The following is a 57,671-nucleotide window of genomic DNA, read 5'->3' as shown; positions in this document are numbered from 1 at the left end:
CTTTCAATTTCTTGGATAATAATGATTTGAATGGACTTTCTCCTGGAAATACATATTGTTACAGATTAGTGGCAGCATTTCCTTCTCCAAGATTAGGTGAGAGCATTGTTTCGGAGGAAATTTGTGTAACAATCGACGTAGATGTTCCATTAATCACAAATGTGAGTATAGAAGAAACCGATTCAGAAACAGGTCAAATCTTTATTAAGTGGACTCCTCCATACGATATTGATTCCGAACAATTCCCAGGACCTTTTACCTATGAACTCATTCGAAGTGTTGGTTTTATGGGTAATCAAGATAGGGAATCCATATTAACTACTTCAGACACTTTATTTACAGATACAAATTTAAACACAGAAAATCTCGTCTATAACTATAGGGTAATTCTTAAAGAGGGCAATACGACAATTGATAGCTCAAGTATGGCTTCCTCAGTCAGGTTAGAGCCTGTAATAATAAATGAAGCCATAGAGTTAAATTGGGAATTTAATGTACCTTGGAACAATTCAGTATCAGAATTTACCCATGAAGTTTACAGAAATAGAACCGATCCTGCTGCTCAAGATGCAGATAACTTCACATTGATTGCAGAGGTAGATGTTACCACTTCAGGCTTCACATATTTTGATGATGGAAGCCATAATGGTGTTCCTTTACAAAGAGAAATTGAATACTGTTATTATGTAGTGACCAAAGGTTCTTATAATGTAGATTTACTCACTTACCCTCTAGAAAATAAGAGTCAGATTATTTGTGCAAGACCTGATGATAATAGGTTGCCTTGCCCACCAATCTTGACATTTGAAGGGCCTGAATGTGCTGAATTTTTATCAGATAAATCTTGCGGTTTCAATTCTTTTGTTCATGATTTGAGCTGGGAAGGAGACTTTACTGGTGAATGTGACGATGAACTGAGTAGCTATAGACTTTACTTCAGTGAAGATGGTGAAGAAGGTGAGTTTACTTTAATAGAAACTTACTCTGCTATAAACAGCAACGCGAGAATTACTAACCTACCAACTTACAAAGGGTGCTACTACATCACTGCAGTTGATAGATCTGGAAACGAAAGTGAGCCTAGCAATATCGTTTGTGTAGATAATTGTCCATATTATGAATTGCCAAATGCCTTTACACCAAATGGTGATGGGGCAAATGATACATTTATGGCATTTGACAATCCATTCTCAAAATGCCCTAGATTTGTAGAGGGAGTTGAGATTTTTATTGTCAACAGATGGGGCGTCGAGGTCTTTAGCTACAATAGCTTGACAGCAAATGAAAATGACATTTTCATTAGATGGGATGGAACTGACAAAAATGGAAACGAACTACCTGCTGGCACTTATTTCTACAATGCTGTAGTCAGGTTTGACGCCTTTGCTCCTGAGCTTCAGGAACAAAAGCTAAAAGGAACCATACAGATTATTCGATGAGAATTCAAGACGACTACAATCTAGTCCTTTTTGATGGTGTCTGTAATCTATGCAATCAAGCTGTAGATTTCATTATTAGAAAAGATAAACGAGATAAGTTCAAAGTAGGAGCGCTTCAAGATTCTGAAGTCAAAGAGATTTTAAAAGATTATACAATTGATGAAAATTATCTAGATTCTCTAGTTCTTATACAAGGAGATCAGGTTTTTTACAAAAGTTCAGCAGCTCTAAGAATAGCAAAAGACCTAGGAGGTGTTTGGCAAATTTTCTATATTGGAATTCTATTACCAGAAGCGTTTAGAGATAACATCTATGACTGGATAGGAAGAAACAGATATAAATGGTTTGGAAAAAAAGAAACTTGTCGACTTCCTACAAGTGATGAAAAAAAGAAGTTTATCTAAAAACAATAAAGCCCGAGCATAACTATCCAATATTTTGAAAAAAACCTCCACTATCTACAAAAATTCTTTGGGATAGCAAAGTAATGAACGCACTATGAGAACACATACAAAAAAATCCCAGTCTGAAATCACTCCACAAGAAGCATTAGACTACCTAAAAGAAGGGAATCAAAGGTTTATAAATAACCTTAGGGCAAATAGAAATTTATTGAACCAAGTCAATGAAACCTCTGACGGTCAGTTCCCATTTGCAATCGTATTAAGTTGTATTGATTCGAGGACTTCGGTAGAATTGATTTTTGATCAAGGATTAGGCGATGTATTTAGTGCTAGAGTTGCAGGAAACGTTGTAAATGAAGACATACTTGGCAGCATGGAATACGCCGTCAAATATGCAGGATCCAAACTGATTGTCGTTTTAGGACATTCAAAATGCGGGGCAATCACGAGTGCATGTAATCATGTTAGGGATGGGAATATCACAGCATTATTGCATAAGATTAAGCCCGCTATTGATAAAGAAAGATCCACAAAAGAGAATCGATCTGGATCAAACGAAACATTTGTAAATAATGTAACGGAACTGAATGTTCATTATGCTATGGAGGAAATCAAAGAAAGAAGCGACATAATTATAAACTATATAAATGAAGGAAAAGTCAAGCTCGTTGGTGGTGTTTACAATGTAGACAGCGGGGAAGTTACTTTTTTTGAAGACTAGAATTTTATAGGATAAACCTTAAAAGAAGCCTCAGAAGGGCTTCTTTTTTTAATATATTTGTGAGTAAAATAAAAATAGCTAAACCCCAAAAGCATGAAAGCATACGTTTTTCCAGGCCAAGGCGCCCAATTCCCAGGAATGGGAAAAGAACTTTACGATAGCAATGAATTAGCCAAGGAGCTTTTTGAAAAAGCCAATGAAATCTTAGGATTTAGAATTACAGACATTATGTTTTCTGGCACCGATGAAGAACTAAAACAAACGAAAGTTACTCAACCCGCTATATTTCTACATTCAGTTATTTTAGCCAAAACTTCAGACAATTTCAAGCCAAATATGGTAGCAGGTCATTCACTTGGTGAGTTTTCAGCCTTAGTGGCAAACGGTACTTTGGCTTTTGAAGATGCCTTAAAACTAGTCTATCAAAGAGCTTTGGCTATGCAGGAAGCTTGTGAAATCAATCCTTCTGGCATGGCTGCTATTTTAGGATTAGAAGATCAGGTAGTAGAAGAAATCTGTGAGTCTATCAAGGAAGAAATAGTTGTTGCTGCGAACTACAATTGTCCAGGACAACTGGTGATATCTGGATCAAATAAAGGAATCGAAATCGCCTGTGAAAAAATGAAAGAAGCCGGAGCCAAGAGAGCTTTACCTTTGCCTGTCGGAGGTGCATTTCACTCACCTCTGATGGAACCTGCACGTGAGAAATTACAATCAGCAATTGAAAGCACAACCTTCAACCCTCCATCCTGTCCTGTTTACCAAAATGTGAGCACTACTGGAATCTCCGATGTCACTGAAATCAAGAAAAATCTTATTGCACAGCTTACTGCTCCTGTAAAATGGACGCAATCTGTACGACAAATGGTAGAAGATGGTGCATCTGAATTTATAGAATGTGGACCGGGAAAAGTCCTTCAGGGCTTAGTGAAAAAAATCCATAAAGACTCAGAAGTATCAAGTATCTAATAGAAAAAGCCCTCAATCAGGGCTTTTCTCCTATTACTTTTACAATTGAATCATCCTGACAATTTTGTAAGAGTTCTGTTGAAGTCAAATTCAAAATTGGATGTACCAAGTTAGGAACAACTTCAGCAAGTGGCTCAAGAACAAACCTTCTTAAGTGAAGGTATGGATGAGGGATTTTTAGGTTGGGGGAATCTATTATTTCGTCGCCATAATAAAGAATATCAATATCCATAGTCCTATTTCCCCACTTTATATCCCGCTGACGACCTAGCACTTTTTCAATTTGTAAAGCTTTATCTAACACCTCATCAGCTGCTAAAGGAGATTCTAAGACTAAAATTTGGTTGAGATAATTCCCTTTTGAGTTTCCGCCCCAGGCTTCTGTCTCGTATAAAGAAGAAATTAAGCTAACTTTTCCTATTTTCTCTTCTAAAAGTTGCTTTGCCTGTGTGATTAAACTCAACCTATCACCTATATTGCCGCCAATTATCAAAATAATCTGTCGCATTATCCTTTTCTCTATTTCAGAATATAACAATAAAGAAAAAAGCGCTATTTTAGGAACTTAATTTAAAATAAATATGAAATTTCTAGGAAATGTATTAGCTGTAATCGTAGGACTATTGGTGTTTTCTGTCATCAGTTTTTTTATTTTGGCAGGAATCATCGCCATTGCGGCTTCATCAGAAGGTGAGGTCAAAATCAAAGAAAACACCGTTTTGGTTCTAAATCTTGAAGGAAGAGCTTTAGTAGAACGCACTAGTGAAGATCAAATAGATCTCAATTCTCTACCTGGTTTTGGGGGTATTGCAAGTGTGGGACTTGTCAACTTGAAAAAAGCCATTCAAGAGGCTGCCAAAAATGAAAACGTGAAAGGAATTTATCTCCAAGCAGGAATGGTCTCTGCTGGTCAAGCAATGCTTCACGAGCTTAGAGAGGAATTAATAAGCTTCAAAGAGTCCGGGAAATTCATTGTTGCTTACAGCGAGATTTATACTGAAGGTGGATACTTTTTGAGTTCAGCTGCAGACGAGGTTTATATGAACCCACTAGGTGGCATGGAATTCAATGGCATTGCATCTGAAATTATTTTCTTTAAAGGTCTTTTTGAAAAATTAGAAATCGAACCTGTTGTTTTCAGAGTTGGAGAGTTCAAAAGTGCTGTTGAGCCATTTTTACTAGATAAAATGAGTGATGAAAACAGACTTCAGACCTCCGTATTTCTCAATGATTTGAATGATTTTGCGGTTGCAAAAGTGGCTGAGAGCAGATCGATAGATTTAGAAAAAGCAAAAGAAATCAACAGCCAAATGCTCGTTCGTAAAAATAGCGATGCAGTGGACTTAAACTTGGTAGATGGACTTTGGTACGAGGACCAAGTAAAAGATTTACTTAGAGAGAAACTTGGTCTAGATGAAGACGACGACATCAACACAATCAATGTCACAACTATCAACAAAGACGCAAAAACAAAAAACATTCTTTCAAAAAACAAAATCGCTGTCATCATCGCACAAGGCGAAATTGTCAGTGGCACTGCTGAGGGTGTGATTGCATCAGAGTCCTTTGTCAAGGAAGTCAACAGAGCAAAAAATGACGAAAGTGTCAAAGCAATTGTGGTACGTGTGAATTCTCCTGGAGGATCTGCATTGGCCTCAGAAGTAATGTGGAGAGCACTTGAAGAAGCGAAAAAAGAAAAACCAATCATCGCGTCAATGGGAGAATATGCAGCTTCAGGCGGGTATTACATCTCTGCTCCTGCTGATACGATTGTTGCACAACCAAACACGATCACAGGTTCTATCGGGATCTTCGGATTGTGGTTCAATGCAGAAGGATTGATGAAAAACAAATTAGGCCTTACAACAGATGTCGTAAAAACTGGTGAGTTATCTGATTTCTTGAGTTTCACAAGACAACTGACAGATCTTGAAAAATCCATATTCCAAAATAATATTGAAGATGGCTATGATACTTTCATCTCCAGGGTGGCTGATGGTAGAAACATGACCAAAGAAGAAGTACTTGAAGTAGCATCAGGAAGAGTTTGGTCAGGAATTCAAGGAAAAGAAAATGGACTTGTTGATGTCTTAGGTGGACTAGAAGACGCTATTGAGATCGCAGCTATCAAAGCTGGCGTAGAAGAAGATTATAAAGTTGCATATTATCCACAAGTAAAGCCTTGGTTTGAAAAATTGATGGCTGACCTTACCAATGATGTTCAGACGAGATACATGAAATCGAAACTAGGTTCTTTTTACCCAGTTTACAACGAACTTGAAAATATCAAGAAATACGAAGGAATGATGCTAAGAATGCCTTATGATTTGATTATCGAATAGACATCAACAAAGTAATACTAAAACATAGAAAGAGAGCCTCGGCTCTCTTTCTATGTTTTAGGCTAATTTAAGATGTTGGAAACTGCAACAAGACTTTCCATGCATCTTCCACATTCCCTTCTTCTAAGAGTATTTTTGCATGTTCATGTAAATGAAAGGAAAGGCTTTCTTGATCATTTTGAAATCTAATTTTCATCTCCACGATTTCAGGTCTATCCCCATATTCCAAAACCTCATCTTTTGAAGGGATTTTTTCAATATTGCCCAATCTACCCAGATTATTTCCAGTAAGCACTACACTGTTTTGAATGACACTTGGAATTTGATCAACCCCGATCCCCTTGTTTCTAATTGGCTTTGGAATCTCAAAAAGTGCTTCTCCATTGGCTCTGCAATACCAATTCCCTCCCATTCTCGAGACTGCATCTAACTTGTAAGGACTAATTTGGCCATTTTCATCTAAGATTGAATCAGAAATATGTGCCATAATCACTTCACAAATAATCAAATTCCCCGCACCTCCTTCTTCACCAAGTGAAATGATGTCTTTTACAATACATTCAAAGGCTGCTGGAGATTCCTTCACTCTAGGAGGAGAAACTTTCAAAGATTTCTCAGGAGTCAACCCTGCTTTCACAAATTCATTGACGCCTTTATCATATTCAGTGCTTGAAAGCGACATCTGTTCAACAAGAGAAAAATCTACGATATTGATAACCACTTCTTTGACTTCGTGTACATTTTCAAGAGTATGCTTTGTGGTATTGTCCCTTACCCTTCGGGATGGTGAAAAAACCAAAATCGGAGGGTTCGTACTAAAAACATTGAAGTAGCTAAATGGACTGAGGTTGACTTTCCCATTTTTATCTACTGTGCTTGCAAAAGCGATAGGCCTTGGAGCCACAGTACCTTGAAGATAAGCCTGAAAGTCAGCTGAGGAAACATTACTAGGATCAATAATCATATTTAGGTAGTATTTATTGTTTTTATTTTTAATTTCATGACTTTAACAAAACCTAACATTTACTTTTAAATCAAAAGAAAATGAACATAAAACTCATCTATCTCTTCTTTATTATCTTATTCATAAATGAAGTCGCTTTAGGACAAAGTTATCAATTCGCAACTTATAACATAAAATTTGATGACCGTAATGACTTAGAAAATCTCTGGAAGGATCGGTCAAGTCACTTGATCAATTTGATGCAGTTTCACAAAATGGATCTTATAGGAACTCAAGAAGGGATGAAACATCAATTAGATGAAATCAGCGAAAATTTGAATTTCCCCTATATTGGCCAAAGTAGAGAAGAAGATGGAATCAAAGGTGAGTTTTCTGCAATTTTTTACAATTCCAAAAAATTTACCTTAATAGAAAGCAATACCTTTTGGCTCTCACCGACTCCTGATGTGGCCTCAAAAGGTTGGGATGCAGCACTCAATCGGATTTGTACTTATGGAAATTTTGAGGATAAAAATGGTCAGAAATTTTATGTTTTCAATATCCACTATGACCATGTTGGCCAAAAAGCAAGAGAGGAAAGTAGTAAATTGATTTTAGAAAAAATCAAATCCATCAATACTGAAAACACCCCTGTGATTTTGATGGGTGATTTCAATGTGGAGAATGACAATAAAGCTTATGAAATTATCGTGAAAAGCGATTTCAAAGACAGCAAAAATTTAAGCCAAAATACTCCTTACGGAGCTATAGGAACATTCAATGGATACAGCTGGGATAAAAAACCTGAAAGAATTATCGATTATGTTTTTGTGAATCAAGGAATCCAAGTCCTTAGATATGGTATTTTGACTGACAATTATGGACTGAAATACCCTTCCGATCATTTTCCTGTGATGATCGAGGTTTCTTTTTCTGGAAATTAATAAACTACTGAACAAATAGCTGAAATAGCTCCTCCAAGGTCGCGTCTAAATTATCCGAAAAACCGCCATGTGGTCGGGATGTTTGAATCATAGAACTGCGATTGGCTGTCAGCCAGCGGAATCTTGAAGGCGCATCTTGCTGTGAGATGGGGCTCCCATTTGCTTTACCTTGACAAATTTGATCTAAGGAATCGAGATAATTCTCAAATAGCTGTGCATCAGCCTCGGAATCCAAAGCTTTGAGTTTAGTAATATCCAAACTAACTTTGCATTTCAAGAAATTTTCCTTCTTGGAGCAGAGCAATACACCCACATTGATAAATTCCTCGCGCTCTACCCTGGGCACAACTCGCAGAATGGCATATTCATATAAGTGCTTTCCTTGCATCTTCGGCTTCTTTTATAAATACTCCTGAAAATTCTAATCTCTTTATTAAAAATGATTCATAGATCGCCCTTCCTTCTTCTGCATCTTCCACATCTCTAGATGCCAAGATCCATTCATCAGGAATCAAGTCAACGATGGTTCGAATAACAGCGCGAGTTAGGGTTTTCTTAAATTCAAGATCAACTACTTCCAATTCGCTTGCATAAGGAAGTAAGACGTGTGTTTTGATCGTAGGAAATGGACCTTCTGCATGTTTTTGCCAATTGTCCCAAGAATGATGGAAAAGGAAAGAAGCCCCATGATCGATCAGCCAAAGTTCTCTGTTCCAAATTAGCATATTCGTATTTCGGAAAGTTCTATCCACATTTGTGATGTATGCATCTAGCCAAACAATCTTGGAAGCCAATAGCGGATCTACTAATGTAGCACCAGGATCAAAAGTCAAAGCCTTGGATAAAAAATGTAGTGCGAGATTCAATCCCTGACTTCCCTTGAGCAAATCCTGAATTTCCTCATCACCTTCTGACCTCCCAAAAGCTTCATCCAAATTAGCGAATACCAATTCAGGAACTTTGAAGCCAAGTAATCTTGCGATTTCACCTCCAAGCAACTCAGCGATCAATGCTTTTTCACGCTGACCCGCTCCTCGAAACTTCAACACATAGCTAAATCCATCATCCGCATCTGCCAAAGCAGGCAAAGACCCCCCTTCTCGAAGCGGCATGACATAGCGCATGACATTGACAGTTCGAAGTTTGGAATTTGGTGTTTGATTGTTCATTCGTTAGATTTTTCCTTTCCCAAAGGTAAAATAAAAGAGGAAATGTCAAGGATAAAGGAAAAAGAGATTTTCAAATCAAAAGTGCCATCGGCAAGGACGAAATATTAACCTTAGGCTTAAGCCTTCGAAAAAAAACAAAAAACCTCCCCCAAAAGTCCCATAGGGATGGACGATAGTAGATAATTCTATAAGATCGGTCGTACCTACGGCACTCAACTCATCAGCTACCATCTTTTACCATGGGTTGAAACCCATGGTTAAGACGCCGGTCACTCCTACGGAGTTTTTTCCAAGCACCTCCAAAATATTCTTTTGTTAAAATTTCTTCTACTTGATTTATTTCCATACTTTTGCGCCCTTATTGGGAAATGAAGCTGCATGAAGAAAATTGATTTTAAAGATCTTATTCTGTTTGAAAATGAGGATTACCTCGTGATCAATAAGCTTCCATATTTATCGACATTGGATGACCGGCATGAGGCCCAGAATATTCTGGACTTGGCCAAAGGATACACCCCTGATGCCCAGGTGTGTCATCGTCTGGACAAGGAGACTTCCGGTTGCCTGGCAATAGCCAAGCATCCTGCGGCCTACCGAAATATCGCCATTCAGTTTGAAGACAGGAAAGTTGATAAAATCTATCATGCAGTAGTAGAAGGCATCCATGATTACAAAGATGTCTTGGTGGACAAAAATCTACTCGCCAACAATAAGGGAATCGCCAAAGTCAGCAAAGATGGTAAGCCGGCACAGACGTATTTCAAAACAGTGAAGACCTATTTCAAGCATTCCTTAATAGAATGCAAACCGGTCACCGGAAGACTTCATCAAATCAGGGTTCACCTGGCTTACTTGAAGTCCCCAATTTGTGGAGATGAAACATACGGAGGAAAGCCCCTTTACCTATCAGAACTCAAAAGGCGATTCAACCTCAAGAAAAACACAGAGGAGCAACCTATTATGCAACGTGTATCGCTACATGCCTACGCCTTGAATTTCACAGGAGTGAAAGGAGAAAGCATAGAGGTCATTGCTCCATATCCGAAAGATTTTGACGTCTTAGTCAAGCAATTGGAGAAAAATAAGTAGGAGTAAATACGCTGACTTCATTTGAAGCGGAAATTGGCTAGATTTGAAAGAAATACATTTACATCATAAAAATCTATACTAAAGCCGTGAAAATGTGGGCAATAATGTTCTTTCTTTTGCATTAAAAAGAAATTACTTCTATCTTTGTGTCCCTTTTTGAGGGTGAAATATATTTAACAAGCTCATAATTAAACATTTACACAGTGGATACATTAAGCTATAAGACCGTATCAGCGAATGTCGCAACTGCAGAAAAAAACTGGATCGTAGTGGATGCCCAGGCTGCAGTGTTAGGTAGATTCGCAAGTGAGGTAGCGAAAATCTTGAGAGGTAAGCATAAGACATCTTATACCCCTCACGTAGACTGCGGAGACAATGTGATTGTCATCAATGCAGACAAGGTTAGATTGACTGGTAAAAAGTGGAACGATAAAGTATATGTTCGTCACACTGGATACCCTGGAGGTCAGCGCATCTCTACCCCAAAATTATTGATGCAAAAATCTGCACCAATCTTGGTAGAGAAAGCCGTAAGAGGTATGCTTCCTAAAAACAGACTTGGAAGACAGTTGTACAGAAACTTATTCGTGTATGAAGGACCAGAACATCCTCATGCTGCACAACAACCAAAAGAACACAAATTCTAATCAAAGCAGTCTATGGAAATTATCAACACAATCGGTAGAAGAAAGACATCTGTTGCTAGAATCTACATGAAACCAGGAAAAGGTGAGATCTCTGTAAACAACAGAACGATCGAAACTTATTTCCCATTTGATTTGCATCAGATCGTGGTTAAGCAACCTCTTGCCCTCGTTGGTGTAGATGGTACTTATGATATCACAATCAATGTAGACGGTGGTGGAATCAAAGGTCAAGCAGAAGCAGCTAGAATGGCAATCGCTAGAGCACTTTGTGAAATCAACGAAGAGCATAGAGGTACATTGAAAAAAGAAGGTTTCTTAACACGTGATTCCAGAATGGTAGAACGTAAGAAGCCAGGACGTAGAAAAGCAAGAAGAAAATTCCAGTTCTCGAAACGTTAATCGGAAGATTCTTTACATTTTATATCGAAACTATATTATTTATTAATGGCACAAATAGAATATAAAGACTTACTGGATGCTGGTGTTCATTTTGGACACTTAACTAGAAAGTGGGATCCGAGAATGGCTCCGTATATCTTCATGGAGAAGAACGGAATCCATATCATCGACCTTAACAAAACGCTTGTTTGCCTAGACGAAGCATCCAACGCAATCAAGCAGATCGTACGCTCAGGTAAAAAAGTCATGTTCGTAGCTACTAAAAAGCAAGCGAAAGACTTAGTAGCCGATGAAGCTCGAAGACTTAACATGCCTTACGTAACCGAAAGATGGTTAGGTGGTATGTTGACTAACTTCGCCACAATCAGAAAATCTTTGAAGAAAATGTCTTCCATCGACAAGTTGATGAAAGAAGAAGCTTATCTGAACTTAGCGAAGAAAGAACGTCTAATGGTCACAAGACAAAGAGAAAAGTTGGAATCTGTATTGGGCGGTATTGCTGACCTGACTAGACTTCCTGCTGCTTTGTTCGTAGTAGACATCAAAAGAGAGCACATCGCTATAGCCGAAGCACAGAAGCTTGGTATCCCTGTTTTCGCATTGGTAGATACGAACTCTAACCCGAACGAGGTAGATTTCCCTATCCCATCCAATGATGATGCATTCAAATCAATCTCTTTGCTCGTAAAAGCGTTTGGCGCAGCTATCGAAGAAGGACTTTCTGAAAGAAAGAGAGATAAAGAAGATGCTAAACTCACTGAAGAGGAGGAAGCAAAAAAAGCTGTGGACGCTGAGACAAAAGAGTAATCCACTACTTTGAAATAAATTACAAAAGATTGAACATCAGGTTTACCCCTATGTTCAATTTTTTGTTTTACTACTTGATTACATAACCCTGTCTATCCGTCTTGGCAGACTGACAAGGCTTGAAAAAATATAGAAAAAGTTTAATCTAATAAATTGACTAAAAAATGGCTATTACTGCACAAGAAGTAAATAAATTAAGACAAATGACTGGAGCCGGTATGATGGACTGTAAAAAAGCCCTTACTGAAGCTGAAGGAGATTTCGAAAAAGCTATTGATATCCTTAGAAAAAAAGGACAAAAAGTATCTGCTTCTAGAGCTGATAGAGAGACTAAAGAAGGTACTATCGTAACGCACGTAAGTGCTGACGGTAAAACTGGAACTTTACTTTCATTGACTTGTGAAACTGATTTTGTGGCTAAAAATGAAGAGTTTTCTGCTTTCGCAAATACACTTCTTGACCTTGCTACATCAAACAATGCTACTTCAGTAGAGCAAATCTTGGCATTGCCATTCGAAAACATCACTACTGCTGAGAAAATCATTGAAATGACTGGAAAGATTGGTGAGAAAATCGAAATTTCCCATTATGAAATCGTAACTGGTGAAGCTGTTGTTCCTTATATTCACTCCAATGGTAAATTGGGTGTATTGGTAGCTTTAACAAGCACTAGCGGTGCAGACGTTGAAGAAGCTGGAAAAGATGTAGCAATGCAAATTGCTGCTATGAACCCAGTAGCTGTTGATAAAGACGGTGTGGATGCTACTACAGTAGAAAGAGAAATCGAAGTGGGTAAAGACCAAGCAAGACAAGAAGGTAAGCCTGAAGAAATGCTTGAAAAAATCGCTTTAGGTAAACTGAACAAGTTCTACAAAGAAAACACTTTGTTGAGCCAGCAATTCGTGAAAGATAGCAGCCAAACTATCGCTCAGTACCTGGATAGCGTAAGCAAAGGAATGACTGTAGCTGCTTTTAAGAGAATTTCTATAGGATAATTCTTTTTAGAAATAAGACTTAAGACACAAGACTTAAGACAAAAAAGCTGACCCTTTGCAGGGTCAGCTTTTTTTGTTTTACCATTTCCTTGCTTTGTAATCAAGGTGGATGAATATATTAAAATTGGATTTCAGGTCAGAAAGTTTGACCTCGTATAGGTCGAATGTTTATAGAAAAGAACTAAGACGAGCTATTCGACCCCGTCGGGGTCGTACCTTTGATTGGCTGATCGATGTTATAGACGTGTGATCCCTTTGGGATCAAGGAAGAGGTGGGCATCAAGATTGATTTGATCCTAGAGAAAAGAAAATCTTTGTAATATCTAGACCTGTCAGGTTTTGAAAACCTGATAGGTCTTTTCAATCCTAAACTCCCAAAACGATAGAAGCTTCGATATCTAATTTTTTACTAATTTCTCTGGCGATTTTAAGCGTAGGCTCACTTTTTCCATTTAAGTACTCACTGATTCTTGAGGTACTTACCCCAAGATATTCAGAGAGAGATTTTTGTGTTAAGCCTCTTTCTTGCATGCGCAGCCTTATAGCTTCTGACAAAGTTGGGGTTGGAATGGGATAGTATTTCTCTTCATAATCTGCTACTAAATCAGAAAGCAAGTTCAATTCAATGTAACTTTTGGATTCTGAGTTTTCTATATTTTCAGGATTGGAAAGTAACTCTTCTACCCTATTTAAGATTGCTTGATATTCTTTTTCGGATTTAATCATGTTTTAAATATTTTGAATATCCTGTATTTCATCATATTCTGCGTGTGTACCAATGAATCGGATATAAACCTTTTTGGCATTGAATGAAATTATAGCAATCAGCCGATAATTGTTCCCCTTGATACTGAAAACAAAACGATGATTCCCTACATAATCAACCGAATTGAAATCTTTTTTGATATCATTTAGAGAGTTCCATTCTTTCTTACTTGTAGTAGAATACCTAAATCGCAATGGCAATTCAGCATCAGCATGCTTTTTTACAAATTCCTGTATTCGTTTATGAGTAACGATCCTCATTAAATTTTTATAAGAATAAATTATTCTATATTACAAAACAAAGTTACGAAATATGTAATTAATTTATTATGCTGTAACTACTCAGGTACATTATTTACTGACCAATATTCAAGTATTTGGAGTCTTGTTGCCCTCTGTGGTGTATTGATGCGTATTTGTATGTGAATGTACGAAAATCAGCTTTAAAGTTGGTTTATCCACATTTTTTTGTGGGGAAAAACAGCGTGGATTATTGGTATTCATGGGATTATGTGCTGATATTCAGGAAACATTTCTATAGTATATTGGACCACAGGGATACGCTTATTCAGGAACTGATCAAGATGAACCTCCAGCTTATGGAGCAGGTCAAGTCTTTAAAATCTAGGGTATCCGATTTGGAAAATGAGCTTGCCCGTTACCGTAATCCCAAAAACAGCCGCAACAGCTCGGTTCCCCCTTCAAAAGACGAGAACCGCCCCAAAAAAAATCAGAGTCTCCGTCAGGATACAGGGCGCAAAACCGGCGGTCAGCCTGGACACAAAGGCCATACCCTTGAAATGACATCCTCCCCGGACATAATAGAAAACCACATCCCTTTATTCTGTACCTGCTGTGGTGGTGATCTGTCGGCGGTTCCAGCAGAACTGTCCTCCAAAAGACAGGTCCTGGATCTTCCTGTGATTAAAGTGGTATGTACCGAGCATAGAATCTTTTCCAAAAACTGTTCCTGTGGAGAAAAGATCAGTGGGTCATTCCCTGACAATATCAATGCCCCCATACAGTACGGGAGCGGTGTTGAAACCATTGTCGGTTATCTGCATGCCAGACAGTATGTTCCCTATAGAAGGATGAAAGAACTTCTCAGGGACTGCTTCGGTATTAATCTCAGCGAGGGGAGTATCGATAACATTATCGGTAGGTTTGCCCGCAAGTCTGCACCAATATATGCAAAGATAAAGACGGCAGTCTCTAAAAGTCCTGTGATAGGAGCTGACGAGACTGGGGCTAAAGTGGATGGAAACAAACAGTGGGTCTGGACTTATCAGACCGAGGAACTCACCCTGTTAGCTATATCTGAATCACGTGGACTTAAGGCGATGAATACACATTTTCCCGATGGGTTCGGAAAGGCAGTATTGTGCCACGATGCATGGAGGGCATACTTCAACTATTCGGAAAACCTGCACCAGCTCTGTTGTGCACATCTGCTTAGGGAGCTCAACTACATTGTTGAACGCTATAAATCTAAATGGGCTGACAGCCTTAGGGCCCTGTTCAGGGAAGCTATCTCACTGAAGAGAAAACTCAAAAAACTACCAGATCCAGAGAATAGCAGGAGTATTGCTTCCATTGAAGAGAAGATGGATAACCTACTCGCCCAACCTGTAGAGTCAAAACATAAAGAAGCAGTATCCCTACAAAAAAGACTCCTGAAATACAGAAAGTCACTTTTTACTTTTCTCTATCACCAAAAAGTACCACCGGATAACAATGCCTCTGAAAGAGCCATACGCAACATCAAGGTGAAACAAAAAATATCAGGACAGTTCAAATCCAACAATGGAGCTGAAAACTTCTGTGTTATAAGATCCGTCGTGGATACCCTGATCAAACGTTCGGGAAATATCTTAGAAAATCTAAATCATATAGCTAATTTACAACCTGAGTAGTTACATTATGCTTATTTACTCATTTTAAATCCTAAAAAAGACCTCGTAGAGGTCATATGTTTATAGAAAAGAACTAAGACGAGCAATTCGACCCCGTTGAGGTCGTACTCTTCGTGGCATGTTCGATGCTATAGACAAGTGATCCCTTTGGGATCAAAGGAAAAGTTGAAATCGAGATTGATGTAATCGTTAAAAACTGAAAATCTTCGTAAAAGTTAGACCTGTCAGGTTTTGAAAACCTGACAGGTCTAACAAACTATACTCCCAAAACAATAGCATCATACTCCATTTCAGACTTTATCATAACTTAAACCCAAGCCTATAATTCACCATCAAATAATAGGGCCAATAACCTTCAAAAGAAGACATGCTTACTCCTAGGGTATTTCTTCGATTGATATTTTTTCCTTGCCAGTCGAAGGTCACTTGTGTCACATAGCCTAACCTAGCAAACCTTTCTACCAGCCAAACACTATCATATTCTCCGAATTCATTCAAAACCCAGCCACCATGTACTCCATCTCCTCCGTACTGAAATGATGGACCAAAGCCAAGCCCGATTCTAAAATCCTTACTCGTCTTAATCACATCATATTGGAACCTGACATCGGTGAAAAAGCTTGAAACAAATGTTTCCGTGTTTTCACCATTCATTCTTGATTCCCAATAACCACCACCAAGGTCAAAATCTGCAACAGATGCGAAATAAGTCAAAGAAGGATTGATTGAAAATCTAGGCGTGGCATAATAGCTCAATTCATTCATGAAATTAACAGCCCAAAAACCCCAACTTCCTTCAATCGCAGGCCCTGCCCCTATTCTGTAGATCAGTTCTTTATCTTTACTTTCTTGGGCTATAGCACTGGAAACTGATACACATAAAAATGCAAAAACAATTAATACTCTTTTCATTTACTCAAATTTTAATGACACATTTAATTTAAAAAGCTCCCTAGAAATAAATCCAGAGAGCTTTCAGGTACTTTTTAATTAAAATTGATAGGTTAGTCCAAATGAAAATTGAAATAATTGGTAATCAAAATTCATACTTGGAACTCCATAGGATGCGTCACCTTTTAAATAAATTTGATTATGCAACTTAGTCATCAAATATGCTCCAGTATAAAAACTAGGAGTGGCACTTCGGCTAAAACCTATACTTTCTTGAAAATTAACTTTATTTCCTTGTTCATCTCGATCCCATGAAGTAAGTATTTCATCGACTCCATTACGATAATTTCGTAGGTATTCAGCTTGAATACCCAAAACAAATCTTTCAGTTTGAATAACATCGTATCCAAGTTTAATTTGAAATTGGCGATAGTCTCTTTCTAAATCATTGAAATCGTCAAAACGCTCTAGAAGATCGGAACCTCTGCCGTAGAATTCACCGAAACCATAAGCAACTCCCAAGTTGAGTCTGTTTAAAACATATCTTGTATATCCGATATTGATTCCTGTTGCCTTTACTGATTCTGGACCAATTGTATTTGCCCCTCTATTTTGAAAGGTGTTAATTTCAAAACGGTTTTTTTTCACATCTTGTGCAAATGAAACCTCTTGAAAAAGAAGAAAGACAAACAGAAAAAAAACTAAATACTTCATAATTTAATGTCTTGTTCTTAAAATAAATTCTGCAACATTTTGACGAATTACAGGATATGTATCACCTTCAACAGTTCTAGTTATCAAACTTCCACTATTATCAAAGGCATCTCCCTGAATATTATAATTATCATCAAGAACAAAGCATTTATTGAAATTCATATATGAATCTGAATTTGGATTCCCTAATAATCTTAGTTCTTTGGATATGGTAAACTCTTTTATTGGTATAGTAAGTCCATCTTTGCTTATTTTCAAATCTCCTGAAATACTAAAACGTGTGGATGGACGCTCTACTGCCCAAATTAAATAAAAATTTACTGATTCGTCTGGTAACTGAGAAGTTAAAACTGGACCAGGCTGCCATCTTCCTTCATTTGCATGCCTTCTTAGTATTTTATAACCAGTAAGAGGTTTTGTGATGTTATCATTTAAGTTTGGTTGACCTGAAGGATTGAATCCAGAAATCTCTCCATAAACAAGCCACAAATGAACAAAATTGTTATTTGGCCAACTTCTGACACTTTGAATCAATCTCCAATCAGGCATACTCAAGGTATATCGGGACCCTTCAACAAGATCAGAACATTGTATTTTTACAGATTGTGCTGTTGGTGGTGGAGTAGTACTACCCCCTCCCCCGTACCATTCATCTCCTGGATCAAGGATAGCATCATCTTCAAAACTTCCAAATACTACTGTAGGATTATCCATAGCATATTCATCATTAGCATATACCATTTCATTGGTAAAATAATTTACACCTGATTTTCTAAATTGAATAAAATTACCATCATCATTTATGTTTAACTTAACACCCGGGGTTTCGCCCTTCCAATCTGGATCTTTAGCCAAACCTTCTAACTCCATTTCTTCTGTCCACCAAGAAACTGTAAGTTCAGTAATTGATTCTGGTTCAAAATAACCGATCATATATGGAGCCAACATGCTAATGTTATTTTCATTGATAAAATCAATCAAATCTTGTTCATCAAAATTCTCTTCCTGAGCAACACGATGATTTTCTGCATTTTTATAAAATGCACTTACAATTGCGGAATTCTGTCTCGTATTTGGATTTTGATTTGTTTCCAATAACGTTTTTAAGCTGTAAGATATGTCTTCTTCATATTCGTCCGCTTTAGCCAAATCAAATAACTCTCTAATTGCATCAGGATCTTTAAATACCTCCCCCATAAATAGGGTTAATTCTTTAAGCTTATTTTCATAAGCAACTGGATCTTGATCTTTGAGCATTGTTTCAAGACCCTCTTTTAATTCTTCTTGTCCATTTTCTTGACAAGAACTAATAGCTACTAAACCTAAAAATAGGATAGATAGATAGATAGATAGATACTTTTTCATAAAAGTGTACTTTTTTGTTAATTAATTTATTCGTCATCAAGATTAATTGAAAATAACATTAGTTCCAAATAATATTTGAAATATTTAACAACGGAAAAATTCTAATTAAAAAGTATTCATCGCATAAAATCAGGTTTTATAGTCTAAAATCATTCATTTATATATGATTTTATTGAGGTTGTGTTTTTGAAAAATTTTTAGTCTACAAATGAAATAAGCACAGTGGAGAAGCTTTACTAGTTTACTGTGCTTTTAGATTCTAAAATTACAAAGTTCAACCTCCTTGATTCTTGGGACAGGCACTTCGTAGTGGATTTCTTTTGAAACAAGCTTTTATCCTCCACGCTCTGTCCATTGAAAATCCATATTACTTCTTAAAGAAATGTTCAATCAAAATACCTAGTTGTATTTATACCAAACAAATGATAACCCAATAGAATTTCTCAAAAACCCAGGAACAAAGATTGAATTTTCATAGAGTAAATTCATTATTTAATCCTCCAATCTAAGGTTAGTTAATTAAGCAAAACTGAACTAATAAATCCCCAATCTATACTATTTCCAAATGTTAAACTTTCAGAAAGAATCCAAACTTGGCTAATTTCAAGAAGTCCATCAGTTAAGAAGGGAAAGTATTAATTGAAATCCTATAAAGAAAATGCCCTCAATCGAAATCGATTGAAGGCATTGAAAGTTTAGAAATTGAGATGATTCAAAATCAAATTGTCTATTCAATTTTGACCACTAAAACCTGTAGCCAACTCCTAGCGACATATTAGTACTCCACCAATCATAATTCAATTCTGGAATGCCAATTAAGTAATTTCCGCGCAAAAAGAAACGCTCGGAAAAGTTAAAAATTCCATATGGCCCGAAGAATCCGCCTGACACATGTGCCCTTCCTAATGTAACACGACGAGGATCATCTCCCGGTTGGCCCGGTCCTCCAGACCATCTATCGATAATTGCATTATATGAAAACCTTTGGAATTCAGCCTGGACACCTAATATAAACCTTTTCGTTTGAATTGGTTCAAATCCCACTCTAATATGGTATTGGGTGTAGTTTCTATTACTTTTAAATTCATAGAATTCCTCAAAAGCACCATTATAACCTTTTCCATTAAAGTCCCCGAAACCCAATCCTGCTCCTACATTCCATCTTTTAAAAAAATACCGATCATAATTAAAACTAATCCCATAATTAAGCATACTACTTACAGGAATTTGTCCATCATTGCTTGCATTTCTAAAAGTTGAAATCTCAAAGCTGTTTTTTTGAAGGTCTTGTGCTTTAGCCAATCCAATAATTAGGAAAGCACAAACTACCAATACTGTTATTTTCATATTCATTATTGTCTAATTCTCAAAGCAAACTGGGCTACATCCTGTGTGATAACTGGGTACTCCTCACCATCAATGTTATTTTCATTGATAAAATCAATGAAATCTTGTTCATTAAAATCCTCTCCCTGAGTAACGCGATGATTTTCTGCATTTTTATAAAATGCACTTACAATTGCGGAATTCTGTCTAGTATTTGGATTTTGATTTGTTTCCAATAACGTTTTTAAGCTGTAAGATATGTCTTCTTCATATTCGTCCGCTTTAGCCAAATCAAATAACTCCCTAATTGCATCAGGATCTTTAAATACCTCCCCCATAAATAGGGTTAATTCTTTAAGCTTATTTTCATAAGCAACTGGATCTTGATCTTTGAGCATTGTTTCAAGACCCTCTTTTAATTCTTCTTGTCCATTTTCTTGACAAGAACTAATAGCTACTAAACCTAAAAATAGGATAGATAGATACTTTTTCATAAAAATATTTTATAGTTAAGAATTTAATATTTCCAATGATAGATGAAAATAAAATTAGTTGCAAATATTTTTTGAAATAATTAATAACGGAAAATCCTAATTAAAAAGTATTCATTGCATAAAATCAGGTTTTATAATCTAAAATCATTCTTTTATATATGATTTTATTGAGCTTGTATTTTTGAAAAAATTTTTAGTCTAAAAATAAAATAAGCACAATGAACAAGCATTACTTGTTTACTGTGCCTTTTGATTCTAACATTACAAAGTTCAACCTCCCGTACCGATAGCGGTACTCGGGACAAGCGCTTTGAGGTTGTTATACTACTCATCAACTTCAATCCCCAGGTTGGAACCCAGGGCTTCAAAGTTAAACTACTTCGTAGCTGTTAAAAATTACTTCTAACATCTCGTCTCAAGCTTCTATTTTCTTATATCTTGATTCTTGTATCTTTTGTCTTGCCTCTCGCTTCATTGCATCCTCCAGCTAAAAACAAAACTCAGCGCACTTTTACTTCTATGCATCTTTGTGCAAGCATTTCATCCTTCACCCTTCTGAATTCATTCCGCCACGGCGGACAAGCTCTTTATCCTTTATCCTTTATTCATCAGTTCCTCAATCTCCTCTGCTTCTATCGGGATATTGCGCATCAGGTCGAAGTAGCCGTTGTCTTGGATGACGATATTGTTTTCTAATCTAATCCCCAAACCTTCTTCTTGAATGTAAATCCCTGGTTCTACAGTGAAAACCATCCCTGGAGTTATCGCTTCGTACATCGTTCCTACATCATGAACATCTAATCCTAAATGGTGAGAAGTGCCGTGCATAAAGTATTTTTTGTAAGCAGGCCATTTTGGATCTTGGTTTTTGATATCTGTCTGGTCGATCAAGCCCAAACTAACCAACTCAGACTGCATAATCAATCCAACTTCTTTGTGGTAATCCTGAATATTCACACCAGGCCTTAAGATATCCATAGCTGCACTTTGTACACGCAAGACAGAATCATAAACAGCTCGCTGCCTTTTGGTGAATCTGCCATTGACAGGGATCGTCCTTGACATATCAGCATTGTAATTTCCATATTCCGCTCCCACGTCGAAGAGGATCAAATCACCATCCTTGCATATTTCTTTGTTTTCGATGTAATGCAACACACAGGCATTTGCACCAGAAGCGATGATGGGTTCGTAAGCAAAACCTTTACTTCTATTTCGGATAAATTCATGGATAAATTCCGCCTCGATTTCATATTCTGTAACACCCGGCTTCACAAAAGAGAGGATTCTTCTAAAGCCTTTTTCAGTAATGTCACAGGCGATTTGCATCTGATTGATTTCCTCCTGCTCCTTTACTGCCCTCAATTGATGCATCAAAGGTGCTACGCGATGATAGGTATGAAGCGGAAATCTCTCTTTGCAAGTTTTGATAAACCTTGAATCTCTACTCTCTACCTGTACATCTGCTCGCAGGTGTTCGTTGGTATTGAGGAATACATTTTCGCTCAGCGACATCAAGGTATTGAGCACCTGATCAAAATTGGCTAGCCATTGAATATTTTGAATTCCTGATGCTTCAAGTGCTTCGTCTTTGGTGTATTTGTGCCCTTCCCAGATGGCTATATGTTCGTTTGTCTCTCTTAAAAAAAGTACTTCCCGCATATCAGGATTGGGAAAATCAGGACAAAGGATCAAAATGGACTCTTCCTGATCAATTCCACTCAGGTAAAAAATATCATTATTCTGCCTGAACCGCATTGTCCCGTCAGCATTGGTTGGCATGATGTCATTCGAATGAAAAACAGCTACAGATTTCGCTGGCAATTTCTCGGTCAACTTCTTGCGGTTTTTGATATAAAGCTCTTTTGGAAGTGGGTTATATTTCATATTGTCTCTTATTTTTTACTTTCTATTTACAAATATAATTTTCTAAGGCTTAAAACTTGGAATTACACTAAAATTGAACCGAAAACCATTAAAACTATTATATTTTTGTACATTAATTGCGAAATCATTACAAATGCAATACAACCTCAAAGAACTATCAAACGGAATCAGAATCATTCACATGGAAGTGCCTCACACGAGGATGGTTCATTCGGGATTTATATTGAATATTGGAAGTAGGGACGAGTCGAAAGAACAAGAGGGACTTGTTCACTTTTGGGAGCACATGGCCTTTAAAGGTACCAAAAAGCGCAAAGCCTTCCATATTATCAACCGTTTGGAATCGCTAGGCGGTGAACTCAATGCCTACACCACGAAAGAGAAAGTATGCTTTTACGCCAGTATTCTAAAAGAACATTTCAATAAAGCTGCTGAGTTACTTTGTGACATTACCTTCAACAGTACATTTCCAGAAAAACAAATCGAAAAAGAAAGGCAAGTTATCTTAGAAGAAATGGCGATGTATCGGGATTCTCCAGAAGATGCCATTCAAGATGAATTTGATGAATTGGTTTTTGAAGGGCATGCTTTGGGTCGTAACATCCTTGGGACGGAGGAAACGGTAGGAAAATTCAGTCAGCAGGACTTCTTTGATTTTATTTCCAGCAGAATGGACACGACAAATATTGTTTTTTCTGTGGTCGGAAATATCAGTTTCAAGAAAGTGCTAAACCAAGTCGAGGGATTTCTTTCAGCTATCCCTGCAAAAAGGAGTCTATACATCAGAAGTGGCTATTCGCAATATGTCCCAAAGACAAAAGTGATAGAAAAAGATATCAGTCAAGCTCATTGTGCTATTGGGAAACCTGCCTATTCTATCTACGACCCAAAAAGATTTAAGCTTTATCTATTGAACAATATTCTTGGTGGGCCGAGTATGAACTCAAGACTCAATCTTTCATTAAGAGAAAAGCATGGCTATGTATATGCCGTGGAATCTTCTTTTCAAACTTATTCAGACACAGGCTTCTTAGGAATATTTTTCGGAACGGAAGAAAATACGGTGAAACGGGCAAGCAAGCTTGTACTCAAAGAAATGGAAAAACTTCGAACTCAAAAGCTAGGAACCATGCAGCTTCATATGGCCAAAGAACAAGCGATAGGTCAAATGGCGATGGCAGAAGAAAACTATGCTGCTTTGATGTTAGTTTTCGGTAAAAATCTTCTGGATAAAGGCAGAATTGATTCGCTTGACAGTATCTTTGGGATGATTCGTGAAACTACTTCTGAAGAACTTCAAGAAATAGCAAACGAAGTATTTGCACCTGATCAATTGAGTTTTCTAACCTATTTACCCAAATAAAATGGAATTTATCGCTCCTGAATTATTGGCCTATTGTGAAAATCACACTTCGGAAGAGGATGAATTGCTTCTGCACATCACCAGAGAAACCCATACCAAAGTAATGATGCCAAGAATGCTTTCTGGGCATTTGCAGGGAAAATTTCTGGAATTATTGGTCAAGATGCACAATCCCAAGGTGATTTTAGAAATAGGAACCTATACTGGTTATTCGGGGATTTGTATGGCTCGCGGTTTAAGTAAAAATGGGAAATTGATCACTTTGGACATCAATGACGAGATTGCACCAATGGTCAAAGGCTTTTTTCAAAAATCAGGCTTGGCAGATCAGATTGATTATAGATTGGGAAATGCATTGGACATCATCCCAACATTGGGGGGTAATTTCGATATGGTTTTTATCGATGCGGACAAAGCCAATTACATCAACTACTATAATTTGATAATCGACAGAATGAATCCTGGAGGAATTATCATGGCTGACAATGTATTGTGGTCAGGTAAAATTCTCATAGAAGAAGGAAAAAAAATCGATAAAGACACCAAAGTCTTATTAGAGTATAACAAAATCGTACAAGAAGACCCAAGAGTAGAAAATGTATTGCTACCCATTCGGGATGGTATTATGCTAGCAAGAAAATTATGAAATCACGTTTTTTAAGTATCATTTCAAAAAGTCTATTCATTGCACTTTTCACTTTGGTTTTTAACCAAGGTTTTGGGCAAATCCCACAAGTTCCAAGAGAAATTATTTTTGCAGACTTGACACTTAAACTTAACGAACAAGCAAGAAGAGAAATCCAACTGGATGTAGATGCTTTACACAGAAATCAAACGTATTTCAAGATAAAACTTGACAGGGTCAACCTATACATGCCTATCATTGAGAGAGAGCTTCAAGCAATTGGAGTCCCACTTGATTTAAAATATTTAGTCATTCAAGAAAGCAGTCTTATTTCAGATGCAGTCTCTACTTCTAATGCAGTTGGCTTTTGGCAGTTCAAAAAAGGAACTGCCGAAGAGGTTTTTTTGCGAGTTGACAATCAGATTGACGAAAGGAAAAATATAGTATCCTCCACTCAAGGTGCAGCAAGATATTTGAAGAAAAACAACAGTCAGTTTGACAATTGGATGTGCGGATTAGTCGCATACCAGATGGGTTTGGGTGGTGCTAAATCATATTTTGGCACCCAGTATAACGGTAAAAAGGTTGTTGAGCTTGATAGAAATACACATTGGTATTTCAAGAAATTTCTCGCACACAAAATTGCTTTCGAAGGGCAAATAGGAAGACTGGTATCGAATACGGGTTATCTGGAAGAAATTTCAGTCCAAGGCCCGACTACACTGAAAGCAGTTGCAGCCAGAATTGGTGTCCCTGAAGCAGAGTTAAAAGCATACAATAAATGGACAAGCAATGGTCAAATCCCAGGTGATAAAACCTATTCTATTGTTTATGTGAAAAGTGGAATTCCACAAGCCAGACCTGCTGTTGCAAAGACGAGTACTAAAACAGATAACTCTGCTACGACTTATCAAACCACGAGATACAGTCAAGCACAAGCCAATTCATATCCAAAGGTCACAGGCAATACTGCTAAGTCCACACAGACAGATCAGATTTTGGTCAATGATATAGAAGCAGTTCAAGCTGCTACAAGCACTTCACAAGACAACTTCACTGATCAAATCGGCATGCGTTCGGGTAAATTCAGGAGAATAAATGATTTGGATAAAAAAGATCCTATTGAAGCAGGTCAATATTATTATACCGCACCAAAAAAAGGGAGTGCAGATGCAGAAATCCACATTGTCCAACAAGGAGAAACACTTTGGTCAATTTCTCAAAAATATGGAATCAAACTTTCTTCATTGAAAGCTAAAAATAGAATCAGAAATGACAAAAGCCTGCAAGTAGGAATGGTTCTCAATCTACAAGAACATAGGAAAAGAGGGGAAGAAATCAAAGTACTTCCTGTAAATCAGCAAAGGCAACCTGCTCCAATTCCGCAGGCGCAGTCCGCTCCTACTCAAACAAGTCAGCCAATAACTAGGCCTGTTGAACAAACTAAGCCAACTCAACAAGCAAGTCCCACAAGGATCAGCCACACTGTATCTCAAGGCGAAAACCTTTTCAGAATAAGTCAAAAGTATGGCGTCAAGATAGAGGAAATTAAAAGATGGAACAATCTCTCAAGTGATAATATCCAGCTTGGGCAAAAATTGATCATTTTCAAACCTTAAAAATCAAAAGCTCCACTTATATTTGAATTATGATCAAGAGGCTTTTCCTCCTATTATTTCTTTTGGTGGCATTTGTTTATCAAAGTCGTGCCCAAGACCAAACTCAACTTGCTGACACTTTGATCATCAATGGAGAAACGATCATTATGCTTGGAGATTCAGTCATTATTCTTAGACCTGAAGAGCCAGTCTATTGGAAAAAAGGCGGAAACTTCAACTTGAGCATTCAGCAAGTAAGTTTGACAAATTGGTCTGCGGGTGGAGCAAGTAATATGGCTTTGAATACGGGATTAAATCTGTTCGCTAATTATAAAAAAGATAAAAAAATCTGGGACAGTAAGTTGACTATTAACTTCGGATTTAACAGACAGAGCGATAGGCGCTTTGCGACAAGGAAGACCAATGACAACTTTATTTTCTTAAGCAAATACGGGCGTGAATTATCTGAAAGATGGTATCTATCAACTCAAATAGATGCTCGAACACAACTGCTAGCAGGGTATCGTTACTTCCGACCTGGAGGGGCAGAACGTGACTCTCGAAATAGAATCTCTGACCTTTTGGCTCCAGCATATATTCAGTCTTCCACTGGTTTGAATTACAAAAGAGAATTCAAAAATGACGATAAAGTATCCATTATAGGATCACCATTTACCGGTCGTTTTACAGTTGTCATGGACGATTCTCTGAGTCGAGCAGGAGCTTTTGGAGTCATTCCGGGTGAAGTCGTTCGCGCTGAGGCAGGCATGTCACTTACTTCTTCTACAGACATCCAAATTTTGGAAAACATTCGTTGGAAAGCAGATTTGAATCTCTTCTCCAATTATGAAAATTTAGGAAATATGGTGGTTAACTTCAACTCCGTCATTAGCATGAAAGTCAACAAATTTATCACTACTCGAATTGAGACGATATTAATTTACGATGAAAGTGTATTGATCACTCGATCTGACAAACCACCTGGCCCTGCTATTCAATTGCAGAATTTGATCAATTTTGGAATAGGATTAGAATTTTAAAAGTCTGTTTCAAGGCCAAATTTTTTCTGCAATTCCCTCAATGCCCCATGTTTTTCTAAAAGATAATTAAGTTTATCTGAGGAGGTATAAAGCTTTTTTCCTTCCGGAACTGCATTTTCCTGAATTTCCGCATCTATCTTGATATTGTAATTGTTCAATTTTCTTCGAAGCGTATTGAGCACCTCAGGTCTATTTTTATTGAAAATATCTTCTTGAATTTCTCCATTCAACAAAAAAGTAATATGCTCTCCTTCTAGCTTGTAGGGTTGCTTGAGTACGGTTACTTCGAGATTTTTATGGTTAGATTTGTACTCCTCAACCATATCAAACAAAACATTTTTGAATTTATCTTCATCAAAAAGCTCAGCCAATTGATTCACTTCTTCTTTGACCTCTATTTTTTCCTTTTGCTCAGTTGGAGGATTAGGCTTTGCTTCTAGATTGCTTTTTGCCTGTTGAATTGAAGAAGGAATAGAGATCGTCTTTTGTACGGGAGACTTTTTAGCTTCGTATGGACTCGCTTCTTTAAAAAGTGTGGGGGTAACACTCGATGAATCAGACTGAGTTGCTAGGCTTTTTTTTTTGAATCCTCTAGAGCCAATGCTGCTAAGGAAATCGCCTGATTCAATTTTGCCATTTTCATCAATGCCAATTCAACATGAAGCCTCTGATTTTTGGAAGCTTTGTAGTGAATATCACACTGATTACAAAGGTTCATCGCTGATAATAGAAAAGATAAAGAAGCACTTTTTGATTGATTCAAATATCTTTCTTTGGTATTGTCAGACACTTGCAGGAGGCTAACAGTAGACTCATCCTTACAGACCATCAAATCTCTTAAATGCTCATTTAAACCAACGATAAAGTTATTTCCATCAAACCCCTTTTTTAGAATTTCATCAAATATTAGGAGCGCCTGACCGATACTTTCTTCCAAAAGCGCATCCACAACCTTGAAATAATAATCATAATCAAGAATATGTAAATTCGAAATAGTCTCTTGATAGGTGAGTTTATTTCCTGCAGAATACGTGACTATCAAATCAAAAATTGAAAGTGCATCTCTCAAAGCTCCATCAGCTTTGGTCGCGATAAGTCTTAATGCTTCTTCTTCATATTCGATTTTCTCTTCTGAAGATATATAAGTTAAGTGCTCAGCAATATCCTTTATTTGAATTCTATTGAAATCAAATATTTGACAACGTGACAGAATTGTAGGGATAATCTTATGCTTTTCGGTAGTCGCTAGAATAAAAATCGCATACTTCGGAGGCTCTTCCAAAGTCTTCAAAAAAGCATTGAAGGCTTGATTAGAAAGCATGTGAACTTCATCTATGATATAGACTTTATACTGACCTTGTTGCGGTGCGTAGCGTACTTGCTCGACAAGGTTCCTTATATCTTCTACTGAGTTGTTAGAAGCCGCATCTAGTTCGTGAACATTAAATGAAGCATTATTTACAAAAGCCTTGCAAGAGCTACATTCATTACAAGCCTCAAAATCCGCTGTTAAATTTTCACAGTTGATGGTTTTAGCTAAAATCCGAGCACAAGTAGTTTTCCCCACTCCTCTTGGACCACAGAATAAAAATGCCTGAGCAAGGTGATTGTTTTTTATCGCATTTTTCAAAGTCGTCGTGATATGGCTTTGGCCCACGACACTTTTAAAATTGGAAGGTCTATATTTTCTAGCTGAAACAACGAAATTTTCCATCTCTGCAAGATATAAAATTATTAGAAACTAGCCTTTGGTGAAAGTGAAAATCAAGGAATAATTTTTGTCAAAAGTCTGATTCTGTGTTAAAATAATTTTTGTTCTGAATTCATCTTAAAATCTTAGATCCTGTTCTATTGGAAATTCAACCACAGCTCATTAAAAGTTTATAGACAAACCTGTTTTAAAAGCATAGATCATCTTGGTAATTGGTACAATAGGTTTGTCTTCATAAGAGATTTCAAATGTATTGGTTAGAGAGAATTTCTCTGTCAATTTAGTATTGAGAATGGTAGAATTACTAACCCTATGCCTAAACCCTGAAATACTTTTGTCATAGCCTACCTGATAATAATTCACCATATTAAAATCGACGAATTCATTAAGTGTAGCCCTCAAAGAAATATAATTTGAGCTCTTGAGAAAGCTTACTTCTACAAATTGATCTTCATTTGGAATTTGCCATTTCTCAAACTCATACATTCCACCTACTCCAAATAGAAAAGAGAATTTTTCTGATTTTATAAAATTATGTCTTACGGATCCACCTGCAATCCACCTTGGATAGAGACCTCTAAAGTTATCATAGGAATATTGAATAAAAGTTTCATAGTTCACCTTTCTTTCTCTCAAAAAATTTACTCTTCCATGAATCATCCCAAAATTAAGGAAATCTGAATCGTTAATTTTGAGATAATCAAATTTAGAAATAAACATGTATCCATGCTCTCCTGGATAGTAAAGCGCATTTACATCTAAATTATACCCAAACAAATTTACGGGGTCATCCGCTGCTGCACTTCGGTTGTAAGCATTCAGTCCTGCAACTGCTTTAAACAAAAAAAACTTTAGTAGTATCTTTTTCGAGTCTGGATCTTTCGATATTGAGAATTTGACCTTCTGCGAATAAGGGGACTAGAAATAAGAGTAAAAAGAAATGTTTCTTCAAAACGATTATTGTTTTTGATGGATTACAAAGTTTTTGAATTTTGATTGCTAAAGCAAGTTTTGGAGACAATAGTCTCTAGTAAGGATGAAATTCAAGGGGTGAAAGCCTGCTCCATAGGATTACGAAGGATGACAAAAAAAATTTAAGCCCAAGTTAAAAGAATCAAGACTTGGAAATAGGCGACATCAGCAGATCAAGTCTGAACCAAAAAATCATAGATTCTAAAAATTTTACAATTTTGGAATCTATAATTTAAAACAGCTACCATCCCAAACCTTAAAACTTTTCAACATTCCCAACCTTGAAACCACAGAAGGAACTTTATTTCCCTTATATTTGTCCTCCTATTTGGAAACAATGGGGCTGACCGGTTTTGACAGTAGGTGTAAGGATCGGGCTCGCATGTCAGGTGGAGTATGTACGTCTGTGAATAATTCATACAAACCATAATTGGCGAATCTAATTACGCCATGGCTGCCTAATCTATCCCTCACGGGAAATAGATAACGCTTAAAGGGTTGAGCCTCGATAGAGATTCCCCGGCCACATCTCGCAACCCTACGTCCTTTCGGGGTTGATTCTGAGGTGTCGAAATGTTAGGACTAGTATCTGTGATGCTACTACGCAGATGCGAAAATCTAGTAGATAAGTGATATGTAGGTGTGTCATCCAGCAGCATATCATCGAAAACCCAACAGGTGACTAAACATGTAGACGGTACGGTGTTTCCCTATCTGGACGCGAGTTCGAATCTCGCCAGCTCCACAAAAAACTCCCCAATCGCCCTAAATAAGATTTTAAGGTGTTTGGGGAGTTTTTTTGTACTAAAAGATTTTTTTAGGTTCCGAAATATTCATTCAATTCGGCTACCATCAAGGACTTGTCATTCATGTCTTTGACTATCTTGCCTTTTTCAAGTAAAACGATTCTATCACAGATTTCGGTAACATGATTCAGATCATGACTGGAAATCAAAAATGTGATTTGTGAATGTTCTTTTTCCTGTAAAATCAATTTCTTCAGTCTATTTTGAGAACTTGGATCCAGATTTTCAAAAGGTTCATCAAGCATCACTACCTGAGGATTACCCATCAAGGCTGCTGCAACACCAACTTTCTTTATATTTCCTTTCGACAAGTCTCTCAAATACTTCTTTTTACCTCTGATTTCATCGTTGAACAATTCGTCAAACTTGGCAAGATGAAGTGCCAAATCCTCTTCAGATAAACTGTAGATTTTTCTTAGGGTTTCGAAATACTCGTCTGCAGTCAAATAGGCCAAAAGCATGTGTTCGTCCAGATAAGCCCCAACTTTAGACTTCCACTCCTCTGATTTACTCACGTCCTCTCCGTCAATCATTACATTTCCGGACGTAGCACGCACCAAGTCAAGAATTATCCGAAATAAAGTTGTTTTTCCTGCTCCATTATTTCCTACCAATCCAAAACATTCTGCTTTTGGGATTTCGAGAGACGCCACATCAAGCACGACAGCATCTTTATATTGTTTTCTAAGGTTTTGTATTTGAATCATATCTCTTGTCTAAAAGCGGATGAAATTTCATATCTATTTTTCAAAATCTTCTTCACCGGAAGTGAAGACAAGTAAGGCGATGCGACTATCCCAATCAGTCCTGCTATCGCCAAAGCTGCTAATCCTGCATACTGATTGATCAGCAATGCAAAAGGGAAATAGACTGCATAAGGTCCAAGGAAAATCGGAAGCATCATTAGGAACTGAGCGATGCCCACACCTTCATAGTTAAACATGGCTCCTTTGTTGAGATCCATAGGCTTAGGCTTCCATAGGGAAAAATAAATAACCAAATGAATCACGATTCCCATATTGAAGAGGAAAGTACAAATGTGAATCAGTAAAATATCCCAGCCAAAATAAACATAAGGAACAGATGCGATAAAGGAAATTGCAGAAGTCAATACGAAAAGCAAATATTTCCCTTTAACCAAAGCCTCCACTCCTCCTCGCTTTTTCAAGAAAAAGTCAAAATTAGCTGAATTCCAACTCAGAAACATCTGACCATATTGTAACATGAATATACTTGTGATAAATGTCCCCACAAAAATAAACATGTGGCTAAATCCTTCCTCCGTTTGATAAGCTGGATTCGTATAAAAAATCAACCCATACAATAAGAAAAATCCTGCCAACATCAAATATGTTCTGCTTTTCTTATGCCTAATAATAAGCTTCCATTCTAAATTGGCTAATTCTCCTGCAAGACCAAATCTATTCAAAATTCCAAAACTGGAATTTGCAAATCGGACATTTTCCTCTTTTGACAAATCTTCCAAATAGGCATTGTTCTTATAATAAGTGAATGCCAATCTATACAGAAGTACAAAAACGACAAACATCACTGCAACAGGAATTACAGATGTCAGCGACCAATCAAAAATTGGCTTGACCAATTCCCCGATATTGAACCATCCGTAGTAATTGGAACCAACACCTAGTAAGAGCACGATAAAAATCACTGCTAAGCCAGTAAAACTATCCTCAAACTTCTGCTTGAACCACAACATCAACCAATGCAATGACCAACTAGTCAGCAAGATGCACATCAACCATGACCCAGCTGCTGCATCTCCAAATCGTGGCATGATTTCCTTAAACGCAAATGGTGTGAATATCAAAACCGCAATTAGCGTCAAGGGTGAAATGAATGATCTGATAAGTAGAAAATTGATAATTTTACTCTTCTTGATTGGTAGATGCAGAAACCTCTCTAGTTCAATTACAGGAAGCTGCTGTGTGAAATACCGGTACATAAACTCTATCAAGAAAAAATAAACCAAATTGCCACTTATAAATGCGTAGGCATCTGTTTGGTTGAAACCCTTTTCAATCAATTCCTTCAGGAATATTCCCAAAAGCAATAAATAAGAGAGGAGTAAAATTGCCAGAAAACCGAGAAAAACAGCCACCAAAACCGATTTTGCAAAGGAAGTGGACCGCATGGTTTTTGTCAATTCCAATTTGATTAATTGTAGCATCATAGGCTGATTGTTCAATTTCTATACATATTTTTGATTTAACAGTTTGAAGATAAAATAGAATATTTACTATTCAAGAATTATCCTTTATAAGTTTAATTTCTAATATCAAATTAATTCTATAAATCCATTTTTTTTGATTTGGAATGAAATTAAGGCATCAAAACATTAAGACAAAGTTTCAAAGGCTCTAATACCCATACTTTCCTTTCCATTTAGAACTAAGGTATTTCCTCAATTCATTTTCCCTTGCATTATTTCCTGGTTCATACAGCTTTAAATTTTTGATTTCATCAGGCAAAAATTCCTGAGCTACAAAATTCCCCTCGTAGTCGTGTGAGTATTTATATTCCTTTCCATAATTCAAGTCCTTCATCAATTTAGTAGGCGCATTGCGCAAATGTAGTGGAACAGAAAGGTCTCCTTTCTCTCTTACCAAAGCCTGCGCCTTATTGATCGCCATGTAGGAAGCATTACTCTTTGGAGAACTTGCTAAGTATGTGACACATTGAGAAAGGATGATTCTCGCTTCAGGGTAACCAATGATTTTAACAGCTTCAAAACAGTTGGTGGCCAATAGCAAAGCATTTGGATTTGCGTTGCCAATATCTTCAGAAGCTAGTATCACCAATCGTCTCGCGATAAATTTCACATCCTCTCCTCCTTCAATCATTCTTGCCAGCCAATAAACTGCCGCATTCGGGTCTGATCCCCTGATAGACTTGATAAATGCCGAAATGATATCATAATGTTGCTCACCTGACTTATCATAAAGCGCAACTTTTTGCTGGGCAATGGTGGTTACTAATTCATTGGTAATCACACAAGGATCATCATTGATTCCTTCTATGACAATTTCAAAAAGATTCAATAATTTCCTCCCATCCCCTCCAGACAGCCTCAACAAAGCCTCAGTTTCTTTTAAGTCTACGCTTTTTTTCTTTAGTAAAACATCCTTTTCCAAAGCTTGAACCAACATGCCTTCCAATTCAGACTTCCCCAATGGATTTAGAGTAAAAACCTGACATCTGGAAAGTAGTGCTGCATTGACTTCAAAAGACGGATTTTCGGTTGTAGCTCCGATCAGTCTAATTACACCCTTTTCGACTGCTCCCAATAAGGCATCTTGTTGAGATTTATTGAAACGGTGAATTTCATCAATAAAAAGTACAACGCCCATTTGAAATCTCGCCTTCTCGATCACTTCCCGGATATCTTTCACCCCCGAGCTGATTGCACTTAAGGTGTAAAAAGGAGCTTTGATTTCATTGGCAATGATATTGGCAATAGTCGTCTTCCCTACCCCCGGAGGTCCCCAAAGAATCAGAGAAGGCACATTGCCTGATTTGATGGCTTTGTACAAAAAGGATGTCTGTGCCGAGAGATGTTCCTGCCCAATAAGTTCATCTAAACTTGTCGGACGCATTCTTTCTGCTAGTGGGGTGTTGTTCATTATGAATATCTAAAATGAAAGGTTATAATGAATTCAGAGAATTGAAACCTGAATTACTTATTAGCAAGATATTAACGGATCTTGGATCCGCCAAGGCGGACAAGTTATAAAAAGATATTGGTTCGGAAATCGATGTTCAATCCCCCAGAATTAGACCCATAATAATGGGATCATATATAAAGATTTTGTACTCATTTAATTAATATTTGAACCAACAAAAAATTTATTAATCGAATAGGGAAATGTCTGTTAGTGGCTTTGAACTTGTATGAACTGTCAATACGCTGATTCTATTTTCATCGAAAATAGAATATATAATTCTGTAATTTTTAAAAATTATTTCTCTAACTGACTTATTATTAAGTTCTGGAACTATCCTCCCAATTTCCGGAAAAGTGCTTATCAATTCTTCTTTTGAAAAAATGGAAGATATTAGATTTTCGGCATAATTCGAAGATGTCTTAAAATAGAATTCAGCAATATGTGCGATATCTTCCACAGATTGAGGAGACCATGTTACTTTAGCCATTCATTAATCATTTTCTTGGCCTCTTCTGAGGAATAACCTTCTCCCTTTTCGGATTGCTCCATTCCTATTTCAATTTTTTGTAATAAAAGTACTCGCTCCATTAAATCATCAACTGAAAATTTATCCGGCATGCTTTTTAGAGTTTCGAGTAATTTTTCCTTAGTAATCATTGTGTTTTTTCTTAAATATATAAAAGAAACAGCTTTATTAGAAGCTATGATTCAAAATCTTTAATCGTTTCCTTCAATTCTGCCAGAAACAGTTCCAAATAAGATGAATAAGGAACCAAAGGAGTATCTATAAATTTGGAAACCAATTTCCCGTCTTTAACAATGAAGTGACTTGGAGAATTTATAACACAAAATTTTTTCTTTAACTTCTTTTCTTGTATTTACTTTTACAGGGTAATACATATTTCTACTCTATTTCGCCGGAGGCTTATTTCTATTTTATTCCTACCTTATTTCTATTATTTTCTCCTCAAACCTCTCAAGCATCTCATCATCAAAATCAAGGTGAGTAACAAACCTAACTTGATCCTTGCCAAATTTAACGGCTTTAATCCCTTCGGATTCTAATTTTAATAGCATTTCCGCAGGAGTAATTCCAGCTAATTTGGCGATTACGATATTCGTCATGACTGGAAACACTTCAGAAACCAAAGAATGTTGTTCCAACATTTCTCCTAATTTTCTCGCTCTAGCATGATCTTCTTTCAATCGATCAATATGATGATCCAAAGCATAGATTGCAGCTGCAGCTAAGAAACCTGCTTGACGCATGCCACCACCGAAGGCTTTTCTTACTTTTCTGGCTCGTTTGATGTCGGCTTTGTTTCCCAAAAGCACTGATCCCACTGGGCAACCCAAACCCTTGCTCAAACAAATAGAAATTGTATCAAACATGGTTCCCCAGTCTTTGGGACTTTCACCTGATTCTACCAAAGCATTGAAAAGTCTTGCACCATCAAGATGTAACTTCAAGCCATACTGCTCACAGATCGCTTTGATGGGCTTGATTTCGTCCAGCGTGTAGATGCTTCCTCCACCTTTGTTCATAGTATTTTCGAGAGAAACCAATGTTGTCTCTGGTGCATGTACATCATCAGGGTTGACGGAATCTAGGATATCCTGAGGACTGATTTTACCATATGCTCCATCCAGCAACTTGACAGATGCATGGGAATTGGACATAATGCCTCCACCTTCATAGAGATAGATATGGGAATATTTATGACATATCACTTCAGTCTGTAAACCTGTGTGTAAGCGAATAGCAATCTGATTGGTCATCGTACCAGATGGACAAAACAAACCCGATTCCATACCAAACATATCTGCCAACTTTTGCTCCAAAGCATTTACAGTTGGATCCTCTCCAAAAACATCATCCCCAACAGGTGCTGACCACATGGCTTCAAGCATTCCTTGGGTTGGTTTTGTTAGTGTATCTGAACGTAAGTCTATAATCATAATTATTTTTTAATAGAATCAAGAATTAAGAACCAAGAATCAAGAGTGTGGGAATCTAAGCTCTCGTTTCTCGCTTCTGTCTTTATTCTCTCCTCTGTTTTTATTCTTGTCTCTTTTCTCTTGTTTCTTATCTCTTTAACGAAAATATTTCTTCTTCGAACTATTCTCCGGAATCAAACTTTTAATTGCCTTTGCAGCTTCAATCGGTCTGTCGGTGGCTAGAACATCGGCTCCTTTTTGGACGTATTCTGCATAAATCTGATCACCTCGGGCGATGGCGCTGCGGTCTAAGTTTCCCAATACTCCAAGAATCGTGAAAACACCTTTTTCATGGAGTAATTGATTGAAATCACTTGGTCTTTCAGAAGTTCCTGTGAATGCAATCCACTGATCAATCGGGATTCCGGAATCTTCAAATCTCTGCAATTCTTCTTCATTCCTTATAGTTACCGAAAGCATCAATTCTTGGTGCAAAGCATGTACTTTTTTAGCTGCTTCAACGCTGTAAGTAATAACTGCTGCATAAGGTTCTGCTTGCGTTTTTTTAATAGCATCTATGACCATTTCGAAAGGAACTTCTCTTTTGATATCCACCGTGTAGAGTACTTTACCTTTTCCCCAATCCAAGACTTCTTCTAAAGTAGGTACAATAAAATCAGTAAGGTTTCCATCCTTATCCTTCAGGCGAAGTGATCTGATTTCTTCGAAAGTCATATCAATTACTTTCCCTGAGCCATTGGTTGTTCGGTCTAGTGTATTGTCATGCATCAGAACCAAAACAGAATCTTTGGTCAGTGCTACATCAAACTCAATAATCGCAGGTGTGTAGTTCAATACGTTTTCAAAAGCCTCAATTGAGTTTTCTGGAAAGCCAGGATAAGGACCACCTCTATGGGCAGAAACCATCGGGATTCTATCTGCAGTCCAAGTGTAGAATTCTTTAGCTTCTTCAATACTTTCTATTTGAATTAAATTAGAAGCAGAAGCTACTTCTGTAGTATTTTCGGTATTGTTGGAATTACACGACCAAAGTGCAACAAACAGCAACAATACAGGGATTTTTTTACTGAGTTTATTCATGATTTTTATCTTTTTTAAACCAAAAACTGCTTGTTCGCTCTTGAAATTGATTTTCCATATCCTTCAGTTCAAGGTTAAGTGCTTGGGTGGAAATCAGGATTTCTACAAGTGAGATCCCTAAAGAAATCAAAAGTGCCAACATGCTACCAATAAATACATAATTGGCTGCGAACTGTGCACCGATAAAGATCAGATACATACAAATAACGCAAAGCAAGAAACTTAATACCCCGGAAAGTTGCATGTATTTAATCATGCTTAAGCGCTTTTTGAGATTGTGAATTTGCTCAATGATGATGTTTTCTTTAGGGTTTTCGAGGTATTTTTTATGAAGTCCCCGGATCAAATTGGCAACGGCCAAAAATCGATTTGTAAAAGCCAACATCATCAGCGTAATCGCCGAAAAAAGCAAGGCAGGTGTAGAAAGTTGGAGTTCCATAAGGTAAAGAAATTTGAAACGCCAAGTTGGGGAATATCCTTTAAAAAAGAAAACCGAAAGGGATTCCTTCGGTTAGTGAATTTTTCAAATATCAAATAATCATTCCATTATCATCAAATTGATAAATTTATTATCTTTATTGATTAATGCGGCATCAAAATAAACCAACTTTCTTCCTGATACTCCTACAAATTCCCCAAATTCACCTAGGTCGATATGGGTCTTCTGAACACTCCACGTAATTTTATCCAAATCTAGTTCAAATAGAGAGCAAAACTCTCGATAAAATTCATTCTGTTCATTATCGTTTATTCCAAAAAACAAAAACAACTTCCCATTTTCTACCTGCAAATTTTTAACTATTGCAGAAATCTGACGTTGTTCAATAGGGGTTGATCGAGGATTAAACTTTTCGGGAATTTCGATAAGATCTAAGTCCATATAATCTTTTAACGGCAGAGGGATTGATTCATGTTTTTCAAAATCTCCTTTTAAATCGTAAACTCTTATATATTTTTCAAAAGGAAAACAGATATATAGTTTGTCTTCATAAATATCAAAAGAAAAATAATTATCAGGGACAAAATGACTTTTTGGATAAGTCATTTGTCTAGGGTATTGAATCACCCTTTTTATCTGTTCACCCTCTGTATCAAATACTCCCATAAACTCACCTGACTTCCTGTAATATTCGGGATCTAATAAGGAAGTTTCTGCAGCATTGAGTTCAATATAGAAATGATCTCGATACTTTTTAAACTTCCCTCCAAATACAGGAATAGATGTATTCTCACCTAATTCTAACTGAATAGTTTTAACAAAATCTTTTTCATTAAAATTATAATGGTATATCATTTTTCGTTTACTCTCCAAAAGGTAGACATCAGGAAAATCACTCGCATCAAATGTTGAGAAAAGTAATGATCTTTTAGGGTCACTTAAAGTGTTAACATAATCAATTTGCTCCCCATTTTTTATATTATAAATAGAAATACCAGAAAACCCTCCGACAGAAATAATCAAGGAATCAGATACTATTTGAGACTTACTAGGCTTTTGGAAAAAACCTATCCTATCATTTATAATCTTTGATTCTTCAATTTTCAATTCAAATTCTTTGAAATTCACTTGATCATCATCTTTAACATTGCAAGACAAAAAACCAATCAATGAAAAACAGAAAATACAGCGCTGTATCATAAACATTTAACAAAAAGCATTGCTGCAAAATCCATTATTGCAGCAATAACTAGTAAGAATATACTATTTTGAGATCAACTTAATCTGAAATCACATCATCAAATCCACAAATTAATAACCCACCTTGTGAACCACAAGCTAAGAACACACAATCTCCACAATCATACATATCACAACCATAATTCTTACCCCAATAATCACAACCTATACCAGTCTGTGCAGGAGCCTGATTTGGGATAAATAAAGACATACTTACTAAGAGCGACAATACTAATGTTCCTATTATTTTTTTCATAATTAAATAAATTAAAGACCCATGGCAAAACGCAGGCAGGATCATAAAACCCAATCAAAAAGATACCGATAAAATTGACTTAAACAATAATAGAAAAAAAAACAATAGTTGCCAAGCTTTTTCTTAGTTTTTATTTGAAAGCATTCGTTTTCAATATTTTACAAATAAAAAAAGCCGACGCTAGCGTCAGCTTTTTTTATATAGAAGTTTTATTACTTTATGCCACAGGCCCCAAGACCACCAACTTCTCCAAAGTTGGGCTTTCGCTGCCTCCTTTTGGTTCGATGGTAATGGCAAAAGCTCCTGCTGCTGCCACGGCTTTCATTTGTTGCAAGCTGAATTTTTGTTTTGCATTGACTAGTCCGATTCCTACCGGACCATCATCACCGATTGCCCAAAGTTGGTAGTCAGAGTTTTCATCCAGTTCATTCAGCGTGTTGACAGAAATAAAGACACTTTCTGCACCTTTATCCCACCAAACATCAACTTGCGCATCCTTCTGCATCTCAAAGCCATCCCCTTTCATCGGCACTCTTTCGAAATTACCTGTTAGAAGTGTTTCCAATTGCGCATCAGTTTGCTCGTAGTTGACTTTATACTTATCCAACTCTTCGGCCAAGACAGCTCTTTCATTTGCCATAGCAGTGAATTTTTCATCCACATCATAATAACGTATCGCAAAGTAAACCGCGAAAACAGATGCAACTACTGCCACAATAGATGCGGCGGCGGCGTAAGTTTTCCAAGGCTGCATGGCTACCACTTTTGTTTCTTCTTTTGGAGATCCCTGCTTCTTAGAAGTCGTTTTCACTTCCTTGTCCCATGTATCCAAAACCTTACTTTTCAAAGTTTTAGAAGGGGCTTGCCCCACCATATTGTCAAATGCAAACATGGCTTCTTCAATCTGATCAAGTTCTTGCTTGATTTCAGGATATTGTTTCGCCATTTGCATGACTTCTTCCTGCTCCCGCACACTCAACTCTCCTAATACAAAGAGTTCGAGTTTCCCAGACGATATATATGCTTGTATATCCACTAAATTTTCTCTAAGTTCTTTTTTAACACATTTACAGCTGCTCGAATACGTGACTTTACCGTACCAAGAGGAATATCAAACTCCTCTGAGACTTCAGAATGTGTGTACCCTTTAAAGTAAATACATTCTATCACAAACCTTTGTTCCTCGTTGAGGGCGGTCAAGAGCTCTTTGACTCCAATTCCATCAACTTGTTCCAAAGTTCCCGATGCACTTTCAAGTCCATATACGAAATCATCTATCGTATTGGTCTTACTACTCTTAGAAAATTCTTTAGACCTAGTTTTATCTATCGCAGAATTGCGACAAATATTTGCCATCCAAGTATAAAGTCTTCCCTTCGATTCATCATAGCCGTCTATTTTTCTCGTTATCTTGATAAAGGCATCATGGAAAACTTCCTCTGCAATATCTCTATCAATGATAATTCTGGAAATCACGGCAAAGAGTGCTCTTGAATATTTGTCATATAAATACTCCACCGTCTTTCGGTCTTGCGCTCTCAATCCTGCTATCAACTGTTCTTCTTCCAAAAGTTGCCTTTTAATTATGTAAACTATCCTATAAAAATAAAGCACAAGACAATTGTTTTCGTCTTGTGCTTATAATATTAAAATTAATTCTGATCAATTACAAATGTATCACTTCACCATAGGCAGCAGCGGCGGCTTCCATCACTGCTTCTGACATGGTTGGGTGAGGGTGAACTGTCTTCACAAGATCCATTCCCGTAGTCTCTAGTTTTCTTACAGCTACGATTTCAGCAATCATCTCGGTCACATTGGCTCCGATCATATGTGCTCCAAGAAGCTCTCCATACTTCGCATCAAAGATCAATTTAACAAATCCATCTTTTGCTCCTGCAGCTGATGCTTTTCCAGAAGCTGAGAATGGGAATTTACCAACTTTCAATTCATATCCTGCTTCTTTAGCTTGCGCCTCTGTATATCCAACAGATGAAATCTCAGGAATACAATAAGTACATCCAGGAATGTTGTTGTAATCCAATGCTTCAGGATGGTGACCTGCTATTTTCTCCACACAAATAATACCTTCTGCAGATGCTACGTGAGCCAATGCTGGACCAGCTACTACATCGCCTATTGCATAATAACCAGGCATATTGGTTTTGTAGAATTCGTCAGTTTTAATCTTACCTTTTTCTACCAAAATCCCAACATCTTCCAATCCAATATTTTCAACATTGGAAACAACGCCAACTGCAGAAAGGACAACATCACATTCTATAGTAGATTCAGCACCTTTTTTATCTTTTACTGTAACTTTACAGCCTTTTCCTTTGGTATCTACAGCAGTCACTTCTGTGCTTGTCATGATTTTGACACCTGCCTTTTTATAGATTTTCTCTAAAGCTTTAGATACTTCTTCATCTTCGTTAGGGACGATTCTATCCAAAAACTCTACGATAGTCACTTCGACACCTATAGAATTATAAACATATGCGAACTCAACTCCAATGGCACCAGAACCAACAACGACCATTTTGGATGGTTTTGAATCCAAGGTCATTGCTTTTCTGTAACCGATGATTTTTTCATTGTCAATCTTCAAAGCAGGAAGTTCTCTAGCTCTACCACCAGTAGCAATGATGATATGGTCAGCAGCATAGACAGTCTTCTTACCATCCTTATCTTCAACCTCTACTTTCTTACCTGGCTGAACTTTTCCCCAGCCTAAAAGTTGATCGATTTTATTCTTTTTGAGCAAAAATTGTATGCCTTTGGACATTCCGCCGGCAACATCACGGCTTCTTTTGATCATGGCATTGAAATCCACTTCAGCGTCTTTCACTTTGATTCCATAATCTTCCGCATGATTAATATATTCAAATACTTGAGCACTTTTTATTAATGCTTTGGTAGGAATACAACCCCAGTTCAAGCAAATTCCACCTAATTCGGCAGCTTCTACTACTGCGGTTTTAAGACCCAGTTGTGCTGCACGAATCGCCGCAACATACCCACCTGGACCGGTACCTACTACAATCACATCATATTTCGTTGAAGACATATTTTTAAGGTTTAATTTTCAAATAAGCTATGCAAAAATAAGCTTTTTAAGGAGAGAAAAAAATTATGGTAGAAGCAAATAAAGGGTCTCCCGCAAAGGAATGCAAAGGTGCAAAGCCCGCAAAGTTTCCCTGCAAATCAAAGTCTATGTAAAAATTTCAAAGGTGCTAATATTAAAGAGGTCAATTTTTAAAAATTAGAGAGAGTTCAAATGATTATACTAGACATAAAACACATACTTGATAAATGGTTACCATTCAAAATCATCTTTTAATCCATTTACTACCCTATGAATTCCTTTTTTTAACAAATCAGTTTTGAAGTTTATAATTAGCCCAAGTTTAAAATCTGAAAGTTTTAGATAAGTCAATAATTGCGAAAAATGCACTTTAGAAACTTCATCTACACATTTTAATTCAATTACTACTTTTCTTTCTATTAAAAGATCAATCCTGTAAGCTTTGCCAATATTCAATCCATCCCACTCAACTGGTAATAACACTTGTGATTCCACTTCAAAACCTTCCTTATGAAGTTCATGCGCTAAAATTTTTTCATAAGCACTTTCAAGCAAACCAGGACCAAGCTTTCGATGAATATAAATAGCTTTACCAATGACAAAATTCGAAATCTGGTTCTCCGTCATAAAAAATTATCAAAGATTGAAATTAAACTAGTAAAGTAATTTACAGAATTTTATTTTTTTTACAAAATCCTAAGGATGTATAGATCAAAAATATTTTCCAAATATTCCCTTTTATTTCTGCGTCCCTTTGCTCCTCTGCAAACTTTGCGAGCGAACTTTCCTCTACGACTTATTTTTTTCTTAATTTTAAACTTTGATTTTCACTCTAAAAATTAAACCATGGGATTACTAAGCGGAAAAACAGCTCTGATAACGGGAGCATCAAAAGGTATAGGAAGAGCCATTGCCATCAGATATGCACAAGAAGGTGCAAATATCGCCTTCACTTATTTGTCAAGTGTTGAAAAAGGACAAGCATTGGAGAATGAATTAGCGGCGTTTGGTATCAAAGCCAAAGGCTATAAATCTGATGCTTCCAACTTTGCTGCTGCTGATGAATTGGTGAATGCTGTAGTTTCTGAATTCGGTGGCTTGGATATTTTGATCAATAATGCAGGAATCACCAGAGATAACCTTTTGATGAGAATGACGGAAGATGCTTGGGACGAAGTGATCAATGTCAACCTCAAGTCTTGTTTCAACACTGTCAAAGCCGCTACGAGAACCATGATGAAAGCCAAAGCAGGCTCAATCATTAACATCACTTCTGTGGTAGGCATCAAGGGGAATGCAGGACAAGCAAACTATGCCGCTTCCAAATCTGGAATCGTAGGTTTTACAAAGTCAGTAGCGCTGGAATTAGGTTCTAGAAATATCAGATGTAATGCTGTAGCCCCAGGATTTATTGAAACAGAAATGACTGCTGTTCTTGACGAAAAGACTGTTCAGGGCTGGAGAGATGCAATTCCAATGAAGCGTGGCGGCCAACCTGAAGAAGTAGCAAATGCTTGTGTATTCTTAGGATCAGATATGAGTTCTTATATCTCAGGCCAAGTTCTTCAGGTAGATGGAGCGATGCTTACATAAATATTCGAAGTACAAAGACGCCCCATCAAGAGATTCTTGATGGGGTATTTTTTGCAGTAGAAATTAGTCCAGAGAAAATTGAGTTTTAAGTAGTTCATCTATCAATTCTCTTTTTTTCTTAGACCAGTGTTTTGGATAATTATTGATTGCATTTTGGGCATAGACAGATGCCTTTTCAGGATTTCCAGTTTTGTCGTATATAACAGCTGCTAAAAATTGATTAAAGTAATGATCTCCTTTTGTTAATGAATTTTCTAAATGCTTAGTTGCAAGTGCTTGATTTTCTTTCGGGAGAATGATATCACCCCAAGAAATGGATTGTGGATCTGAATAATCCAAATTTTCAGGCATCTCCAATTGATGGTAGACAAGCATCCCTTCAGAAAGCATTCTTAGAGAACGTTTAGTTTTTGGATACATTTTATTATTGAAATATGTTCTAAATAACAAAGGTGTTTGCATCTCTGAGTTCAGCCCTTTTTGAGCTGCTTTCATGATTCTTTTTTCAATTTTTCTACTGCCTGTAAAAAAATACGTGATATTCCCTTCAGGATCTAGGAATAAGAAGTTTGGAGAAACAAAATAGTTGGTAAACAAGACCTCTTCATTATTTTCTAGTTTAACAAAAGATTCTGACGTAGAAAATTCAAACAACTCACCCATTGTCTTCGCTTTTATTCCTTCTGGGTTAGCATAAGCTACATTGATGAATTTATCATTCATAAACTCTCCAACTTCTTTACTATTTCCCAATTTAAAAAAAGCCTGCATTGAATACCCGCAATGAGTTGTGCCAAACATTACAAAGACATGTTTATTTTCTTCTCTAGCTTTCTTTAAAGCCTCTTTAATTGTTATTGACTGAAAATCTACCCCTTGTCCAAAAGAGTGAAAAGCTAATACAAAAAAAAGCAAGCTAAATAAAATTGTGTTTTTAGTCATAAGAAATAAAATTAAGTACTATAATCAACAAACGAAAAAAAAACATTTTGTTTCAAATTAGTAACCTTTTTCAATAAAAATTGTATATTGTAATGATATCAAAATAATATCATTACAATATGGAAAAAATCGTAAAACCCTTCTCTGGCTATTTGATGGTATTCGTGGCGATAGCCCTGATTCCAGCCACGGTATTTTCATTTATCAACGAGATTTATATTCTCGGGCTTCCCCTTGGTTTGGGATTTATCTTGACCCTTCCTGGCTTTTTTACACTTCAACCTAACAAAGCCATGGTTCTGATCTTATTCGGTGCCTACAAAGGAACTGTGAAAGCGAATGGTTTCTTTTGGGTCAATCCGTTTATGACCAAGAATAAAATATCTCTTCGTGTAAGAAATTTTGAAAACAAGCCTTTGAAAGTAAATGACAAAATCGGAAACCCGGTTATGGTAGGAACCATAGTAGTTTGGCAGGTTGAAGATACTTTCAAAGCCACTTTTGAAGTTGAAGATTACGAAAATTTCATACACTTACAGTCAGATGCCGCTGTAAGGAAAATGGCGGGCAAATATCCATATGATGATTTTGAAGCTGAAGATGCTGAGGTGACTTTACGTTCAGGGGTTGAGGATGTCAATCATTCTCTAGAAGCTGAAATTTCAGAACGCTTGCATCATGCGGGCATCAAAGTCATAGAGGCAAGAATTTCTCATCTTGCCTATGCACAAGAAATTGCCTCAGCTATGCTTCAGAGGCAGCAGGCAACAGCCATTGTGGCAGCGAGAAGGAAAATTGTAGATGGTGCTGTGGGTATGGTAGAGATGGCCTTAGAAGATTTGAAATTAAAAGGTATTGTAGATTTTGAAGAGGAGAAAAAGGCAGCTATGGTCAGCAACTTGATGGTGGTCTTGTGTTCGGATAGAGCTGCAAGCCCTGTGTTGAATGTAGGAACTTTGAATCAATAAAAGATGGTCCTTAACGAGAGGCAAGATTTTCGTGGAAGCATTATTATGTGGGCAATCATATTAATTGAATTGCCCACACTAATCTTACTCACTGTTTTCTATTTTACTGGAAATCTAGGTGAAGATGGATGGAAAATGCTTTTGATAATAGGAACAATAATGATAGGTGCATTTTCACTTATCTTCAATATGAGACTTGATCTGAGGGTTGATGATTATGGCATTTCATTTAGAAATCCTCCAATCTTTAATAAGTGGACAAAGTTTAAAAAAGAAGAAATAGAAAATGTGTATGTTAAAAAATCAGATGGTCTTCTTGAGTATGGCGGAATTGGAGTAAGATTTTCAAGAAAAATCAAAGCTTACATTTATTTCTCAGATCATATCTTTATAGTGGAAACAAAAAATAAAAAGTATGTTTTCAGTACACACAAGCAACTTGAAATTGAAGAGATCTTAAAATCCTGGGAGGAGAAATAAGTCATGGCTAAAAAACCCTTTGCCCTAAGAATAGATGAAAAGATGATGCAGGCTGTGGAAAAATGGGCAGAAGATGAATTCCGTAGCACCAATGGACAGATCGAATGGATCATTTATGAAGCTTTGAAAAAAGCAAAAAGACTACAAAAGCTAAAGGACCAAGATTCTTAGAATCTTGGTCTTAACTTTATAGAAGTGTTAGATTTCTATGTTTTAATTTATAAAATACTTATTTGAAACTAATAACTATTGGATTGTAACAATCCTTTGTTGTAAAAACTCATTCCAGTAATATCTCCAATTATTAAACGGATCTTTTGCTTCTACTATCAAACTATAAGAAAATACAACTTGATTTTCTCCAAATATATCATATGTAAAGTCACTTATTGTTACTGACCAATCATATACTGGAGAATATTGATCAACTTCTATTTTAGATAAAATTGGTTCATTTAAAGATATATTATTAATAATTAAATTTTGATTAAAGTCAAAAGAATAAGAAATGTAATATTGAGTTCTCACCTCTATAAGATTATAACCACTTGGTAAATCATTTGTGATTTGTAAACCAAAATCACCTCCTGTTTGCTGTGCGTTCAATTTCGTGAAACTAAAACAAATTTGAAAAATAAGGAATAGAGAGAGTAATAATAATTTTTTAGAATTTTTCATTTTTTTTTTAATATGTTAATATTAATAAAAATAAAAAATATTTTTTAGTTAACCAATAAAATGTTCATTAATCTATTTCTTCATTATATAATAACTTCTTATTCTCAAAATCATAAAGTGTCAACTCACGCATTTCATAATAAGCCGTCCAATAATCTCTTAGAGATTGGATAAAAGCTCTTCTGTTTGAATCTTTTTCTTGCTGGGCAATGTTCAAATCTGTAATCGTCACATTTCCACTTTGATATCTTTGAAGGGAGATCTCGTATCTCTTATCCGCGACTTCATCAGAAAGTTTAGTGATCTCCATTCTATCTTTTAACATTTGGAAATTCTTCACTTTTGTAAAAATCTCCTGCTCAAAGTTGATAATTTCTTGATCGAGAGTATAGTCAATTAATTTTTTTGAAGCTTGTGCCTGACCCATCCTTGCTTTGTTTCTCCCCCAATCTAAAACTGGAATGAAAAATCCCAAACTCACTAAAGTTTGTCTATTTGGATCTGAATAAATATCTCTCCATTCTAATCCTGCATTGTTTAGTCCATATGAAGCATTGATTGACATATCAAATCTTTGACCTCTTGCTCTCGCTATCTCAGCATCTGCTTCAATTCTTCTTCTATTAAAGCCCAATGCTTCAGCTCTATTTTCATAAGCCCTTTCTAGAGCTTCATTAACTGGGACATCAAATGAAGGTATAATTGCAGGTGGGACTAAAACTAAATCAGTGGTCTCATTAAGTCCTATATAGGATTTTAATCTCAATGACCTTTCTTCCATATCCAATTTCGCTTGTGCTAATTGCTGTTGTGCTTGCAATACTTGTAGCCTTACTTGAAGTAACTTATCTTCGTAAGTTGTTCCAATATTATATCTCCCCTGCTCAATTTTGTAAATATCTTCAAAATTTCTCAAGTTTTTAGTTGCAATATCCAAGTTAACTTGCGCGTCTAGATAGTCAAAAAACAGGGAAGAGACAATTCTACTAATTCCTTCCATCTCCTCTACATACTCTCTTTTACTTTCTTCAAACCTCAAAGGCTCAATTTTTTTATCCCATTTAAGTCTATTAAAATTAAATATCGGTTGACTAAGCCTTATATTCACAGGAACTCCTGTCCATTGAGTTTGGGGTGTTCCTGGAGGAGCTATAAAGTTATCAAACCTGTTTGTAGAAGAATTAACAGAAATTGTCCCCCCTGTAGCAGCTATTTCCTGCTGTAGTCCAACCTCAAAATCCATTAAATTTTGTCTAATTTCACGAGGAATAAATGTACCATCAGGTTGTTCAACATTATTGAAAGTCTGTCTAAAACCAGGTATTGTACCTCCAATTCTTAACTGAGGATTATAATTAGATCTAAATAACCTATACTGCCAAAACCTATTTTCTTTTCTGGTTTCTGCACTTAATGCAGCTGGTGATTGGCTTTTTGCTCTTGCGACGATTTCCTCAAGCGTATATTCTAATTGTTGTTGAGAAAAAACTGCATGATTTGTAGAAAGGTAAATTCCTAATACTAGAATGCAAAGTGTTAATTTTCTATTCATATCTTAAAGAAGTTATTGGATCCTGACTTGCTGCCTTTTGGGCAGGTGCAATTCCGAAAATCAAACCCACAGTCGCAGCAACTCCAAAGGATAGCACGATAGAAGTAAAAGATACTACTGTAGGGAAATCTCCAAAAACAGAGACTAAATAGGCCAATACTACCCCAAGTATCACTCCTATCAAACCACCCGAAACACTGATCATGATGGATTCGAAAAGAAACTGGTTGACAATATCGGATTTTTTTGCTCCCAACGAAAGCCTTAGGCCGATTTCTTTTATTCTTTCCATCACAGAAGCTAGCATGATATTCATAATCCCTATTCCACCAACTAACAATGAAATACCTGCTATCGCCCCAAGGACAATATTAAAGATATTTTGGGTTCGCTGTTGCTGCTTCAAAAGAAGCTCTGGAATAGTAATTTCAAAGTCAACGACGCCATTATGACTTCGAGACAAAAGCTTAGAAATTACTTCTGCTGTTGGGTTTAATGATTCACTTTCGGAGACCTGTATCACAAGTTTATCGATTTGATGATAATTTGGATTTTGTGATCCAGATTCTTCTTCCAAATCAAATCCTGTAACAAGGTCTCTATTTTTAAACCTGACCAACATACTTTGAATTGGAATATAAACGTCCATATTAAAATCTCTGATTCCTAGCTTAGAAATACTTTGCTCTGAAACAAAGCGTTCCTCCATGATTCCTATTATTTCGAGCCATTGATTTCCACTTTTAATTTTTCTACCAATGGGATTCTCTTTTGGAAAAAACTTCCTTTGTACACCTTTCCCTATAATACAAACTGGATCACCTTTGATTTCATTTGATTCACTAAAAAGTCTCCCTTCACCTAATTTAAAATCCAACACATCGAAATAGGCTGGCTTAATCCCAACCAATTTGGCCGATCTTCTTATACCCCCATAAACTATATTAGTTTCTAAAACAATTTCAGGGCTTATTTTCGCTATTCCTGGGATATTTGTTTCAATAGCCTTGATATCAATCAGTCTCAAACCAGGGGAAAATTTTCTTTTTTCCTTTCCTAGATCAGACTCTTCGCTTAGGTCTTCTTCAAACTGCTCGCTAATTGGTTCAATAACGATATTATTTACTCCAACCAATTTGATTTGTTCTAAGATCTCTTGTTGAGCTCCATTTCCAATTGCCATCATGGCAATCACAGCAGCTACACCAAAGATAATTCCTAGAGCTGTCAAAAAAGACCTCAATCTATTTGCAATTACAGCCTCTAGTGCAATCGAGAAATTTGCTAATAATCGTTCATTTATGTACGGCTTTTTCACTGATTCCCCCTTCTTCTAGTCTGATTCGGAGCGTCTTTTTCCTCTTCCGCCTTGATGCCAGCAGCTTCATTATAAATTTCAATCCTTTTGCCATTGAGCTCTGGCAACAATTTTACAGGAGCATCTTTTGCAAATTCAGGAGTTGATAAAAATACTCTATCCCCTTCATTTAAACCACTTTCGATAATGATATCATTGAGGTTTGCCATACCTAACAAAACCTCTTGTTTAACTCCATTTTTGAGAAAAACATAATTAATACTGTCGTTATGAACATTTACAGCCTCTAAAGGAACATGCATCACGTTTTCAACTTTATTTACTATGATTGTATTACTTGTAGTCATTGCCGGCCTTAAGGTTGGGTCGCTTTCATTCACTTCCACCATAACTTCAAAAACTTTTGCATCTGAATTTGGTCTTTGCTGACCTATATTAGCTACTCTTGTAACCGTTCCAGTGAGTCTTTTGTCAGGAAATGCGTCTAGACCAATTTCTACTTTTTGACCAACTTTAATTTTTCTTATATCTACTTCATTGATATAAGTTACACTTCTCATTCTTGAAAGATCTGGAAGTGTCGCCACAACTGGGTTCCAAGCGCTGATTTGAGAACCTTCCTTTACTTTCCCTCCTCTTCCAGATTGGTATATTACCATCCCATTTTGAGGAGCTCTAACTGTGAATTTTTCTAAGACTTCTTGCATTTGAGCCAACTCGTTCTCATACTCTCTAACCCGGGCAGCTACTTCTGCCATTCTTGCTTTTTCTTGAAGAATTTTTACTTTATATCGATCATTAGCTTGCTCTAAATCACGAATTGCCTTTTCTACATTATATCCATTCTGCTTTATAATTGCAGGTGGCTCAAATTGAGATTGCTCTAAAACCAATTTGCGCTCTTGAACAATATATTCCAAATTGATCATATTGTCTCTTTCCTGACGTAGGACAAGAGATGTATCAAGTTGAATTTGTTCATATTGAGCCCTACTTTGATCTAGTTCTATTCGTCTATCTTCTATTCTCCCGAACATTTCAGATTTATCCAACTCAGCTATCAAATCACCTTGTTTAACAACTGTACCCTCATCCACCATACTCTCAATCGTGATATTATTCACTCTAAATCTTCTTGCCTCTAAAGGACCTAAAACCTCAACTGACTTCAAAGCTTCTAATTCTCCCGAACTTGTAATTTCTACTCTAAAATCTCCTTTTTTTACGTCTGCCATGATATCAAAACCTTCGCTAGAGGATCCCGAAAAAAACTTCCAGATGACTATCATAAGTAGCAAAACCACTACTATCCCTATATATATTTTTTTATTTTTCATTATCTTTTTAGCATTTTTAATATACAAAGTTAGACTTTTGGATTTTCAAAAATCATCCAATAAGCATTTAATAGCACCACTAACATAAAAGTCTATTCTGTACCCAAAGAATAGTGGATCATAGAGATTTTTGTTTCCACATTGACTAAATTGCAATGTTTTATCCTGAATTAAAAAATTTTAAGTACGACCGTTATTCATGAAATCCTTAGTCAGTTTCGTCATTAGATACATCCCTAGAAAATACCTACAACTAGTATCTCATTTTTTTTTACGCCTAATAGCATTCTTTTACAAAGGGGAAAATGTGAGTTGCAATGTTTGTGAACAAAAGTTCAGGAAATTTCTACCTTATGGCCGAAAAGCCAGAGAAAACGCCTTGTGCCCTCATTGCCTAGCATTAGAAAGGCATAGACTTATGTGGTTATTTTTACAGGAAAAAACCAATTTCTTCACTTCGCCTCTAAAAGTACTTCATATTGCGCCAGAACTTTGTTTTATTGATAGAATGGACTCTCTTTCAAACTTGGAATACATAACTGGAGATATTGAATCTCCTCTAGCTAAGGTTAAAATGGACGTGCATCAAATACCATTTGAAGACTGTTCATTTGATGTGGTTTTCTGTAACCATGTAATGGAACATGTAGAAGACGATATTTTAGCTTGCAAAGAAATTAATCGAGTGCTAAAAAAAGACGGATGGGGGATCATCCAATCTCCTGTTTACGATCTAGAAAATACATTAGAAGACAAGACCATTACAAATCCTGCTGAGAGAGAGCGTATATTTGGACAAAGAGATCATGTAAGAAAATACGGCAAAGATTACGCAAAGAGGCTAAGTGCATCAGGTTTAATTGTCAAAGAAGATCACTATGTGAAATCATTGGATGAAACGATTATTCAAAAATACGCCCTCCCCAAAAATGAAATTATCTTTTATTGCACCAAAGGCTAGCCTTTGAATATTTTTTTAAGACCTTCTGTCATCAGTCCCATTCCGTAAGCACTCAACTGACCAAACGAAGTTATAATCGAAAGAAAACCGATCAAAACTGATTTATATTGCAATGAGGCGTGAAGAAATATTGCAATTTTCCAAACTGCAAAAATCAAAATTCCAGCGATTAGAAAATAATTAGTAAGTGGTAGAACAAAAACAGCCAATGCCAAGGCGAACCACAAGAACAAAAAAGCCATTGGCATAAAATGCACTATCTTCAGAGCTTCCGAATGATACCTACTTACATTGATCCTATTCTGACCGAAAGAAAATCCCTGCTTGAAAAAGCTCAACAATGTGTTTTTTCGGTTATGATATACATAAGCATCTTCAACAAGTTCAAGCTTAAATCCTAGCTTCTTAAGTCGAATACTCAATTCGATATCTTCACCTCTATTTGGATCAACGAAACCCTTGGATTTTAAAAATGCAGCTTTTGAAAGACCCATGTTATATCCACGAGCTTGATATTTGCTTTTATCTTTTAGTTTACCCCGAATTCCTCCTGTGGTGAGAACAGATGTCATGCTATAATTCATTGCTTTCTGAAGAAATGAAAAATTACTATCTGCTGTGTCAGGACCTCCATATGCATCAAGATTTCTTTGCTGAATTGCTTTCGAAAGGTTGAAAAGAAAGCTTTGAGGAATAATACAATCGGAGTCAAATAATACAAAAAAATCTCCCTTAGCTCTTTCCATTCCAAAATTTCTAGCGAAACCTTGTCCTACGTTCGAGATATAGAAATATTGAATTTCTAATCTATTATTAAATTCATCTACAACATCCTTGCAATTAATCTCTGAACCATCTTCGACAATTACCACTTCGAATTTATTGTAATCCTGTAGGATAAGACTTTGAAGGAGATCTTTAATCTCGTTAGGTCTGTTATAAACAGGTATGATAACTGAAAAGAACATTAGTCCTCTAAATTGATTTGCTCGCTGATGTTGTAATCAGCTTTTCGGGAACTGTTTGACGTCATCATTTCAGCCATAAATCCAGTCAAAAAAAGCTGCACTCCGACTATCAATGCAACCAATGCTAAGAAAAATAAGGGTTGCTCAGTTATTTCTCTGACTTTACTACCCATATACAAGCCATATACTTTTTGGAAAATCAGCCAAACAGTAATTAAAAATCCTGAAGAAAAAGAAATTGTTCCTAGCAAACCGAAAAAATGCATTGGTTTCTTTTTATACCTATTAACAAACGAAACAGATATCAAATCTAAAAAGCCATTTAAGAATCTTTCAATTCCAAATTTAGTTTCTCCATATTTCCTTGCTCTATGTTCTACTACCTTTTCACCAATTTTAGCAAAACCATTCCATTTTGCAATCAAAGGAATATATCTATGCATTTCACCATAGATATGAATATTTTTAATAACTCTTTTATTATAAGCTTTCAGCCCACAATTGAAATCATGAAGCTTAATTCCTGAGATCCACCTTGTCACTCCATTAAAAAATTTAGATGGTATAGTTTTGGAAATGGGATCATATCGCTTTTTCTTCCATCCAGAAACAATATCAAAGTTTTCTTTAGTAATCATTTCATACAAACCAGGTATTTCATCAGGACTATCTTGCAAATCTGCATCCATAGTAATGACTACTTCACCACTAGACTTGCTAAACCCCATATCCAAAGCTGCTGATTTACCATAATTCCGGGTAAAATTGACAGCTTTTATACATTTATCTACCAATGAGAGTTCACAAATCACATTCCATGAATCATCTGTACTACCATCATTAATATAGATGATTTCATAAGAAAAGCCGTGGTCATGCATGACCCGGCTAATCCAATTATTCAATTCTGGCAAAGAATCCTGTTCATTAAAAACAGGTACTATCACGGAAATCTGAATCATTTTATCTCTTAGTAATCTTCTGTTCTTTTGTTAATTGCCACTGCAATAAGTCCAAGAATCAAAAATCCAAATACGGCTCCAATAAATGAAGCTATTCCCATAAACTCTGTTGTCTGGAAAAATTTCATGAATTCTGGTACAGCGTCTGGGTCATAAGATGCTCCCATATTTTCTTGAGCCTGAATTTGTGCTTCCAAAACTCTATCCATAAATGTGGAATCGATGAATTTAATGTACACATAAAACCCAACAGCTCTAATTGCGCCTCCTAATAGACCAACCAACGCTACAATCTTAAAGCCTTGACCAAAGGATAATATCCCGTCATTTGATTCTCTATATTCTTTGGTAGATAGAAAATAGATAGCAAAGGCAATCCCAATATTTAATAAGCTAGATATAATTGATCCAGCTACACCCATAGATTGGAAATCAAAAATAGCTGACAATAAAGCTACAATCAATCCAATAAGTCCATAAATTACACCCCATTTTTTAACAGAGTCTCCTAAAGTAAGTTTTTCTTCCATGTCTGTGGTTATTTAAAATTTCGTCTTAAAATTATAGAAATAATAATTGTAAAAAACAGACCTGGGATAATTTTCCAAATAAAATCATTTGTAGCAATATCAAGCGTTGTCATATTCAATAAACTTTCGCTCGTAGTTTCAAATGATTTTAGGCCTACTTGTTCGACAATTAGATCCTTGTTTTTATTGAGAATTTCTATCTTTTGCATTTTAATCTCAGCGTAAAGAGACGGAGATAACATTAAAACAATCCATATACCAAGCCCTGATACCAAACCAATTATTGAATAAATCAAAAACCCAACAGACATCCCATCTGAAAAACTTAAAAGCCCATGATTACCTTGATTCCTATAGAATTTAATTCCAATGAATAAGAAAAAAGGAATCAAAAAATACCCAAATAACATACTCAGTTTGGTTGGATCCATACCGAGCAATTTAAAAACCACAAATGCCGCGACACAAAATACTCCGCCAATTAATCCAAATTTGTAAGATGCAAGAAGTTTTCTGTTCATTTAAAATCGCTTGAATTGTGAGCCGTTAAAAGAATATTTGACTTTTCCCATAAGTTCTTTGCCAAACCAAGGAGTATTTCTTGAAAGCGACAAATTACTTTGTTGATCAAAAACCCACTTTTCCTTTGGATCAAAAATTGTTAAACCCATCCCCTTTGAATTCTTCAATTTCAATACAAAAGCTGGTCCTTGAGTTATTTTCTTGATTAATAATGGCCATGTTAATTCATCAGCTAATTTCACCATTGCTGGAAGAAAAGTTTGCAACCCTATCATTCCAAATGAGGCTAAGTCAAACTCCATGTGCTTAGAATCAAAATCCTGTGGTTGATGATTTGATACAATCGCATCAATTGTGCCATCGATAAGTCCGTCCACCAAGGCTTTTCTATCAGCAGTACTTCTAAAAGGAGGCATCACTTTGAGATTTGAATCAAAACTATCAAGGTCCGAATCAGAGAAAATTAGCTGATAGATTGATACATCAGCGGTAATGTTTAAACCTTCCTTTTTAGCGATTCGAATTAGTTCGACAGATTTAGACGAACTGATAGTTTGAATATGCAATTTACCACCTGTATATCTTAAGATCTCAATATTTCTTTGAATCGCTATATCTTCCGAAATATTAGGAATTCCTTTCATACCGACACGTGTAGAAACATACCCTTCATGCATCTGACCAAACATCGCAAGCAAAGGATCATAGGAATGATCAAATAAGACCCCATCAAATTTTTGGAGGTAGTGTAAAATTTTCATCAATCTATCTGGATTGGACAAAGGACTAACACCATCACCAAACACAAACACACCCTCATTATTTATATCCAGAATCTCTGTAAAATCTTCACCTTTACTATCTCTTGTTGCAGCTGCTTGTATTATTAATTCCGTAAAAAGAGTTGAAGATTTGGCTTTTACATATCGAATTTCATTTTTGGATTGTAGAGTGGGTAAAGTATTAGGCATAATTACAGCCTTTGTGAATCCACTAGATGCCAAGACCTCACCTAAACTCTCTATAGTCTCTTTATATTCTAGTCCAGGTTCTCCCATCATACACCTCAAGTCAATCCAACCTTTCGATCCAAACAAGCCTTTACAATCAATAGATTCAATTTCAAAATCAATTTTTCTATAATCAACCGAAATAACTTCACCATCCTTGATAAGATAATCTTGAGCTGGATGAATTTTTTCAGAGTCTATTAATTGGAGAGATTTCAATAAAATTGCCATGAAGAAAATTGTTTGTGCAAAACTGCAATAATATTCCCTAAAAATAAAATTGAAATTTAATGAATTATTAATATTAGGAAATCGAGTATAGCTAATTGAAAAAAGTTTATTTTTTTTAAAAAGATAAACCAAGCTTTTTATAGATTGACTTGAGTCTTGTGTCTTGTATCTTGCTTCTATTGTCATTTATTACAAAAGGTATTAAACGCAAAAAGACCCTTTGGACTTAACCAAAGGGTCTGAATAATGTGGCGGCGACCTACTCTCCCGGGTGTAACCCCAGTACCATCGGCGCTGCAGGGCTTAACTTCTCTGTTCGGGATGGGAAGAGGTGGGACCCCTGCGCTAGGCCGCCTAAATCTTACTGTTTCCTTTACATGGATATACCATTAAATTCAACAGGCTCTCTCTCGAGATCAATATTTTTAAGTTCTTATCAAGTATCAAGTGTCCAACATCAAGTCTTTAATCTTGTGTCTCACTTCTTGAATCTTAATTCATAACAAGTGTGCAGAAAATTGAGTGCTTAGACCAATGGTAAGTTTTCGGGCAATTAGTACAGCTCAGCTATGTCATCTCTGACTTTACACCTGCTGCCTATCAACGTCATCGTCTCTGACGGCCCTGTTTGGAAGTCTCATCTTGGAGGGAGTTTCGCACTTAGATGCTTTCAGCGCTTATCTCTTCCCGACGTAGCTACCCGGCAATGCAATTGGCATCACAACCGGTACACCAGCGGTCAGTCCAACCCGGTCCTCTCGTACTAAGGTCAGGTCTCCTCAAACTTCCCACGCCCGCAACAGATAGGGACCGAACTGTCTCACGACGTTCTGAACCCAGCTCGCGTGCCACTTTAATGGGCGAACAGCCCAACCCTTGGGACCTTCTCCAGCCCCAGGATGTGACGAGCCGACATCGAGGTGCCAAACCTCCCCGTCGATATGAGCTCTTGGGGGAGATCAGCCTGTTATCCCCAGAGTACCTTTTATCCTTTGAGCGACGGCCCTTCCATACGGTACCGCCGGATCACTATACCCGTGTTTCCACCCTGCTCGGCTTGTCGGCCTTACAGTCAAGCTCCCTTATGCTATTGCACTCCACGTACGGTTACCAAGCGTACTGAGGGAACCTTTGGAAGCCTCCGTTATCCTTTTGGAGGCGACCACCCCAGTCAAACTACCCACCAAGCAATGTCTCCCAGTTTTGGGATTAGATACCAAGCAAACAAAGGGTGGTATTTCAACGGCGACTCCTCAACGCCTAGCGACGCCAATTCACAGTCTCCCACCTATCCTACACATCGTTTACCCAATACCAATACTAAGCTGCAGTAAAGGTTCATGGGGTCTTTCCGTCCCGTTGCGGGTACGCGGCATCTTCACCGCGACTACAATTTCACCGAGCTCATGGCTGAGACAGTGCCCAGATCGTTACACCATTCGTGCAGGTCGGAACTTACCCGACAAGGAATTTCGCTACCTTAGGACCGTTATAGTTACGGCCGCCGTTTACCGGGGCTTCAATTCAGACCTTCGCTTGC

Annotated in this window: 60 protein-coding genes, 2 rRNA genes and 1 other RNA gene (2 of these 63 only partly in view); 22 read left to right on the top strand and 41 right to left on the bottom strand. The window is 36.7% G+C overall.

What is annotated here, in order from left to right; translation table 11 throughout:
• The 4 genes from BELBA_RS09260 to fabD form a co-directional block, all read left to right on the top strand.
• Positions 1–1,439 carry the 3' portion of a T9SS C-terminal target domain-containing protein gene (locus tag BELBA_RS09260; protein ID WP_014772453.1) on the top strand. It extends 1,339 nt beyond the left edge of the window, so 1,439 of the gene's 2,778 nt are visible here — the last part of the coding sequence; its start codon lies beyond the left edge, outside the window; its stop codon occupies positions 1,437–1,439.
• A complete protein-coding gene (locus tag BELBA_RS09255) occupies positions 1,436–1,843 on the top strand; it encodes a thiol-disulfide oxidoreductase DCC family protein (RefSeq protein WP_014772452.1) in 408 nt (135 codons plus the stop codon). The genes BELBA_RS09260 and BELBA_RS09255 overlap by 4 nt, the downstream gene beginning before the upstream one ends.
• Before the next feature lie 94 nt (positions 1,844–1,937).
• Positions 1,938–2,564 carry a carbonic anhydrase gene (locus BELBA_RS09250; RefSeq protein ID WP_014772451.1) on the top strand — a complete coding sequence of 209 codons (627 nt, stop codon included), beginning with the start codon at positions 1,938–1,940 and terminating at the stop codon, positions 2,562–2,564.
• 93 nt (positions 2,565–2,657) lie between these two features.
• Entirely contained in the window at positions 2,658–3,533 is an 876-nt protein-coding gene (fabD, locus tag BELBA_RS09245; protein WP_014772450.1) for an ACP S-malonyltransferase, read from the top strand.
• Positions 3,534–3,549: 16 nt separating this feature from the next.
• Here fabD and folK read toward each other — a convergent pair whose 3' ends face one another.
• Positions 3,550–4,041 carry a 2-amino-4-hydroxy-6-hydroxymethyldihydropteridine diphosphokinase gene (gene folK / locus BELBA_RS09240; protein ID WP_014772449.1) on the bottom strand — a complete coding sequence of 164 codons (492 nt, stop codon included), beginning with the start codon at positions 4,039–4,041 and terminating at the stop codon, positions 3,550–3,552.
• 73 nt (positions 4,042–4,114) lie between these two features.
• On the opposite strand from folK, the gene sppA reads away from it, so the two are divergent.
• A complete protein-coding gene (gene sppA, locus BELBA_RS09235; protein WP_014772448.1) occupies positions 4,115–5,875 on the top strand; it encodes a signal peptide peptidase SppA in 1,761 nt (586 codons plus the stop codon).
• 67 nt (positions 5,876–5,942) lie between these two features.
• Here the strand turns inward: sppA and BELBA_RS09230 are convergent, their stop codons facing one another.
• The gene (locus tag BELBA_RS09230; protein WP_014772447.1) at positions 5,943–6,839 is read right to left on the bottom strand and encodes a flavin reductase family protein; all 897 of its coding nucleotides are present in this window, start codon (positions 6,837–6,839) and stop codon (positions 5,943–5,945) included.
• Positions 6,840–6,919: 80 nt separating this feature from the next.
• Between BELBA_RS09230 and BELBA_RS09225 the strand changes: the two genes are divergently transcribed.
• The gene (locus BELBA_RS09225) at positions 6,920–7,762 is read left to right on the top strand and encodes an endonuclease/exonuclease/phosphatase family protein (protein ID WP_014772446.1); all 843 of its coding nucleotides are present in this window, start codon (positions 6,920–6,922) and stop codon (positions 7,760–7,762) included.
• 4 nt (positions 7,763–7,766) lie between these two features.
• Here the strand turns inward: BELBA_RS09225 and BELBA_RS09220 are convergent, their stop codons facing one another.
• Together BELBA_RS09220 and BELBA_RS09215 are read right to left on the bottom strand one after the other, a co-directional pair.
• Positions 7,767–8,150 (bottom strand): DUF3037 domain-containing protein, encoded by a 384-nt coding sequence (locus tag BELBA_RS09220; protein ID WP_014772445.1) that lies wholly within the window; start codon positions 8,148–8,150, stop codon positions 7,767–7,769.
• On the bottom strand, positions 8,128–8,931 hold the full coding sequence (locus BELBA_RS09215; RefSeq protein WP_014772444.1) for a HipA family kinase: 804 nt from the start codon (positions 8,929–8,931) through the stop codon (positions 8,128–8,130). The genes BELBA_RS09220 and BELBA_RS09215 overlap by 23 nt, the downstream gene beginning before the upstream one ends.
• A 378-nt stretch (positions 8,932–9,309) precedes the next feature.
• Here BELBA_RS09215 and BELBA_RS09210 point away from each other — a divergent pair, with 378 nt between their 5' ends.
• From BELBA_RS09210 to tsf, 5 genes are all read left to right on the top strand, one after another.
• Positions 9,310–10,020 carry an RluA family pseudouridine synthase gene (locus BELBA_RS09210; RefSeq protein ID WP_014772442.1) on the top strand — a complete coding sequence of 237 codons (711 nt, stop codon included), beginning with the start codon at positions 9,310–9,312 and terminating at the stop codon, positions 10,018–10,020.
• Positions 10,021–10,223: 203 nt separating this feature from the next.
• The gene (rplM, locus tag BELBA_RS09205) at positions 10,224–10,667 is read left to right on the top strand and encodes a 50S ribosomal protein L13 (RefSeq protein WP_014772441.1); all 444 of its coding nucleotides are present in this window, start codon (positions 10,224–10,226) and stop codon (positions 10,665–10,667) included.
• Between the two features lie 12 nt (positions 10,668–10,679).
• The gene (gene rpsI, locus BELBA_RS09200; protein WP_014772440.1) at positions 10,680–11,066 is read left to right on the top strand and encodes a 30S ribosomal protein S9; all 387 of its coding nucleotides are present in this window, start codon (positions 10,680–10,682) and stop codon (positions 11,064–11,066) included.
• Positions 11,067–11,111: 45 nt separating this feature from the next.
• Positions 11,112–11,873: a 30S ribosomal protein S2 gene (gene rpsB / locus BELBA_RS09195; RefSeq protein WP_014772439.1), complete on the top strand. Its 762-nt coding sequence runs from the start codon at positions 11,112–11,114 to the stop codon at positions 11,871–11,873.
• Positions 11,874–12,037: 164 nt separating this feature from the next.
• Entirely contained in the window at positions 12,038–12,868 is an 831-nt protein-coding gene (tsf, locus tag BELBA_RS09190) for a translation elongation factor Ts (RefSeq protein ID WP_014772438.1), read from the top strand.
• Between the two features lie 366 nt (positions 12,869–13,234).
• Here the strand turns inward: tsf and BELBA_RS09185 are convergent, their stop codons facing one another.
• Complete coding sequence (locus tag BELBA_RS09185) at positions 13,235–13,594, bottom strand: helix-turn-helix domain-containing protein (RefSeq protein ID WP_014772437.1); 360 nt, start codon at positions 13,592–13,594, stop codon at positions 13,235–13,237.
• Positions 13,595–13,597: 3 nt separating this feature from the next.
• Positions 13,598–13,894, bottom strand: coding sequence for a type II toxin-antitoxin system HigB family toxin (locus BELBA_RS09180; protein ID WP_014772436.1), 297 nt, complete (start codon positions 13,892–13,894; stop codon positions 13,598–13,600).
• Between the two features lie 209 nt (positions 13,895–14,103).
• Here BELBA_RS09180 and tnpC point away from each other — a divergent pair, with 209 nt between their 5' ends.
• Positions 14,104–15,546, top strand: coding sequence for an IS66 family transposase (gene tnpC, locus BELBA_RS09175; protein WP_245531063.1), 1,443 nt, complete (start codon positions 14,104–14,106; stop codon positions 15,544–15,546).
• Between the two features lie 300 nt (positions 15,547–15,846).
• Here the strand turns inward: tnpC and BELBA_RS09170 are convergent, their stop codons facing one another.
• From BELBA_RS09170 to BELBA_RS09145, 6 genes are all read right to left on the bottom strand, one after another.
• Positions 15,847–16,458 (bottom strand): hypothetical protein, encoded by a 612-nt coding sequence (locus tag BELBA_RS09170; RefSeq protein ID WP_014772435.1) that lies wholly within the window; start codon positions 16,456–16,458, stop codon positions 15,847–15,849.
• Positions 16,459–16,536: 78 nt separating this feature from the next.
• On the bottom strand, positions 16,537–17,151 hold the full coding sequence (locus BELBA_RS09165) for a hypothetical protein (RefSeq protein WP_014772434.1): 615 nt from the start codon (positions 17,149–17,151) through the stop codon (positions 16,537–16,539).
• Positions 17,152–17,154: 3 nt separating this feature from the next.
• Complete coding sequence (locus BELBA_RS09160) at positions 17,155–18,516, bottom strand: hypothetical protein (protein ID WP_014772433.1); 1,362 nt, start codon at positions 18,514–18,516, stop codon at positions 17,155–17,157.
• A 744-nt stretch (positions 18,517–19,260) separates the two neighbouring features.
• The gene (locus BELBA_RS09155; RefSeq protein WP_014772432.1) at positions 19,261–19,863 is read right to left on the bottom strand and encodes a hypothetical protein; all 603 of its coding nucleotides are present in this window, start codon (positions 19,861–19,863) and stop codon (positions 19,261–19,263) included.
• 5 nt (positions 19,864–19,868) lie between these two features.
• Positions 19,869–20,336, bottom strand: a complete 468-nt coding sequence (locus BELBA_RS09150; protein WP_014772431.1) for a hypothetical protein — start codon at positions 20,334–20,336, stop codon at positions 19,869–19,871.
• A gap of 594 nt (positions 20,337–20,930) precedes the next feature.
• Positions 20,931–22,223: an aminopeptidase P family protein gene (locus BELBA_RS09145; protein WP_014772430.1), complete on the bottom strand. Its 1,293-nt coding sequence runs from the start codon at positions 22,221–22,223 to the stop codon at positions 20,931–20,933.
• A 133-nt stretch (positions 22,224–22,356) separates the two neighbouring features.
• On the opposite strand from BELBA_RS09145, the gene BELBA_RS09140 reads away from it, so the two are divergent.
• From BELBA_RS09140 to BELBA_RS09125, 4 genes are read left to right on the top strand one after another with little or no spacing between them, the layout of a single operon-like run.
• Positions 22,357–23,586 carry a M16 family metallopeptidase gene (locus BELBA_RS09140; RefSeq protein WP_014772429.1) on the top strand — a complete coding sequence of 410 codons (1,230 nt, stop codon included), beginning with the start codon at positions 22,357–22,359 and terminating at the stop codon, positions 23,584–23,586.
• A 1-nt stretch (position 23,587) separates the two neighbouring features.
• On the top strand, positions 23,588–24,232 hold the full coding sequence (locus BELBA_RS09135; RefSeq protein ID WP_014772428.1) for an O-methyltransferase: 645 nt from the start codon (positions 23,588–23,590) through the stop codon (positions 24,230–24,232).
• Positions 24,229–25,830: a LysM peptidoglycan-binding domain-containing protein gene (locus tag BELBA_RS09130; protein ID WP_014772427.1), complete on the top strand. Its 1,602-nt coding sequence runs from the start codon at positions 24,229–24,231 to the stop codon at positions 25,828–25,830. The genes BELBA_RS09135 and BELBA_RS09130 overlap by 4 nt, the downstream gene beginning before the upstream one ends.
• Before the next feature lie 29 nt (positions 25,831–25,859).
• Complete coding sequence (locus BELBA_RS09125; RefSeq protein ID WP_014772426.1) at positions 25,860–26,849, top strand: DUF3078 domain-containing protein; 990 nt, start codon at positions 25,860–25,862, stop codon at positions 26,847–26,849.
• On the opposite strand, the gene BELBA_RS09120 is transcribed toward BELBA_RS09125, so the two are convergent.
• The 3 genes from BELBA_RS09120 to BELBA_RS09110 form a co-directional block, all read right to left on the bottom strand.
• Positions 26,846–27,229 carry a hypothetical protein gene (locus tag BELBA_RS09120; RefSeq protein WP_245531155.1) on the bottom strand — a complete coding sequence of 128 codons (384 nt, stop codon included), beginning with the start codon at positions 27,227–27,229 and terminating at the stop codon, positions 26,846–26,848. The two genes, BELBA_RS09125 and BELBA_RS09120, sit on opposite strands and share 4 nt — an antisense overlap.
• Positions 27,230–27,417: 188 nt before the next feature.
• Positions 27,418–28,563, bottom strand: a complete 1,146-nt coding sequence (locus BELBA_RS09115; RefSeq protein WP_041779300.1) for a DNA polymerase III subunit gamma/tau — start codon at positions 28,561–28,563, stop codon at positions 27,418–27,420.
• Positions 28,564–28,722: 159 nt separating this feature from the next.
• Complete coding sequence (locus BELBA_RS09110) at positions 28,723–29,403, bottom strand: DUF481 domain-containing protein (RefSeq protein WP_014772425.1); 681 nt, start codon at positions 29,401–29,403, stop codon at positions 28,723–28,725.
• Positions 29,404–29,871: 468 nt separating this feature from the next.
• Between BELBA_RS09110 and ssrA the strand changes: the two genes are divergently transcribed.
• Positions 29,872–30,280: a transfer-messenger RNA gene (gene ssrA, locus BELBA_RS19295) on the top strand.
• Between the two features lie 69 nt (positions 30,281–30,349).
• Here the strand turns inward: ssrA and BELBA_RS09100 are convergent.
• The 14 genes from BELBA_RS09100 to BELBA_RS09035 all read right to left on the bottom strand — a co-directional run bounded on the left by BELBA_RS09100 (position 30,350) and on the right by BELBA_RS09035 (position 42,706).
• Positions 30,350–31,045: an ABC transporter ATP-binding protein gene (locus BELBA_RS09100; RefSeq protein ID WP_014772424.1), complete on the bottom strand. Its 696-nt coding sequence runs from the start codon at positions 31,043–31,045 to the stop codon at positions 30,350–30,352.
• Complete coding sequence (locus BELBA_RS09095; RefSeq protein WP_014772423.1) at positions 31,042–32,529, bottom strand: DUF5687 family protein; 1,488 nt, start codon at positions 32,527–32,529, stop codon at positions 31,042–31,044. The genes BELBA_RS09100 and BELBA_RS09095 overlap by 4 nt, the downstream gene beginning before the upstream one ends.
• A gap of 187 nt (positions 32,530–32,716) precedes the next feature.
• Complete coding sequence (locus BELBA_RS09090; protein WP_014772422.1) at positions 32,717–33,979, bottom strand: replication-associated recombination protein A; 1,263 nt, start codon at positions 33,977–33,979, stop codon at positions 32,717–32,719.
• Between the two features lie 226 nt (positions 33,980–34,205).
• A complete protein-coding gene (locus tag BELBA_RS09085) occupies positions 34,206–34,508 on the bottom strand; it encodes a type II toxin-antitoxin system RelE/ParE family toxin (protein WP_014772421.1) in 303 nt (100 codons plus the stop codon).
• Positions 34,496–34,678, bottom strand: coding sequence for a hypothetical protein (locus BELBA_RS09080; protein WP_014772420.1), 183 nt, complete (start codon positions 34,676–34,678; stop codon positions 34,496–34,498). The genes BELBA_RS09085 and BELBA_RS09080 overlap by 13 nt, the downstream gene beginning before the upstream one ends.
• A 285-nt stretch (positions 34,679–34,963) precedes the next feature.
• Positions 34,964–35,980 (bottom strand): threonine aldolase family protein, encoded by a 1,017-nt coding sequence (locus BELBA_RS09075; RefSeq protein WP_014772419.1) that lies wholly within the window; start codon positions 35,978–35,980, stop codon positions 34,964–34,966.
• A 135-nt stretch (positions 35,981–36,115) separates the two neighbouring features.
• Positions 36,116–37,060, bottom strand: coding sequence for a glycerophosphodiester phosphodiesterase family protein (locus tag BELBA_RS09070; RefSeq protein ID WP_014772418.1), 945 nt, complete (start codon positions 37,058–37,060; stop codon positions 36,116–36,118).
• A complete protein-coding gene (locus tag BELBA_RS09065) occupies positions 37,053–37,499 on the bottom strand; it encodes a DUF2721 domain-containing protein (RefSeq protein ID WP_014772417.1) in 447 nt (148 codons plus the stop codon). Before BELBA_RS09065 ends, BELBA_RS09070 begins: the two co-directional genes overlap by 8 nt.
• A gap of 99 nt (positions 37,500–37,598) precedes the next feature.
• Positions 37,599–38,627: a hypothetical protein gene (locus BELBA_RS09060; protein WP_157466076.1), complete on the bottom strand. Its 1,029-nt coding sequence runs from the start codon at positions 38,625–38,627 to the stop codon at positions 37,599–37,601.
• 151 nt (positions 38,628–38,778) lie between these two features.
• Positions 38,779–38,994 carry a hypothetical protein gene (locus BELBA_RS09055; protein ID WP_014772415.1) on the bottom strand — a complete coding sequence of 72 codons (216 nt, stop codon included), beginning with the start codon at positions 38,992–38,994 and terminating at the stop codon, positions 38,779–38,781.
• A gap of 217 nt (positions 38,995–39,211) precedes the next feature.
• The gene (locus BELBA_RS09050; RefSeq protein ID WP_014772414.1) at positions 39,212–40,030 is read right to left on the bottom strand and encodes an anti-sigma factor; all 819 of its coding nucleotides are present in this window, start codon (positions 40,028–40,030) and stop codon (positions 39,212–39,214) included.
• Positions 40,030–40,563 (bottom strand): RNA polymerase sigma factor, encoded by a 534-nt coding sequence (locus BELBA_RS09045; protein WP_014772413.1) that lies wholly within the window; start codon positions 40,561–40,563, stop codon positions 40,030–40,032. The genes BELBA_RS09050 and BELBA_RS09045 overlap by 1 nt, the downstream gene beginning before the upstream one ends.
• A gap of 97 nt (positions 40,564–40,660) precedes the next feature.
• A complete protein-coding gene (lpdA, locus tag BELBA_RS09040) occupies positions 40,661–42,061 on the bottom strand; it encodes a dihydrolipoyl dehydrogenase (RefSeq protein WP_014772412.1) in 1,401 nt (466 codons plus the stop codon).
• A gap of 249 nt (positions 42,062–42,310) precedes the next feature.
• Complete coding sequence (locus BELBA_RS09035) at positions 42,311–42,706, bottom strand: GxxExxY protein (protein WP_014772411.1); 396 nt, start codon at positions 42,704–42,706, stop codon at positions 42,311–42,313.
• A 219-nt stretch (positions 42,707–42,925) separates the two neighbouring features.
• On the opposite strand from BELBA_RS09035, the gene fabG reads away from it, so the two are divergent.
• Entirely contained in the window at positions 42,926–43,672 is a 747-nt protein-coding gene (fabG, locus tag BELBA_RS09030) for a 3-oxoacyl-[acyl-carrier-protein] reductase (protein ID WP_014772410.1), read from the top strand.
• A gap of 63 nt (positions 43,673–43,735) precedes the next feature.
• Here the strand turns inward: fabG and BELBA_RS09025 are convergent, their stop codons facing one another.
• Positions 43,736–44,614 carry a thioredoxin domain-containing protein gene (locus BELBA_RS09025; RefSeq protein ID WP_014772409.1) on the bottom strand — a complete coding sequence of 293 codons (879 nt, stop codon included), beginning with the start codon at positions 44,612–44,614 and terminating at the stop codon, positions 43,736–43,738.
• A 119-nt stretch (positions 44,615–44,733) separates the two neighbouring features.
• On the opposite strand from BELBA_RS09025, the gene BELBA_RS09020 reads away from it, so the two are divergent.
• From BELBA_RS09020 to BELBA_RS19290, 3 genes are read left to right on the top strand one after another with little or no spacing between them, the layout of a single operon-like run.
• On the top strand, positions 44,734–45,582 hold the full coding sequence (locus BELBA_RS09020) for an SPFH domain-containing protein (RefSeq protein WP_014772408.1): 849 nt from the start codon (positions 44,734–44,736) through the stop codon (positions 45,580–45,582).
• A gap of 3 nt (positions 45,583–45,585) precedes the next feature.
• A complete protein-coding gene (locus BELBA_RS09015) occupies positions 45,586–46,062 on the top strand; it encodes a hypothetical protein (protein WP_014772407.1) in 477 nt (158 codons plus the stop codon).
• 3 nt (positions 46,063–46,065) lie between these two features.
• Entirely contained in the window at positions 46,066–46,233 is a 168-nt protein-coding gene (locus BELBA_RS19290; RefSeq protein WP_014772406.1) for a type II toxin-antitoxin system antitoxin, read from the top strand.
• A gap of 75 nt (positions 46,234–46,308) precedes the next feature.
• Here BELBA_RS19290 and BELBA_RS09010 read toward each other — a convergent pair whose 3' ends face one another.
• From BELBA_RS09010 to BELBA_RS08995, 4 genes are all read right to left on the bottom strand, one after another.
• The gene (locus BELBA_RS09010) at positions 46,309–46,740 is read right to left on the bottom strand and encodes a hypothetical protein (protein ID WP_014772405.1); all 432 of its coding nucleotides are present in this window, start codon (positions 46,738–46,740) and stop codon (positions 46,309–46,311) included.
• 67 nt (positions 46,741–46,807) lie between these two features.
• Entirely contained in the window at positions 46,808–48,292 is a 1,485-nt protein-coding gene (locus BELBA_RS09005) for a TolC family protein (protein ID WP_014772404.1), read from the bottom strand.
• Entirely contained in the window at positions 48,285–49,610 is a 1,326-nt protein-coding gene (locus BELBA_RS09000) for an ABC transporter permease (protein WP_014772403.1), read from the bottom strand. The genes BELBA_RS09005 and BELBA_RS09000 overlap by 8 nt, the downstream gene beginning before the upstream one ends.
• Entirely contained in the window at positions 49,607–50,947 is a 1,341-nt protein-coding gene (locus tag BELBA_RS08995) for an efflux RND transporter periplasmic adaptor subunit (protein WP_014772402.1), read from the bottom strand. The genes BELBA_RS09000 and BELBA_RS08995 overlap by 4 nt, the downstream gene beginning before the upstream one ends.
• Before the next feature lie 199 nt (positions 50,948–51,146).
• Here BELBA_RS08995 and BELBA_RS08990 point away from each other — a divergent pair, with 199 nt between their 5' ends.
• Positions 51,147–51,908, top strand: a complete 762-nt coding sequence (locus tag BELBA_RS08990; protein WP_014772401.1) for a class I SAM-dependent methyltransferase — start codon at positions 51,147–51,149, stop codon at positions 51,906–51,908.
• On the opposite strand, the gene BELBA_RS08985 is transcribed toward BELBA_RS08990, so the two are convergent.
• From BELBA_RS08985 to BELBA_RS08955, 7 genes are all read right to left on the bottom strand, one after another.
• Complete coding sequence (locus BELBA_RS08985; protein ID WP_014772400.1) at positions 51,905–52,876, bottom strand: glycosyltransferase family 2 protein; 972 nt, start codon at positions 52,874–52,876, stop codon at positions 51,905–51,907. The two genes, BELBA_RS08990 and BELBA_RS08985, sit on opposite strands and share 4 nt — an antisense overlap.
• Positions 52,876–53,838: a glycosyltransferase family 2 protein gene (locus BELBA_RS08980; RefSeq protein WP_014772399.1), complete on the bottom strand. Its 963-nt coding sequence runs from the start codon at positions 53,836–53,838 to the stop codon at positions 52,876–52,878. The genes BELBA_RS08985 and BELBA_RS08980 overlap by 1 nt, the downstream gene beginning before the upstream one ends.
• Before the next feature lie 8 nt (positions 53,839–53,846).
• Positions 53,847–54,368, bottom strand: a complete 522-nt coding sequence (locus tag BELBA_RS08975) for a DUF4199 domain-containing protein (protein WP_014772398.1) — start codon at positions 54,366–54,368, stop codon at positions 53,847–53,849.
• Between the two features lie 8 nt (positions 54,369–54,376).
• A complete protein-coding gene (locus BELBA_RS08970) occupies positions 54,377–54,889 on the bottom strand; it encodes a DUF4199 domain-containing protein (RefSeq protein WP_014772397.1) in 513 nt (170 codons plus the stop codon).
• Positions 54,890–56,131 carry a dihydroorotase gene (locus tag BELBA_RS08965; protein ID WP_041779589.1) on the bottom strand — a complete coding sequence of 414 codons (1,242 nt, stop codon included), beginning with the start codon at positions 56,129–56,131 and terminating at the stop codon, positions 54,890–54,892.
• A gap of 246 nt (positions 56,132–56,377) precedes the next feature.
• Positions 56,378–56,489: ribosomal RNA gene (rrf, locus tag BELBA_RS08960) — 5S ribosomal RNA — on the bottom strand.
• A gap of 175 nt (positions 56,490–56,664) precedes the next feature.
• A 23S ribosomal RNA gene (locus BELBA_RS08955) occupies positions 56,665–57,671 on the bottom strand; it runs 1,877 nt beyond the window's last position.

Source organism: Belliella baltica DSM 15883 (genome assembly GCF_000265405.1).
Classification (GTDB): domain Bacteria; phylum Bacteroidota; class Bacteroidia; order Cytophagales; family Cyclobacteriaceae; genus Belliella; species Belliella baltica.
Note: the sequence above shows the minus strand (reverse complement) of the source record. Positions and strands in the feature narration are given on the sequence as shown.

What these genes read in the sequence shown, in the direction of transcription:
- BELBA_RS09255 (WP_014772452.1), top strand. Translation starts at nt 1,436, where the DNA reads ATGAGAATTCAAGACGACTACAATCTAGTCCTTTTTGATGGTGTCTGT.
- BELBA_RS09250 (WP_014772451.1), top strand. Translation starts at nt 1,938, where the DNA reads ATGAGAACACATACAAAAAAATCCCAGTCTGAAATCACTCCACAAGAA.
- fabD (WP_014772450.1), top strand. Translation starts at nt 2,658, where the DNA reads ATGAAAGCATACGTTTTTCCAGGCCAAGGCGCCCAATTCCCAGGAATG.
- folK (WP_014772449.1), bottom strand. Translation starts at nt 4,041, where the DNA reads ATGCGACAGATTATTTTGATAATTGGCGGCAATATAGGTGATAGGTTG.
- sppA (WP_014772448.1), top strand. Translation starts at nt 4,115, where the DNA reads ATGAAATTTCTAGGAAATGTATTAGCTGTAATCGTAGGACTATTGGTG.
- BELBA_RS09230 (WP_014772447.1), bottom strand. Translation starts at nt 6,839, where the DNA reads ATGATTATTGATCCTAGTAATGTTTCCTCAGCTGACTTTCAGGCTTAT.
- BELBA_RS09225 (WP_014772446.1), top strand. Translation starts at nt 6,920, where the DNA reads ATGAACATAAAACTCATCTATCTCTTCTTTATTATCTTATTCATAAAT.
- BELBA_RS09220 (WP_014772445.1), bottom strand. Translation starts at nt 8,150, where the DNA reads ATGCAAGGAAAGCACTTATATGAATATGCCATTCTGCGAGTTGTGCCC.
- BELBA_RS09215 (WP_014772444.1), bottom strand. Translation starts at nt 8,931, where the DNA reads ATGAACAATCAAACACCAAATTCCAAACTTCGAACTGTCAATGTCATG.
- BELBA_RS09210 (WP_014772442.1), top strand. Translation starts at nt 9,310, where the DNA reads ATGAAGAAAATTGATTTTAAAGATCTTATTCTGTTTGAAAATGAGGAT.
- rpsI (WP_014772440.1), top strand. Translation starts at nt 10,680, where the DNA reads ATGGAAATTATCAACACAATCGGTAGAAGAAAGACATCTGTTGCTAGA.
- rpsB (WP_014772439.1), top strand. Translation starts at nt 11,112, where the DNA reads ATGGCACAAATAGAATATAAAGACTTACTGGATGCTGGTGTTCATTTT.
- tsf (WP_014772438.1), top strand. Translation starts at nt 12,038, where the DNA reads ATGGCTATTACTGCACAAGAAGTAAATAAATTAAGACAAATGACTGGA.
- BELBA_RS09185 (WP_014772437.1), bottom strand. Translation starts at nt 13,594, where the DNA reads ATGATTAAATCCGAAAAAGAATATCAAGCAATCTTAAATAGGGTAGAA.
- BELBA_RS09180 (WP_014772436.1), bottom strand. Translation starts at nt 13,894, where the DNA reads ATGAGGATCGTTACTCATAAACGAATACAGGAATTTGTAAAAAAGCAT.
- BELBA_RS09170 (WP_014772435.1), bottom strand. Translation starts at nt 16,458, where the DNA reads ATGAAAAGAGTATTAATTGTTTTTGCATTTTTATGTGTATCAGTTTCC.
- BELBA_RS09165 (WP_014772434.1), bottom strand. Translation starts at nt 17,151, where the DNA reads ATGAAGTATTTAGTTTTTTTTCTGTTTGTCTTTCTTCTTTTTCAAGAG.
- BELBA_RS09160 (WP_014772433.1), bottom strand. Translation starts at nt 18,516, where the DNA reads ATGAAAAAGTATCTATCTATCTATCTATCTATCCTATTTTTAGGTTTA.
- BELBA_RS09155 (WP_014772432.1), bottom strand. Translation starts at nt 19,863, where the DNA reads ATGAAAATAACAGTATTGGTAGTTTGTGCTTTCCTAATTATTGGATTG.
- BELBA_RS09150 (WP_014772431.1), bottom strand. Translation starts at nt 20,336, where the DNA reads ATGAAAAAGTATCTATCTATCCTATTTTTAGGTTTAGTAGCTATTAGT.
- BELBA_RS09145 (WP_014772430.1), bottom strand. Translation starts at nt 22,223, where the DNA reads ATGAAATATAACCCACTTCCAAAAGAGCTTTATATCAAAAACCGCAAG.
- BELBA_RS09140 (WP_014772429.1), top strand. Translation starts at nt 22,357, where the DNA reads ATGCAATACAACCTCAAAGAACTATCAAACGGAATCAGAATCATTCAC.
- BELBA_RS09135 (WP_014772428.1), top strand. Translation starts at nt 23,588, where the DNA reads ATGGAATTTATCGCTCCTGAATTATTGGCCTATTGTGAAAATCACACT.
- BELBA_RS09130 (WP_014772427.1), top strand. Translation starts at nt 24,229, where the DNA reads ATGAAATCACGTTTTTTAAGTATCATTTCAAAAAGTCTATTCATTGCA.
- BELBA_RS09125 (WP_014772426.1), top strand. Translation starts at nt 25,860, where the DNA reads ATGATCAAGAGGCTTTTCCTCCTATTATTTCTTTTGGTGGCATTTGTT.
- BELBA_RS09115 (WP_041779300.1), bottom strand. Translation starts at nt 28,563, where the DNA reads ATGGAAAATTTCGTTGTTTCAGCTAGAAAATATAGACCTTCCAATTTT.
- BELBA_RS09100 (WP_014772424.1), bottom strand. Translation starts at nt 31,045, where the DNA reads ATGATTCAAATACAAAACCTTAGAAAACAATATAAAGATGCTGTCGTG.
- BELBA_RS09095 (WP_014772423.1), bottom strand. Translation starts at nt 32,529, where the DNA reads ATGATGCTACAATTAATCAAATTGGAATTGACAAAAACCATGCGGTCC.
- BELBA_RS09090 (WP_014772422.1), bottom strand. Translation starts at nt 33,979, where the DNA reads ATGAACAACACCCCACTAGCAGAAAGAATGCGTCCGACAAGTTTAGAT.
- BELBA_RS09085 (WP_014772421.1), bottom strand. Translation starts at nt 34,508, where the DNA reads ATGGCTAAAGTAACATGGTCTCCTCAATCTGTGGAAGATATCGCACAT.
- BELBA_RS09080 (WP_014772420.1), bottom strand. Translation starts at nt 34,678, where the DNA reads ATGATTACTAAGGAAAAATTACTCGAAACTCTAAAAAGCATGCCGGAT.
- BELBA_RS09075 (WP_014772419.1), bottom strand. Translation starts at nt 35,980, where the DNA reads ATGATTATAGACTTACGTTCAGATACACTAACAAAACCAACCCAAGGA.
- BELBA_RS09070 (WP_014772418.1), bottom strand. Translation starts at nt 37,060, where the DNA reads ATGAATAAACTCAGTAAAAAAATCCCTGTATTGTTGCTGTTTGTTGCA.
- BELBA_RS09065 (WP_014772417.1), bottom strand. Translation starts at nt 37,499, where the DNA reads ATGGAACTCCAACTTTCTACACCTGCCTTGCTTTTTTCGGCGATTACG.
- BELBA_RS09055 (WP_014772415.1), bottom strand. Translation starts at nt 38,994, where the DNA reads ATGAAAAAAATAATAGGAACATTAGTATTGTCGCTCTTAGTAAGTATG.
- lpdA (WP_014772412.1), bottom strand. Translation starts at nt 42,061, where the DNA reads ATGTCTTCAACGAAATATGATGTGATTGTAGTAGGTACCGGTCCAGGT.
- BELBA_RS09035 (WP_014772411.1), bottom strand. Translation starts at nt 42,706, where the DNA reads ATGACGGAGAACCAGATTTCGAATTTTGTCATTGGTAAAGCTATTTAT.
- fabG (WP_014772410.1), top strand. Translation starts at nt 42,926, where the DNA reads ATGGGATTACTAAGCGGAAAAACAGCTCTGATAACGGGAGCATCAAAA.
- BELBA_RS09025 (WP_014772409.1), bottom strand. Translation starts at nt 44,614, where the DNA reads ATGACTAAAAACACAATTTTATTTAGCTTGCTTTTTTTTGTATTAGCT.
- BELBA_RS09020 (WP_014772408.1), top strand. Translation starts at nt 44,734, where the DNA reads ATGGAAAAAATCGTAAAACCCTTCTCTGGCTATTTGATGGTATTCGTG.
- BELBA_RS09015 (WP_014772407.1), top strand. Translation starts at nt 45,586, where the DNA reads ATGGTCCTTAACGAGAGGCAAGATTTTCGTGGAAGCATTATTATGTGG.
- BELBA_RS19290 (WP_014772406.1), top strand. Translation starts at nt 46,066, where the DNA reads ATGGCTAAAAAACCCTTTGCCCTAAGAATAGATGAAAAGATGATGCAG.
- BELBA_RS09010 (WP_014772405.1), bottom strand. Translation starts at nt 46,740, where the DNA reads ATGAAAAATTCTAAAAAATTATTATTACTCTCTCTATTCCTTATTTTT.
- BELBA_RS09005 (WP_014772404.1), bottom strand. Translation starts at nt 48,292, where the DNA reads ATGAATAGAAAATTAACACTTTGCATTCTAGTATTAGGAATTTACCTT.
- BELBA_RS08995 (WP_014772402.1), bottom strand. Translation starts at nt 50,947, where the DNA reads ATGAAAAATAAAAAAATATATATAGGGATAGTAGTGGTTTTGCTACTT.
- BELBA_RS08990 (WP_014772401.1), top strand. Translation starts at nt 51,147, where the DNA reads ATGAAATCCTTAGTCAGTTTCGTCATTAGATACATCCCTAGAAAATAC.
- BELBA_RS08985 (WP_014772400.1), bottom strand. Translation starts at nt 52,876, where the DNA reads ATGTTCTTTTCAGTTATCATACCTGTTTATAACAGACCTAACGAGATT.
- BELBA_RS08980 (WP_014772399.1), bottom strand. Translation starts at nt 53,838, where the DNA reads ATGATTCAGATTTCCGTGATAGTACCTGTTTTTAATGAACAGGATTCT.
- BELBA_RS08975 (WP_014772398.1), bottom strand. Translation starts at nt 54,368, where the DNA reads ATGGAAGAAAAACTTACTTTAGGAGACTCTGTTAAAAAATGGGGTGTA.
- BELBA_RS08970 (WP_014772397.1), bottom strand. Translation starts at nt 54,889, where the DNA reads ATGAACAGAAAACTTCTTGCATCTTACAAATTTGGATTAATTGGCGGA.
- BELBA_RS08965 (WP_041779589.1), bottom strand. Translation starts at nt 56,131, where the DNA reads ATGGCAATTTTATTGAAATCTCTCCAATTAATAGACTCTGAAAAAATT.